General features: G+C 65.2%; 53 protein-coding genes (1 of these 53 cut by a window edge). 18 read left to right on the forward strand and 35 right to left on the reverse strand.

The window, feature by feature from the left end; translation table 11 throughout:
* Nucleotides 1-93: 93 nt before the first annotated feature.
* Nucleotides 94-984: a tyrosine-protein phosphatase gene (locus tag U5782_RS30345; protein WP_322047561.1), complete on the forward strand. Its 891-nt coding sequence runs from the start codon at nt 94-96 to the stop codon at nt 982-984.
* Nucleotides 985-1,039: 55 nt separating this feature from the next.
* Here U5782_RS30345 and U5782_RS30350 read toward each other — a convergent pair whose 3' ends face one another.
* The 27 genes from U5782_RS30350 to U5782_RS30480 all read right to left on the reverse strand — a co-directional run bounded on the left by U5782_RS30350 (nt 1,040) and on the right by U5782_RS30480 (nt 31,165).
* A complete protein-coding gene (locus tag U5782_RS30350; protein ID WP_322047562.1) occupies nt 1,040-2,116 on the reverse strand; it encodes a Rieske 2Fe-2S domain-containing protein in 1,077 nt (358 codons plus the stop codon).
* A 127-nt stretch (nt 2,117-2,243) separates the two neighbouring features.
* A complete protein-coding gene (locus tag U5782_RS30355; RefSeq protein ID WP_322047563.1) occupies nt 2,244-2,642 on the reverse strand; it encodes a hypothetical protein in 399 nt (132 codons plus the stop codon).
* 93 nt (nt 2,643-2,735) lie between these two features.
* The gene (locus U5782_RS30360; RefSeq protein WP_322047564.1) at nt 2,736-5,165 is read right to left on the reverse strand and encodes an efflux RND transporter permease subunit; all 2,430 of its coding nucleotides are present in this window, start codon (nt 5,163-5,165) and stop codon (nt 2,736-2,738) included.
* 93 nt (nt 5,166-5,258) lie between these two features.
* Nucleotides 5,259-6,242: a WD40/YVTN/BNR-like repeat-containing protein gene (locus tag U5782_RS30365; RefSeq protein WP_322047565.1), complete on the reverse strand. Its 984-nt coding sequence runs from the start codon at nt 6,240-6,242 to the stop codon at nt 5,259-5,261.
* A gap of 70 nt (nt 6,243-6,312) precedes the next feature.
* On the reverse strand, nt 6,313-7,518 hold the full coding sequence (locus U5782_RS30370) for an acetyl-CoA C-acyltransferase (RefSeq protein ID WP_322047566.1): 1,206 nt from the start codon (nt 7,516-7,518) through the stop codon (nt 6,313-6,315).
* 37 nt (nt 7,519-7,555) lie between these two features.
* Complete coding sequence (locus U5782_RS30375; RefSeq protein ID WP_322047567.1) at nt 7,556-8,047, reverse strand: MaoC family dehydratase; 492 nt, start codon at nt 8,045-8,047, stop codon at nt 7,556-7,558.
* Entirely contained in the window at nt 8,044-8,847 is an 804-nt protein-coding gene (locus U5782_RS30380) for an SDR family oxidoreductase (RefSeq protein ID WP_322047568.1), read from the reverse strand. Before U5782_RS30380 ends, U5782_RS30375 begins: the two co-directional genes overlap by 4 nt.
* The gene (locus tag U5782_RS30385) at nt 8,844-10,058 is read right to left on the reverse strand and encodes an acyl-CoA dehydrogenase family protein (RefSeq protein ID WP_322047569.1); all 1,215 of its coding nucleotides are present in this window, start codon (nt 10,056-10,058) and stop codon (nt 8,844-8,846) included. The genes U5782_RS30380 and U5782_RS30385 overlap by 4 nt, the downstream gene beginning before the upstream one ends.
* Nucleotides 10,055-11,272: an acyl-CoA dehydrogenase family protein gene (locus U5782_RS30390; RefSeq protein WP_322047570.1), complete on the reverse strand. Its 1,218-nt coding sequence runs from the start codon at nt 11,270-11,272 to the stop codon at nt 10,055-10,057. Before U5782_RS30390 ends, U5782_RS30385 begins: the two co-directional genes overlap by 4 nt.
* 4 nt (nt 11,273-11,276) lie before the next feature.
* Nucleotides 11,277-12,155, reverse strand: coding sequence for an SDR family oxidoreductase (locus U5782_RS30395; protein ID WP_322047571.1), 879 nt, complete (start codon nt 12,153-12,155; stop codon nt 11,277-11,279).
* Between the two features lie 43 nt (nt 12,156-12,198).
* The gene (locus U5782_RS30400) at nt 12,199-13,350 is read right to left on the reverse strand and encodes an acetyl-CoA C-acetyltransferase (protein WP_322047572.1); all 1,152 of its coding nucleotides are present in this window, start codon (nt 13,348-13,350) and stop codon (nt 12,199-12,201) included.
* Between the two features lie 2 nt (nt 13,351-13,352).
* Nucleotides 13,353-14,411 (reverse strand): acyl-CoA dehydrogenase family protein, encoded by a 1,059-nt coding sequence (locus tag U5782_RS30405; protein ID WP_322047573.1) that lies wholly within the window; start codon nt 14,409-14,411, stop codon nt 13,353-13,355.
* An 87-nt stretch (nt 14,412-14,498) separates the two neighbouring features.
* Complete coding sequence (locus tag U5782_RS30410) at nt 14,499-15,668, reverse strand: acyl-CoA dehydrogenase family protein (protein ID WP_322047574.1); 1,170 nt, start codon at nt 15,666-15,668, stop codon at nt 14,499-14,501.
* Nucleotides 15,665-16,510 carry an enoyl-CoA hydratase family protein gene (locus tag U5782_RS30415; protein WP_322047575.1) on the reverse strand — a complete coding sequence of 282 codons (846 nt, stop codon included), beginning with the start codon at nt 16,508-16,510 and terminating at the stop codon, nt 15,665-15,667. The genes U5782_RS30410 and U5782_RS30415 overlap by 4 nt, the downstream gene beginning before the upstream one ends.
* Nucleotides 16,511-16,538: 28 nt before the next feature.
* Nucleotides 16,539-17,636 carry a nitronate monooxygenase gene (locus tag U5782_RS30420; protein WP_322047576.1) on the reverse strand — a complete coding sequence of 366 codons (1,098 nt, stop codon included), beginning with the start codon at nt 17,634-17,636 and terminating at the stop codon, nt 16,539-16,541.
* Entirely contained in the window at nt 17,633-18,517 is an 885-nt protein-coding gene (locus U5782_RS30425) for an enoyl-CoA hydratase (RefSeq protein WP_322047577.1), read from the reverse strand. Before U5782_RS30425 ends, U5782_RS30420 begins: the two co-directional genes overlap by 4 nt.
* A gap of 17 nt (nt 18,518-18,534) precedes the next feature.
* On the reverse strand, nt 18,535-19,296 hold the full coding sequence (locus U5782_RS30430) for a CoA-transferase subunit beta (RefSeq protein ID WP_415914435.1): 762 nt from the start codon (nt 19,294-19,296) through the stop codon (nt 18,535-18,537).
* 54 nt (nt 19,297-19,350) lie between these two features.
* Nucleotides 19,351-20,238 (reverse strand): CoA transferase subunit A, encoded by an 888-nt coding sequence (locus tag U5782_RS30435; protein ID WP_322047579.1) that lies wholly within the window; start codon nt 20,236-20,238, stop codon nt 19,351-19,353.
* A gap of 12 nt (nt 20,239-20,250) precedes the next feature.
* Nucleotides 20,251-21,144 carry a VOC family protein gene (locus tag U5782_RS30440; RefSeq protein ID WP_322047580.1) on the reverse strand — a complete coding sequence of 298 codons (894 nt, stop codon included), beginning with the start codon at nt 21,142-21,144 and terminating at the stop codon, nt 20,251-20,253.
* A gap of 87 nt (nt 21,145-21,231) precedes the next feature.
* Nucleotides 21,232-22,815, reverse strand: a complete 1,584-nt coding sequence (locus U5782_RS30445; RefSeq protein ID WP_322047581.1) for a FadD3 family acyl-CoA ligase — start codon at nt 22,813-22,815, stop codon at nt 21,232-21,234.
* 82 nt (nt 22,816-22,897) lie between these two features.
* On the reverse strand, nt 22,898-23,947 hold the full coding sequence (locus tag U5782_RS30450) for a ferredoxin--NADP reductase (protein WP_322047676.1): 1,050 nt from the start codon (nt 23,945-23,947) through the stop codon (nt 22,898-22,900).
* A gap of 45 nt (nt 23,948-23,992) precedes the next feature.
* Complete coding sequence (locus U5782_RS30455) at nt 23,993-24,757, reverse strand: SDR family oxidoreductase (protein ID WP_322047582.1); 765 nt, start codon at nt 24,755-24,757, stop codon at nt 23,993-23,995.
* Nucleotides 24,758-24,775: 18 nt separating this feature from the next.
* Nucleotides 24,776-26,497: an FAD-binding protein gene (locus U5782_RS30460; protein ID WP_322047583.1), complete on the reverse strand. Its 1,722-nt coding sequence runs from the start codon at nt 26,495-26,497 to the stop codon at nt 24,776-24,778.
* The gene (locus U5782_RS30465) at nt 26,494-26,997 is read right to left on the reverse strand and encodes a flavin reductase family protein (protein ID WP_322047584.1); all 504 of its coding nucleotides are present in this window, start codon (nt 26,995-26,997) and stop codon (nt 26,494-26,496) included. The genes U5782_RS30460 and U5782_RS30465 overlap by 4 nt, the downstream gene beginning before the upstream one ends.
* Nucleotides 26,994-28,760, reverse strand: coding sequence for an FAD-dependent oxidoreductase (locus U5782_RS30470; RefSeq protein ID WP_322047585.1), 1,767 nt, complete (start codon nt 28,758-28,760; stop codon nt 26,994-26,996). Before U5782_RS30470 ends, U5782_RS30465 begins: the two co-directional genes overlap by 4 nt.
* Nucleotides 28,761-28,771: 11 nt before the next feature.
* Nucleotides 28,772-29,965 (reverse strand): acyl-CoA dehydrogenase family protein, encoded by a 1,194-nt coding sequence (locus U5782_RS30475; protein WP_322047586.1) that lies wholly within the window; start codon nt 29,963-29,965, stop codon nt 28,772-28,774.
* A gap of 60 nt (nt 29,966-30,025) precedes the next feature.
* Nucleotides 30,026-31,165 (reverse strand): LLM class flavin-dependent oxidoreductase, encoded by a 1,140-nt coding sequence (locus tag U5782_RS30480; protein ID WP_322047587.1) that lies wholly within the window; start codon nt 31,163-31,165, stop codon nt 30,026-30,028.
* Between the two features lie 408 nt (nt 31,166-31,573).
* Between U5782_RS30480 and U5782_RS30485 the strand changes: the two genes are divergently transcribed.
* The 3 genes from U5782_RS30485 (at nt 31,574) to U5782_RS30495 (ending at nt 32,839) form a co-directional block, all read left to right on the forward strand.
* Nucleotides 31,574-32,053, forward strand: coding sequence for a DUF2778 domain-containing protein (locus tag U5782_RS30485; RefSeq protein WP_322047588.1), 480 nt, complete (start codon nt 31,574-31,576; stop codon nt 32,051-32,053).
* Nucleotides 32,050-32,361 carry a hypothetical protein gene (locus U5782_RS30490; protein ID WP_322047589.1) on the forward strand — a complete coding sequence of 104 codons (312 nt, stop codon included), beginning with the start codon at nt 32,050-32,052 and terminating at the stop codon, nt 32,359-32,361. Before U5782_RS30485 ends, U5782_RS30490 begins: the two co-directional genes overlap by 4 nt.
* A 127-nt stretch (nt 32,362-32,488) precedes the next feature.
* The gene (locus U5782_RS30495; protein WP_322047590.1) at nt 32,489-32,839 is read left to right on the forward strand and encodes a VOC family protein; all 351 of its coding nucleotides are present in this window, start codon (nt 32,489-32,491) and stop codon (nt 32,837-32,839) included.
* Between the two features lie 68 nt (nt 32,840-32,907).
* Here U5782_RS30495 and U5782_RS30500 read toward each other — a convergent pair whose 3' ends face one another.
* Complete coding sequence (locus U5782_RS30500; RefSeq protein WP_322047591.1) at nt 32,908-34,101, reverse strand: helix-turn-helix transcriptional regulator; 1,194 nt, start codon at nt 34,099-34,101, stop codon at nt 32,908-32,910.
* Between the two features lie 349 nt (nt 34,102-34,450).
* On the opposite strand from U5782_RS30500, the gene U5782_RS30505 reads away from it, so the two are divergent.
* The 4 genes from U5782_RS30505 to U5782_RS30520 are packed head-to-tail and all read left to right on the forward strand — an operon-like array spanning nt 34,451 to nt 38,369.
* A complete protein-coding gene (locus tag U5782_RS30505) occupies nt 34,451-35,404 on the forward strand; it encodes an alpha/beta hydrolase (protein WP_322047592.1) in 954 nt (317 codons plus the stop codon).
* A 7-nt stretch (nt 35,405-35,411) separates the two neighbouring features.
* Nucleotides 35,412-36,233 carry an enoyl-CoA hydratase/isomerase family protein gene (locus U5782_RS30510; RefSeq protein ID WP_322047593.1) on the forward strand — a complete coding sequence of 274 codons (822 nt, stop codon included), beginning with the start codon at nt 35,412-35,414 and terminating at the stop codon, nt 36,231-36,233.
* The gene (ribBA, locus tag U5782_RS30515) at nt 36,230-37,450 is read left to right on the forward strand and encodes a bifunctional 3,4-dihydroxy-2-butanone-4-phosphate synthase/GTP cyclohydrolase II (RefSeq protein ID WP_415914431.1); all 1,221 of its coding nucleotides are present in this window, start codon (nt 36,230-36,232) and stop codon (nt 37,448-37,450) included. The genes U5782_RS30510 and ribBA overlap by 4 nt, the downstream gene beginning before the upstream one ends.
* Before the next feature lie 43 nt (nt 37,451-37,493).
* On the forward strand, nt 37,494-38,369 hold the full coding sequence (locus U5782_RS30520) for an SDR family NAD(P)-dependent oxidoreductase (RefSeq protein WP_322047594.1): 876 nt from the start codon (nt 37,494-37,496) through the stop codon (nt 38,367-38,369).
* Between the two features lie 20 nt (nt 38,370-38,389).
* Here the strand turns inward: U5782_RS30520 and U5782_RS30525 are convergent, their stop codons facing one another.
* On the reverse strand, nt 38,390-40,465 hold the full coding sequence (locus tag U5782_RS30525; protein ID WP_322047595.1) for a tetratricopeptide repeat protein: 2,076 nt from the start codon (nt 40,463-40,465) through the stop codon (nt 38,390-38,392).
* Nucleotides 40,466-40,778: 313 nt separating this feature from the next.
* Here U5782_RS30525 and U5782_RS30530 point away from each other — a divergent pair, with 313 nt between their 5' ends.
* The 7 genes from U5782_RS30530 (at nt 40,779) to U5782_RS30560 (ending at nt 48,093) form a co-directional block, all read left to right on the forward strand.
* On the forward strand, nt 40,779-42,083 hold the full coding sequence (locus U5782_RS30530; protein ID WP_322047596.1) for an MFS transporter: 1,305 nt from the start codon (nt 40,779-40,781) through the stop codon (nt 42,081-42,083).
* Between the two features lie 97 nt (nt 42,084-42,180).
* Complete coding sequence (locus tag U5782_RS30535; protein ID WP_322047597.1) at nt 42,181-43,509, forward strand: FAD-binding oxidoreductase; 1,329 nt, start codon at nt 42,181-42,183, stop codon at nt 43,507-43,509.
* 689 nt (nt 43,510-44,198) lie between these two features.
* Complete coding sequence (locus U5782_RS30540) at nt 44,199-44,915, forward strand: ABC transporter permease (RefSeq protein ID WP_322047598.1); 717 nt, start codon at nt 44,199-44,201, stop codon at nt 44,913-44,915.
* Nucleotides 44,912-45,823, forward strand: coding sequence for a glycine betaine ABC transporter substrate-binding protein (locus U5782_RS30545; RefSeq protein ID WP_415914432.1), 912 nt, complete (start codon nt 44,912-44,914; stop codon nt 45,821-45,823). The genes U5782_RS30540 and U5782_RS30545 overlap by 4 nt, the downstream gene beginning before the upstream one ends.
* A 10-nt stretch (nt 45,824-45,833) precedes the next feature.
* Nucleotides 45,834-46,487 (forward strand): ABC transporter permease, encoded by a 654-nt coding sequence (locus U5782_RS30550; RefSeq protein WP_322047599.1) that lies wholly within the window; start codon nt 45,834-45,836, stop codon nt 46,485-46,487.
* Nucleotides 46,484-47,653: an ABC transporter ATP-binding protein gene (locus U5782_RS30555; protein ID WP_322047600.1), complete on the forward strand. Its 1,170-nt coding sequence runs from the start codon at nt 46,484-46,486 to the stop codon at nt 47,651-47,653. Before U5782_RS30550 ends, U5782_RS30555 begins: the two co-directional genes overlap by 4 nt.
* Before the next feature lie 137 nt (nt 47,654-47,790).
* A complete protein-coding gene (locus U5782_RS30560; RefSeq protein WP_322047601.1) occupies nt 47,791-48,093 on the forward strand; it encodes a hypothetical protein in 303 nt (100 codons plus the stop codon).
* A 43-nt stretch (nt 48,094-48,136) separates the two neighbouring features.
* On the opposite strand, the gene U5782_RS30565 is transcribed toward U5782_RS30560, so the two are convergent.
* From U5782_RS30565 to U5782_RS30575, 3 genes are all read right to left on the reverse strand, one after another.
* Nucleotides 48,137-48,376: a hypothetical protein gene (locus U5782_RS30565; RefSeq protein ID WP_322047602.1), complete on the reverse strand. Its 240-nt coding sequence runs from the start codon at nt 48,374-48,376 to the stop codon at nt 48,137-48,139.
* 149 nt (nt 48,377-48,525) lie between these two features.
* Nucleotides 48,526-49,737, reverse strand: a complete 1,212-nt coding sequence (locus U5782_RS30570) for a M20 aminoacylase family protein (RefSeq protein ID WP_322047603.1) — start codon at nt 49,735-49,737, stop codon at nt 48,526-48,528.
* 61 nt (nt 49,738-49,798) lie between these two features.
* Nucleotides 49,799-51,088, reverse strand: a complete 1,290-nt coding sequence (locus U5782_RS30575) for an MFS transporter (protein WP_322047604.1) — start codon at nt 51,086-51,088, stop codon at nt 49,799-49,801.
* A gap of 569 nt (nt 51,089-51,657) precedes the next feature.
* Between U5782_RS30575 and U5782_RS30580 the strand changes: the two genes are divergently transcribed.
* The 3 genes from U5782_RS30580 (at nt 51,658) to U5782_RS30590 (ending at nt 54,195) form a co-directional block, all read left to right on the forward strand.
* Nucleotides 51,658-52,188: a hypothetical protein gene (locus U5782_RS30580; protein WP_322047605.1), complete on the forward strand. Its 531-nt coding sequence runs from the start codon at nt 51,658-51,660 to the stop codon at nt 52,186-52,188.
* Between the two features lie 31 nt (nt 52,189-52,219).
* Nucleotides 52,220-52,843, forward strand: a complete 624-nt coding sequence (locus U5782_RS30585) for a superoxide dismutase (RefSeq protein ID WP_322047606.1) — start codon at nt 52,220-52,222, stop codon at nt 52,841-52,843.
* Nucleotides 52,844-52,905: 62 nt separating this feature from the next.
* A complete protein-coding gene (locus tag U5782_RS30590) occupies nt 52,906-54,195 on the forward strand; it encodes an Nramp family divalent metal transporter (protein ID WP_322047607.1) in 1,290 nt (429 codons plus the stop codon).
* Between the two features lie 25 nt (nt 54,196-54,220).
* Here U5782_RS30590 and U5782_RS30595 read toward each other — a convergent pair whose 3' ends face one another.
* The 3 genes from U5782_RS30595 to U5782_RS30605 all read right to left on the reverse strand — a co-directional run.
* Nucleotides 54,221-55,291: a fatty acid desaturase gene (locus tag U5782_RS30595; protein WP_322047608.1), complete on the reverse strand. Its 1,071-nt coding sequence runs from the start codon at nt 55,289-55,291 to the stop codon at nt 54,221-54,223.
* A gap of 175 nt (nt 55,292-55,466) precedes the next feature.
* On the reverse strand, nt 55,467-56,177 hold the full coding sequence (locus U5782_RS30600; RefSeq protein ID WP_322047609.1) for a DUF2325 domain-containing protein: 711 nt from the start codon (nt 56,175-56,177) through the stop codon (nt 55,467-55,469).
* Nucleotides 56,178-56,502: 325 nt separating this feature from the next.
* Nucleotides 56,503-56,983, reverse strand: the 3' portion of a protein-coding gene (locus U5782_RS30605) for a tetratricopeptide repeat protein (RefSeq protein WP_322047610.1). It continues 1,094 nt past the right edge of the window; only the last 481 of its 1,575 coding nucleotides appear in the window; its start codon lies beyond the right edge, outside the window; the stop codon is at nt 56,503-56,505.

The raw sequence follows: 56,983 nt of genomic DNA on the forward strand, positions 1-56,983 counted from the left end.
GGGCGACGCTAATAGACCGACAAGAAAACAAGGAAATGCCAAGAAATCTCGAACCGAGACAATACATTCCCACTCCTAATTTGTCGCAAAAAAATGCCTGAATTACTAAAAAACAACCGAATAGCAATCATCGCGATATCCCTAATCCTGCCGACAGGCATCGCATACGCCCAGGAAGGCGCGCCTAAGCAAGCAGCGAGCTTGAGATCGGAATCAGATCACCCCATCGCTATGCATCGCATCCAGAACCTCCGCGACTTGGGCGGCCTGACAGGTGAAAACGGCCTGACGATCGCCCAGCATCGTCTCTACCGCAGCGGCAACCCGGCCCTCGGCACGCCAGCGGACTTCGCACAACTAGACACCCTGCACCTAACCACAGTAGTTGACTTCCGCGCCGCGAGCGAAAAAACGCCAGCGGAAGCACCCTTCGCAAACCGCTACCCCTGGCAAGCCGACCCCGTTCTAGCAGGCGACTTATCGCCAGCCGCCATCGTACCGATGCTAAAACGCTCAACACCTGCGCAGATGCACGACTTCATGGTCGACCTCTACCGCCAGTTCCCGGACAATTACCAGCCACAATTCAGGCGCTTCCTTAAACTAGCCGAGGCTAACGAAACGATCCTGTACCACTGCACGGCGGGCAAGGACCGAACAGGTTTCGCCACGGTACTGCTACTGTCGGCATTGGGCGTCGACCGCCCGACGATCATCGCGAACTACCTCGAATCGAACCGCGAGAACGCAGCCTTCAACGCACGAGCGCTCAAACAATTGCAGCAAATAGGCGTCGCACCAGAAGTAGCGCTCCCACTGCTCGATGTCGACGCCGACTACATCGGCGCAGCAATGGAAGTCATCGACACAAGCTACGGCGGCATGCATCACTACCTTACCGACGTCCTCAAAATCGACATCGCCAGAATCCGCCGCAATTATCTGGTCGCAGCGCAATCAGATACACAAACAGAAATCCAATAAAAAACGCGGCATCGCGCAAAAAATCACGATGCCGCGTTTCGCAAAAGAAAGTGCGTCAGCGCTCGAACACGTGATGCAGCGCCGGCACGGCGCCCCCCTCCCGCACTGTGATCTCAAACACCTTACGCTGCCGGCTGGACGGCCGCACATCGGCCGCATCCAGATAGAACTGGCCATACCAGTCCCGCATCTGATACAGCGGCCCGTCCCCTTCGCAAAGCAGCGGATTGTCGATTCGCGTCTTGCTGTCCCAGATCGCCACGTCCTCGTAGAACGCCGCCTGCGCCTGCGCCACATAAGCGCGCGCAATCTCCAGATTCTGCTCCTCGGAAAGCCCCTCAATCTTCTTCACCATCACGCCATAGCGCAGCTCGAAACGATTCATGTCGATCGGCACATGGCAATTAAGCAAAATCGAATGAATCGGATGGCCGCCACTTTGCCCCGTCATCTCGGTGATGTGATAAGCAGGTCCGAAATAGGTCGACAGCGCGATCAACTCGTCGCCGCCAAGTCGCTCGCTGCGGCCCACCAGCAATTGCGTCGCCTTGTGGTCCTCGAAAAGATTCGCGAAGTAATCGACCGGCGCGGCATGCACGGTGCCGAAGTGCGCCATGTCCGAGATGTTGTCCACCAGTTCGCGGCAGTTCGTGCCGATCACCATCTTGTCCACGACCCAAGCCGACCATTCGTCCGACTCGCAGGCCGCAATCGATGGAATCGCCACGTCGTCGGTCGGCGCGCCGCCTTCGGGGTCGTGCCAGACGAACAGCAGCCGGTTCTGCACGCAGGTGTGCCAGGTGCCGATCTTTGCTTTCGGGGGAATGCGCTTGCAATAGGGAATCGACTGGCACTGGCCATCGCCATCCCATTGCCAGCCGTGGAACGGGCACACGAGCCTGTCGCCTTCCACGCGGCCCGTGGAGAGGTCGGCGCCCATGTGCGGGCAGAAGCCATCGACGATGCGGATGCGCCCCGCCGAATCGGCAAAGGCGGCGAGGCGGCGGCCAAATACGTTGAGCGTGTGCGGCTGGCCGTCCAGGTAATCGCTCGCAAGGCCCAGGCAATGCCAGCCTCGGGCGTAGCGTTGTACGAGCGGCTGGGCTTCGATCTTGTAAGGGCGTGCGGACATGGGGTTCTCCTCCTTTGAATGGAACGCGCGGCTCCTGCCACGTTAGACGCGCGCCGCGCTCCACTCATCGTCCCGACGGACTAGGGACCAACGAGGAGTGAGAAGGTGAATAAAACGCCCTCAGCCGTCATTCATCGCATTTGATGTCCTGCTTGCGCACCATGATGATCAGCGGATACGTGCCATGTTCGAGTTCGATGCGCGCCACCACGGTGGTCGTGTCCGGGTCGCTGTCGTCGTACACGCTGACCTTGTCGTTGCGCAGGTTGACGAGGCCCACGCAGCCGGTCGCGCGGCCATCGTCAGAGATCTGGCAGTTGATCTGATGATCATTGAAATAGTGGTAGCGGTCGCGCTCGGGCAGCGCGAGGTATTCGCGCATGCTGGCCGCCGCGCCGGCGATGCCGCTCGCCCGGCCGATCGAGCATTCCTGCTGCGGGGCCGCGGCGCTCGCGGTCTGGGCTTGCGCAAGCGGGCTGGCTGCGATAACGAGAGCGGCGAATGCCGGGGCAAGGAGAGTTTTCATGGCGCGAATCACGGTAGTCGAGGCGAAGCCCTCGATTCTAGCCGGATCGCGCCCAGGTGGACGTCAGGCGCGCAGCCGCCTTGATTCGCAGTGTCAGGATCTCGCCTGAACTACGGGCGCACTGCGCGGTGCGCTCGGGCTGCCTTGCGCCACGCGCCGCTCCGCTCGCTCCACGCCCAGCCACGCCGCCAGCGCGGGCAACAGAAACACCGCGCCGAACAGGTTCACCAGGAACATGAAGGCCAGCAGCACGCCCATGTCCACCTGGAATTTGAGCGCCGAGCCCGCCCACGTGCCCACGCCGATGAACATCGTCACCGCCGTGAAGAGCGCCGCGGTGCCGCGCTGGCGCATCGCCGCGCCGAACGCATCGGGCAGGCTCGCGCCCGCGCGCAACTCATGTTGCAGGCGTTCATACAGATAGATGCCGTAATCGACGCCCACGCCCACGCCAAGCGTGATGACCGGCAGCGTCGCCACCTTCAGGCCGATCCCCAGGCACGCCATCACGGCATTGCAAAGAATCGACACGATCGTGAGCGGCACGATGATGCAAAGCACCGCGCGCCACGAGCGGAACGTCACGAAGCACAGCAGCGCGATCGCCCCGAAGATCGACAGCAGCATGGCGATTTCCGCATCGGCGACGGCCTCGTTGGTCGCCGCCATCACGCCCACGTTGCCGCCCGCGAGGCGAAACGCCACGCCCTGGGTTTCGTCTTGGGCGGCGAAGCGTTTGATCTCGTCGACGATGTGGGCGATCGTGCGGCCTTCGTGGTTATCCGTGTAGATGAGCACCTGGATCGCCTGGCAGTTTTCGGTGTTCATGCCGTTGTCGGGATCGAATGCGCCCGCGCCTTGTGTCAGGCCATCGCTCGATCTCGGCAGCGCGGCCCAGCGCGGATTGCCTTCGTTGAACGCGGCAATCGACACCTTCGCCAGCGACGGCACGCTCACCACCGACTGCACGCCCGCCACGCCGCGCATCTGCATTTCGAACCGCTCGATCGCGCTCATCACCGGGTAATGGAGGCAGGCGTCGTCGAAGCCCTGCGTTTCCACGATCACGGCGAGCGCGTCCACGCCGATGTTGTACTGACTCGTGATGCGCGCGTTATCCAGGTTGTAGCGCGACGTGGCGCGCAACTCGGGCGCGCCCGAGCCGATATCGCCAATCTGCAACGCGCGCGAAGCCTGCGCGCCGAATGCGAGCAAAGCCAGCGCTACAGCGAATACGCCCAATGCGGGTAGCGGTCGCGCAAACACACCGAAACGCGCCCAGCCATCGGCTTTCGCGCCGCTCTGGCGCTGCGTGACACGGCGCTGCGCGCGCGCGAGCGCCCCGCGTTCGAGCCGCGTATAGGACAGCAGGATCGGCAAAAAGACCTTGTTCGTGACGATCATCAGCAGCACGCCGAGACACGCCGTGATGCCCAGCTCACGCACGATGTCGATACGGATGCGCATGATGACCATGAAGCCCAGCGCGTTCGTGAGCAGGGCCACGGTGCCCGGCACGAACAGCTTGCGAAACGCGTCGCGCGCGGCGTCGGTCGAATCGAGTCCGGTTGCGAGCGCCTGTTTCCAGGCGTTCGTCATCTGCACCGCGTGCGAGACGCCAATCGAGAAAATCAGGAACGGCACGAGGATCGACATGGGGTCGATGCCAAGACCCAGCATCGGCAGCGCGCCCAGCAACCAGACCACCGGCAGCAGCGCCACGCACAGCGCGAGCGCCGTCGTCCGCCACGAGCGCGTATAGGCGAGCAACAGGAACGCCGTGATCGCGAACGCGATGCCGAAGAACACCATCACGCCCGCGATGCCCTGCTCCACATCGCCCACCAGCTTGGCGAAGCCGATGATATCGACCTCGACGTTGGCGTTCGCATAGCGCGCGCGGATCTGTTCGAGTTGCTTCGCCACCGCACTGTAATCGAGCCGCTTGCCGGTGACGGGATCGGTCTCGCGCAGTTCCGCGCGGATCAGCGCCGCCTTCAGGTCGTTGCTCACCAGTCGCCCGATCTGCCCTGATCGCGCCACATTGCGGCGCACCTTGGCCAGATCGTCGGGGTTGTTGCTGCTGAACTGGCCCGGCACGACCACGTCGCCGCGAAAGCCCGCTTCGGTCACTTCCGTGTAGCGCACATTGGGCGTGAAAAGCGAGAACACGCGCGAGCGGTTCACGCCGGGAATGAAGAACACGTCGTCGGTCGCGTGGCGCAGCGCGTCCATGAACGGCTCGTTATAGATGTCGCCCTGGCCCTTCCAGCGCAGGCTCACGAGCACGGTATTCGCACCGGGAAAAGCGCTGGCGTAACGATTGAACACCTGCATATAGGGGTGTTCCATCGGGATCATCTTGTTGAAGCCCGGATCGAGCCGCAAGCGCGTAGCGGAATAACCGAAGGCGGCGGTGAGCGCCACGCAAAGCGCGAGCAGCGCAAGGCGATGGCGCATGATCGCGCTGGCACAGCGGTCCACGAAGCGCGCGAGCGCGGAGGTGCGGGGAGTGGCGGTCATGGGCGTCTCTATGTCTCTGGTCGTGCATGTAGTGCTGGCCTTGCGTGGCGCACTACGACGGGATGGCGTGATGTAGAAGTCGGCGCAAGGCCTTCAGGATGGCGCTTTGGCCACGGCGCTCGATGCGGGTAGCGTCCAGCGCGCGACACCCGCTTCACCCGCGACGAGCAGATGGCCCTGCCCTTCGTCCAGCACCGCGGCAAGGCTTTGCACCCCGCCTGCCTTGCGCACGGCGTAATGCGCGCCGCCGTCGTCCGAGGTGACGATCGCGCCGCCCTGGCCGACCAGCACGAGACGCCCGCCGGGCATCTCCAAAGCACCGAAATAGGAAGTGCCGATGCCGCTATCGACATGCGTCCAGCTTTGCCCATCGTCATTCGAGCGCAGCACGTTGCCGCGCATGCCGTAGGCCAGCCACGCGTGATCGCCCAACGGCAGCACGCCAAAGAGCGAACCCGCGTAGGGCGAGGTCCGTTTCTCCCAGTTTTCGCCGCCGTCGCTCGACACCAGCAGCGTGCCGGTCTCGCCCGCGATCACGATGCGGCCTTCGCCGTCGCCCGCGATAGCGTTGAGATGGCGGTCGCCTGCGGGGGTCTTTTCGGCGCTCCACGTTGCGCCTTCGTCGTTCGACACGAGCAACTGGCCGAAGCTGCCCACCACGAAAAGCGGCCCGTTCGCGCGCCCCCAGATCGCCAGCAGCGGGTCGGAATGGCGATGGTCGAAATGGACCTCCTGCCAGCGCTCGCCACCGTCAACAGTGCGCACGATCCAGCCGTCATGCCCCACGGCGATACCCACGCGCGGCGAGACGAAGAACACCTGAGTGAGCGTAGATGCCTCGTCGGGCGTGAGCGTCGCGCGACGCCAGCTAGCGCCCGCATCGTCGCTCAGCAGAATCACGCCGCGCTCGCCTACGGCGACCGTGCGCGAACCCGCTTGCGCGAGTCCGTTGATCTGCAGCCGGTTGGCGGCAATGGCGCTCGCGGGGAATGCGGGCAAAGGGCGCGGAGCGAACGCGAAGAGCGCCGCGCCCAGCACCGCCGCCGACATCAGCAAACCGGGCAGCGAATTTTTCATGGGGTGTCTCCTCGATGTTGTCGTGTGCCGACTTTTTGTGAGGCTATCTGTCAAGCAATGAAGCGCTAAGTCAGGCGGGAATCTCGAACAGCGCCGCCGCGCCCATGCCGCCGCCAATGCACATCGTCACGACGGCAAGGCGCGCGCCGCGTCGACGTCCTTCGATCAAGGCGTGCATCGTCATGCGCGCGCCCGACATACCGAACGGATGACCGAGCGAAATCGCGCCGCCATTTACATTCAAGCGCTCCATTGGGATACCTAATTGATCGCGGCAGTAGATCGCCTGGCAGGCGAATGCCTCGTTCAGCTCCCACAAGCCGATATCGCTCACGTTCAGCCGATGCTTCTCCAGCAGTCGCGGCACGGCGAACACCGGGCCGATACCCATTTCGTCGGCCTCGCAGCCCGCCACAGCGAGACCGCGAAAGATGCCGAGCGGTGCCAGGCCGCGCGCGCGGGCGCGTTGCGCGCTCATCACGACCACGGCGGCGGCGCCGTCCGAGAGTTGAGATGCGTTGCCTGCGGTGATGAATTCGCCTTGCGCCACCGTGTCGCCACCGCTCCAGACCGGCTTGAGCGCGGCGAGGCTTTCAGCGCTCGTATCGGCGCGATTGCATTCGTCGCGCGTAGCGCGCAGATCCTCATGGCCGGTGACGTTGCCTTCCTTGTCGAACAACGCGCGGCGCACGTGGAGCGGCACGATCTCCGCGTCGAAGCGTCCCGCTGCCTGTGCGGCCGCCGTACGCTGCTGGCTCTCCAGCGCGAACGCGTCCTGCTGCGCGCGGCTGATGCCATAGCGGCGGGACACGATCTCCGCCGTTTCGATCATCGCCATATAGGCGGCAGGCTGGTGCGCGAGCACGCTTTCCGCGCGCGCGCGATAGCTGTTCTTGTGGCGATTCTGCGTGAGCGTGATCGACTCCACGCCGCCCGCCACGACCACGTCGGCATCGCCGCAAGCGATGCTGCGCGCCGCCACGGCAATCGACATCAGCCCCGACGAGCACATGCGGTCGAGCGCCATGCCCGGCACGCTCGCGGGCAAACCGGCGGCCGCAGCCGAAAGCCGGCCGATGTTATAACCCTGGGTGCCCTGCTGCGCGGCGCAGCCCATGATGACGTCGTCGACCTCATGGCCTTCGAGGCCCGCGCGCGCCACGGCGGCGCGCACCACGTGGCCGCCCAGCGCAGGCGCCTCGGTATCGTTGAAAGCGCCACGGTAGGCCTTGCCAATGGGCGTGCGCGCCACCGAAACAATCACGGCTTCGTTCATCGAATGCTTTCCTGTTACGAATGAAATCGGTCTGAATCTAGAAGTAATAGCGGCTGATGGTGTCGGCGACGCAGCCAGGCTTGAGTTCGCCTTCGATCTCCACGCTCACGCGTATCCACGCCTGTATGCCGCCTTCGAGCGCTTCGGCGCGCAGCAACTCGCCCACGCCGCGCACCCGTGCGCCCACGCGCACCGGCGCGGGAAAGCGCACGCGCTCGCAGCCGTAGTTCACGCCCATGCGCGCGCCGTCGATGCGCACGATCTGCGGCAAAAAGTAATTGACGAGCGAGAGCGTCAGATAGCCATGCGCGATGCAGCCGCCAAACGGGCCACGCTTCGCACGCTCGGGATCGACGTGGACCCATTGATGATCGAGCGTGGCGTCGGCGAAGAGGTCGATACGCGCCTGGTCGATCGCGAACCAGGGGCTCGCGCCCAGCTGCTCGCCCACGGCGTCGAGCAAGGCCGACGGTTGTGCGAACACCCTTGCGGGCGCAACGGCTTCGTTCAGTTCGAGCGCGTCCATCATGCGTGCTGGCTGCTCACGGAGAGCACTTCGCCGGTGAGATACGACGCGTAGTCGCTTGCGAGGAACACCATCACGTTTGCCACCTCCCAGACTTCGGCGGCGCGCCCGAATGCTTCGCGCGACGCCAGTTGTTCGAGCAGTTCGGCCGGAGCCGACTTCTTCAGAAAATCGTGCAGCGCAATGCTGGGCGCCACCGCGTTGATGCGCACGCCGTGCGGCGCTGCCTCCAGCGCCGCGCAACGCGTAAGCGCCATCACACCGGCCTTGGCCGCCGCGTAATGGGCCTGTTCGGCCTGCGCGCGCCAGCCCAGCACCGACGCGTTGTTGACGATCGTGCCTCGCCCGCGCGCCTGCATATGCGGCAACATCGCGCGCATCATGCGGAACGTGCCGGTAAGGCTAATGTCGAGCACGCGCGACCATTGCGCATCGTCCATATCGACTAGGCGGCACGAACCGCCCAGGCCAGCGTTGTTGATCAGCACGTCCACGCCGCCCGTTTGGGCTTCAGCGAAAGCGACCAGCGCGCGCACGTCGGCTTCGTTCGAGACGTCGCAAAGCTGGCCGTAGATCGTGGCGAGACCGGTTTCCTCGCGTAGCCGTTCGACCGCTTCGTTCAGTCGCTTGGCGTGGATATCGGAAATGATCAGCGCGCGGCAGCCCTCCTCCGCGCAGCGCTTTGCCGCGGCGAAACCAATGCCCACGCCCGCCGAGGCGGTAATGAGCACGGCGCGGCCCGCGAGCAGTTGATGGCCCGCCACATAGGGCGGCGCGACGGCGAGTCTGTGTTCTGCGTTCATGCTTGACCTCGGGGTTCCTTCGGCATGCCGAGCCCGCGCTCGGCCATGATGTTGAGCTGGATTTCGTTGGTGCCGGCGTAGATGGTGTCGGCGCGCGAGAACAGGAAAACGCCTTGCAAACGGCTGCGTTTCGCGTCGCGGGCATCGATGAAATTGGCCTGATCGCCTAGCACGTCCATCGCCAGTTGGCCCAGTTCACGATGCCAGTTCGACCAGTAGTACTTATAGATGAGCGCCGATTTGTCCTGGGTGGCGCTCGCGCCTTCGGCGCCGAGCATGCGCAGCGCGTTGTAGCGCATCACACGCAGGCCCGCCCACGCTCGCGCGATGCGCGCGCGAATCGACGGATCGTCGGCCACGCCCGCCTCAGTGGCGGCTTCGATCACCCAGTCGAGTTCGCGGATGAATTGCATCTGCTGGCCGAGCGTGGAGATACCGCGCTCGAAGCCGAGCAGCGTCATGGCGATGCGCCAGCCGTCGCCGGGTTCGCCCACGAGATCGTGGCTTTCGGCGCGCGCGCCGTCGAAGAACACTTCGTTGAATTCCGCGCCGCCGTTCATCTGGCGGATCGGGCGAATCTCCACGCCGGGCTGGTCGAGCGGCACGAGGAAGAACGACAGCCCCTTGTTGCCGCGCGATTGCGGGTCGCTACGCGCGAGCACGAAGATCCATTCGGAGTCGTGCGCGAGCGAGGTCCAGACCTTCTGGCCGTCGATACGCCACGCGCCATCGGCCAGCCGTTCTGCGCGCGTGCGCACGTTGGCCAGGTCCGATCCCGCGCCCGGCTCCGAGTAGCCCTGGCACCAGAACTGCGTGCCCGCCAGGATGCCGGGCAAGAAGCGCGCGCGCTGGTCGGCGTTGCCGCAGGCGATCAGCGTAGGACCGAGCAGCCCTTCGCCGATATGACCCATGCGGCCGGGGCCACCGGCGCGTGCGTATTCCTCGTGAAAGATGACCTGATCGGCCACGCTCCAGCCGCGTCCGCCCGCCTCTACAGGCCAGCCAAGACCCGTCCAGCCGCCTGCCGCAAGCTCGTGCTCCCAGGCCTTGCGCAGCGCGGGGAAGGCGTCCTCGTCGCCTGGGCCGCCACGGTAGCGCAGGCAGGCGAACTCGCCGCTCAGGTGCGCGTCCATCCACGCGGCGATTTCCTCGCGCAAACGGGCTTCGCGCCCGCCCGCTTCATGATCGTTCGATTCGATGCGTGCGTTCATGCGTAGGCTCCTGCGAGCGACTTGTTGCTGGCAAGTCCAGCGCTTTCGTGATCCATCGCATGCCGGGCGAGCCAGTCCAGCAGACGCGGCGTTGAGCCGAACAGCGCTCCCGATGCCTGCGCACGCTTGAAATAAAGCTGTGGATCGTACTCCCAGGTAAAGCCCACGCCGCCGTGCAACTGGATCGCTTCCTGTGCGCAGTAACGCAGCGCGTCGTTCGCGCTGGCCTTGGCGACGGCGATATCCGCGAATTGCGCGGCCACGGGCGCGCCTTGCGCCGCATCCCAGGCCGCCGCCGCGCCGAGCACCGCCGAACGCGCGGCCTCCACGGCCACGAGCATTTCCGCGCAACGATGCTTGACGGCCTGGAACGAAGCGATCGTCCGGCCGAACTGCACACGTTCGGACGTATAGGCGAGCGTCAGGTCGAGACATTGCTGCGCGCCGCCCAGTTCTTCCGCTGCGAGCGCGAGCGCGGCGAACCACGCCGTATGCGTGAGCGCATGGCGCACCGTGTTGCCGCGAGCGATGCACGCCGCGCGCACGACGCTCACGTTGTCCAGTTCGATGCAGGCGAACGGCCGCGTGGCGTCGAGCGTCGACAACGGCGTGCGTGCGACGCCTGCCAGCGTGGTTTCAACCGCAATCAGCAATAGTTCGTCGCCGTCGCGCGCGGGCACGATCAGCAGATCGGCCATCACGCCGTCGAGCACCGCGTTTAGTGTGCCGTTCAGGCGATAGCCGTCTGCGGTCTTGCACGCCACGATCGGCGATCCATCCGCGTTGCCCGCTTCGAACGGCATCGTATGCGCCAACGCCAGCGCCGCACGCGTCTCGCCCGCCGCGATGCGCGCGAGCCAGCGTACCGGCTCGGCGGCCGCTTCGGCGCTCGCCGCGTCGTCACGCAGACATTGCGCCAACGCCTGAGCCGCCAGCACGGCCGTGCCGAAGTACGGCACGCACGCAAGCCTGCGCCCCAGTTGCTCCATCAGCAACACGAGTTCCGTCGCGCCCAGACCAGCGCCGCCCGCCTGCTCCGGTACGCTCAGGCCGCACCAGCCCAACTCCGCCGCGACGGTCTGCCAGAGCGCCGCGTCGTAACCGGCATGGCGTTCCAGCACGCGGCGTACATCGGCGGAGGCGCTTTGATGCGCCAGCACCTCGGCGGCGCTCTCGCGAATCAGCACCTGCTCTTCGGTCAGCACGAGATTCATGGCGTCAGCTTCCATAGACGCGTTGCGCCGGACGCGCCTGGGCGAGCAGCGCCGTCACGGCCTCGCCCACTTCGCCCGCTGGCCAGCGCGCGCCACGATCCACGCGCGGGCCGGTGCGCCAGCCTTCGGCCACGGCGATCATGCCGCCCGCCACTTCGAACACCTGCCCCGTCACCTCGCCGGATGCTTCGCTCGCGAGCCACACCACCAGCGGCGCGACATTGGCCGGATCGAACGCGTCGAAGCCACCATCCTCGGGCTTTTTCATCATCTCGGCGAAGACCGTCTCGGTCATGGCCGTGCGCGCCGAGGGCGCGAGCGCATTGACGCTGACGCCATAGCGCGCCAGTTCGGCCGCCTGCATCAGCGTGAGTGCCGCGATGCCGGCCTTGGCCGCGCCGTAGTTGGACTGGCCGATCGAGCCTTGCAGCCCCGCGCCCGAACTCGTGTTGACGATGCGCGCCGCCACGGGCGCACCCGCTTTCGCCGCATCGCGCCAACCGCGCACGAGAATCTGTGCGAGGCAGAAATGGCCGCGCAGATGCACGCGCATCACTGTGTCCCAGTCGTCCTCCGTCATGCTCGTGAACATGCGGTCGCGACACACGCCCGCGTTGTTCACCAGCGCGTGGACTGTGCCGAAAGCCGCTTGCGCTGCGTCCACGATGCGCTGCGCGGTGTCCATGCGCGTGATGTCGTCGGCGTTGGCGAGCGCGCGGCCACCCGCGCGTTCGATCTCTTCGCAGACGGCCTGCGCCGCGTCCGCGCGCAGATCGTTGACCACCACCGCCGCGCCTTGCTCCGCGAGCGCGAGCGCATAGGCGCGCCCCAGCCCGCCGCCCGCGCCCGTGACGATCACAGTGCGCCCTTTGCAGATTCCCATGCCTGACCTCTTTTCTCTTGCCTGTCTGCCTTAAGCCTTAAGCTCAAAGCCGTTCGATGATCGTCACGTTGGCGAGACCGCCGCCTTCGCACATCGTCTGGAGTCCGTAGCATCCCTGCGTACGTTCGAGTTCGTGCAGCAGCGTCGTCATCAGTCGCGCGCCCGTCGCACCGAGCGGATGACCCAGCGCGATCGCGCCGCCGTTCGGATTCGTGCGCGCCGCGTCATAGCCGGTTTCCGCCAGCCACGCCAGCGCCACCGAGGCGAACGCTTCGTTGATCTCCACCACGTCGATATCGGCCATCGACAAGCCCGCTTTCTTCAGCGCGTGACGCGCAGCGGGAATCGGCGCGGTGAGCATCCAGAGGGGATCGTCGCCCAGCACGCTCAGATGATGGATGCGCGCGCGCGGCACGAGTCCGTAGCGTCGCAGCGCGTCCTCCGAGACGATCAGCAGGGCCGCCGCCGCGTCGCAAGTCTGACTCGACACGGCCGCCGTGAGCGAGCCGCCCGGCACCAGCGGCTCCAGCGTCGCCATCTTTGCGAGCGAGGTGTCGGGGCGCGGCGTCTCGTCGTGCGAAAGGCCGAAGCACGGCACGATCTCGCGTGCGAAGCGCTTCGATTCAATGGCCGACACCGCGCGCCGGTGGCTCTCCAGCGCGTAGCGCTCCATCGCCTCACGCGAAAGGCCCCAATGGTCGGCGATGCGTTGCGCCGCGTCGAATTGAGAAACCGGCGCGTCGCCAAAGCGCGCTCGCCAACCCGTGCTGCCCGAAAACGGATCGCTGAAGCCAAGCGGCACCGCCGCCGTCATCGCCGAGGAAATGGGGATCTGCGTCATGGTCTGCACGCCGCCCGCGATCACCACGTCCTGCACGCCGCTCATCACCGCCTGCGCCGCGAAGTGCACCGCTTGCTGCGACGAGCCGCACTGGCGGTCCACGGTCACGCCGGGCACCGTGAGCGGCAGTCCGGCGGCAAGCCAGCAGGTACGCGCGATATTGCCCGCGAGCGGACCGATGGTATCGACGCAGCCGAACACCACGTCGTCGTAGTCCTCGGCGGGAATGGCGTTGCGCGCGACGAGTTCCTTCAGCACGAAGCCGCCGAGGTCGGCCGCATGCACCGCCGCCAGCGAGCCTTTACGGCGGCCCGTGGGCGTGCGCAGCGCATCGACGATATAGGCTTGTTTCATGGTTACTCCAGTTCGAAGGTACGGGCGGGTCCGATCGGTGCGCGCGCATCGATCAGCGTGCTGGCGACGCGTTCGCGATGGAAGGTCGCATCGCCCCAGCTACCCGCCAGCGCCCAGATGCGCTTGACGAAAATCTGCAAGTCCAGCTCCCACGTGTAGCCCATCGCGCCGTGCACCTGGATGGCGTGACGCGCGGCCAGTTGCGCAGCCGAAAGCGCGGCGAGTTTTGCGTGCGAGACGTAGAGGGCGCGCTGCGGATCGTCGGTCGCGAGCGCGCAGGCCGCGCGATAGACCACGGGCCGCGCAAACTCGTAGCGAATCGCGACATCGGCGAGCAGGTGTTTGACCGCCTGATACGCGCCGATAGGCTTGCCGAACTGCTTGCGTTGCGAGGTGTAGTCGATGGCGGCGTCCAGCACGCGTTGCGTGAGGCCGAGCAACTGCGCGGCGACCGCAAATGTGCCGTGATCGAGCGCAGCATCCAGCAAGGGTGCCGCGTCTTGCGCATTGGCGATGCGCGTCGAAGCATCCGGCGTCCAGTCCAGCGCGAACAGGCGGCGAGACGGGTCCACGCTTTCCACGGCCTGACGCGTGCCCGCCGCAGGCATCACGCGATGCAACTCGCCATCGCGCTCGCAGAGCAGCACATGCGCCACATGCGCATCGGCCACGTACGGATTCACAGGATGCGCGAGCGCCACGCGCGCGCCGCCCGCCGCGATCTGCGCGAGCAGCGTGTCGCGCCAGTCGCTCGCGGGCAGACGCGTGAGCAGCGCCACCGCAACGAACGCGGTATCCATGAGCGGATCGGGGCCGCCGAAGTAACCCCAGTTCTGCGCTAGCAACGCCCATTCCATTGCGCCCATGCCAAGGCCGCCCTGCGCTTCAGGCACCGACACGCTCGTCATGCCCTGTGCCGCAAGCTGCTTCCAGTGCGGCTCCGAGCGGCCGCTCTCGCTCTCCCATAGCTCGCGGATCAGCTCCGGCGTCAGCTCGGTCATCAGGAAGCGGCGTGCGCCATCGGCCAGCGCTTCCTGGTCTTCGTCGAAAGAAAAATCCATAGTCTTTCCTGTCATCCGCTTGATCGATACGATCAGGAATCCATATCGATAGAAGTCGCACGAAGCGACGTCTTATCCGTCAACGCATCAGCCGCGCGGCATCCCCAGCATGCGTTCGGCGACGATGTTGCGCTGGATTTCGTTGGTGCCCGCGTAGATCGGCCCGGCCTGCGCGAACAGGAAGCCATCGAGCCAGTTGCCAAGCCTCGTGCGATCTTCCGCGCCGTGCGGCACCACTTCGGCCTGCGCGCCCAGAATATCGAGCGCGGTCTGATGCATACGCAAATCCAGCTCCGACCAGAACACCTTGTTCGTACTGGATTCCGCACCGATATGGCCGCCCTTCTGCAAACGGCTCGCCGTCATATAGGTCGAGAGCGCATAGGCCTGCGCGTCCATCCACGCGGCGGCCACACGCTCGCGCAGCGACGGATCGCGCCGCGCCGCTTCGGGATGCGCGAGCAGCAGATCGCGCAACGCCTGGGCCGTGCGCTGGAAACGCGCGGGCGAGCGCAGCATCAGGCCGCGTTCGAAGCCTGCCGTCGCCATCGCCACGTGCCAGCCCATCCCCTCGCCCGCGAGGCGGTTTGCCGCCGGCACGCGCACGTCATCGAAGAAAATTTCGGCAAAGCCGGTCTGGCCGTTCAACTGGCGGATGGGCCGCACGGTCACGCCCGGCGTGTCGAGCGGCACCATCAGGAACGTCAACCCATGATGGCGGCTGGATTGCGGATCGCTGCGAAAGAGCCCGAACAACCAGTCCGCCCAGACCGCGCGCGTGGACCAGATCTTCTGGCCGTTGAGAATGTAGTCGTCGCCGTCACGCAGCGCGCTTGCGCGAATCGCGGCCATGTCCGAACCGGCGTTTGGCTCCGACCAGCCCTGCGCCCAGACATGCTCGCCCGAGGCCATCGCGGGCAGAAAGCGCGCCTTCTGCTCATCGGTGCCAAAGTCCATCAGCGTGGGGCCGAGCAGGAAGATGCCGTTCTGGTTCACACGCATCGGCGCGTCGGCGCGCCAGTATTCCTCTTCGAAGATCAGCCACTCGATCAGGTCGCAGCCGCGTCCGCCCAGCTCGCGCGGCCAGGTGACCATGCTCCAGCGGCCCGAATGCAGCGTACGTTCCCAGTCGCGATGCGCGGCAAAACCTTCTTCAGTGTCGAAACTCGGCAGCGGCGTGCGCGGCACGTGCGCGGCCAGCCAGGCGCGGATTTCCTCGCGGAAGGCGCGCTGTTGCGGCGTGTAGTCGAGCTTCATGTGCGGCCCTCGTTTGACGCGCCCGCGCCATCGAACTGCGCCGCGCGCTTTTCCACGAAGGCGCTACGCGCTTCGTTCGAATCGTTGGTCATATAGGCTTGCAGCGTGAAGCCCTGCTCCCAGCGGTATTTGTCTTCGAGGTCGCCGTCCTCCACGCCGTTGAGCGCTTCCTTGGCGAGCGCCAGCATCGCGCCGCTCTTCTGGGCGATGCGCTGCGCGAGTTCGAGCGCCGCTTCGCGCAGTTGCTCGCGCGGCACGACGCGCTCCACTGCACCCAGACGCCAGGCTTCTTCCGCGCCCACCATGTCCCCGGTGAAGTACATTGCGCGCACCTTCTGTACACCGAACATTCTTTGCAGATGCGCGCCGCCGCCCATCGCACCACGGTCGATCTCGGGCACGCCGAAGCGAGCGCAGGTCGAGGCGATCACGATATCGGCGGCCCCGCAGATGCCGATGCCGCCGCCCAGCACGAAGCCATGCACGGCGACGATCACCGGCTTCGGGCTGCGATGCACGGCGCGAAAGGTCGCGTAATTGCCCGCATTCACGGCGACGATGCGCTCGGGATGCGCCGCCAGTTCCTTGATATCGACGCCCGCGCAAAAGCCCCGTCCTTCGCCGCGCAGCAGGATCACACGCACGCTGTCGTCGCGTCCCAAGGCGTCGATGGCGGCGGCGAGCGCGTACCAGTCCTCGCTATCGAGTGCGTTCACGGGCGGGCGGTCGAGTGTCAACTCGGCGACCGCGCCGTGCTCGCCCACGCGGGCAATCGTCAATGCCGGCCGACGCGCACGATCCTGAATCGCGCCGGCTACTTCGTCATGGCTTGCTTGTGTCATGTTCCCCGTCCCTGAAGTCGTGAATCTGTCAATGCACGTCCGTGGCAGCCACATCGTGCAAGGCGCTCAGCGCGTCGATGCGCGCCCACGCTTCGCTCACGATGCGCTCGATCACTACCGCGCACGGTTCGATCGCGCCGATCATCGCTGCCGCCTGGCCGCCCGGCAGCACGCCCTCGTCTGGCACGCCGTCGACGATCGCGCGCTGGATCAAATACGGCGCGTTCGCGGCCATGAGCGTCTGGCTTGCTGTATAGCCGTGTTCGCGCAGCGCCTTGATGCCGAGCGCCGCCATCTGCGCAAGCGACAGCCCATTCTGGCGACGCCAGGCCTGCGCCGTGCGCAACGCGAAGAGCGTGCGGCGCAGCGGTCCCAGCGCTTCCAGATGCAGCAGATAGGGGTTGTCGATCATGCGTTGCGGCAGGCCGTCGAGCGCCGCGGAGACGCGAATCTGCGCGGGATCGCTGACCCCCACATAGCGTGCGAGCGTTTCCCTGGGCACGGGCGATTCCTCGGTCATCAGGAAGCGCGTGCCCATCGCGATGCCCGCCGCGCCGTAGCCGAGCGCCGCCGCCAGTCCGCGTCCGTCGAAGAAGCCGCCTGCGGCGATCACCGGCACCTGCACGGCGTCCAGCACGCGCGGCAGCAGCAGCGTAGTGGGCACGGAACCCGTGTGACCGCCGCCTTCGGCGCCCTGCACGGTCACCGCGTCTGCACCCAGTTCAACTGCTTTGGCCGCGTGCTTGGGCGCGCCCACCGTGGGAATGCAAAGCACGCCCGCATCCTTGAAGCGGCGGATCGTCGTGGCGTCGGGGCCGCGTCCGTAGCTCACCGCGCGCAGCCGGTGGCGGATCGCCAGATCGACCACCTGGGCTGCATTCGGCTGGAACATATGAAAGTTGATGCCGAACGGCTGGTCCGTGAGCGACTTCACGCGCAGGATCTCAGCCTCCACGCGATCCGGCTCGAGCGTCGCGCCCGCCAGAAAGCCGAAGCCCCCGGCGTTGCAAGTGGCCGCGACGAGCCGCGCATCAGCGACCCAGCCCATCGCCGTCTGCACGATCGGATAGCGGCTGCCCAGCAGATCGGTCAGCGGCGTGCGCATTGCAGGCGTGGTCGCGCTCATGCTTCGGATTCCTTTTCTTCTGACGGAGCGCGCTGCGATTGCGCCATCTTGCGCGCATCGTAGCCGCCCAGGCGGTCGCCGCTCACGAGTTCGTTGTGCGCATGCGCGAAGTGATGCCAGGCGAATGCGGCATCCATCGCCGCGCGCTTGCCCTGCAATTCCTCGACGTGATTGAGCGCCTGCTTGGTGAGCGCGAGCCCAAGACGCGGCATCGCAGCAATCTTCGCGGCCATCTCCTGCACGGTGTCGCCCAGAGCTTCACGCGGCACCACGCGATTGAGCATGCCCATCTGCTGGGCGCGCTGCGCGTTCATGCGCTCGCCGAGAAACAAAAATTCCTTGGCGATACGCGGATTCAGCTCATAGGCATGCGCGAAATACTCCACGCCCGGAATCCCCATGCGCACCACGGGATCGGCGAAAAACGCATCGTCGGATGCGACGATCAGATCGCACACCCACGCGAGCATCAGGCCGCCCGCCACGCACGCCCCCTGCACCATCGCGATGGTGGGCTTGGGCAGGTCGCGCCAGCGGCGGCACATGCCCAGATAGACCTCCTGCTCGCGTGCATAGAGGAATTCGCCGCCCTCCTTGTTCACGTGGTCGTACCAGAGCGACTCGCGCTCGAACGACACGTGGATATCGCGCCCCGGCGTGCCAATGTCGTGCCCCGCCGAAAAATGCTTGCCCGCACCAGCAAGGACGATGACCTTCACGGCATCGTCGTGCGCCGCGCGCTTGAACGCCGCGTCGAGCGCGTAGGTCATCTGTGAATTCTGCGCGTTGTGGTACGCGGAACGGTTCATCGTGATGGTCGCGATGCCGTTGTCGACGGCATAGAGCACCACGTCTTCGGTCTGCGCCTGCGTCTCGTGCATGATGATCTCGCTTTGCGTCAGGCGCGCCGGGGCGCGGGGTTGTCACGCAGGATCGACGCGCGCAGATTGTGCGGATCGAGCGCGCGCAGGATGCGCAGATCGTCCCCGGTAGGCGGCGCGGTCGTGCCGATGTCATCGGCCTGTACGAGCGCAAAGCCCGTCGCCGCCTGGACTTCGTCGAAGCTCACGCCAGGATGCAGCGAGCGCACCCGCACGGCATGCTGCGGGCCGCCGAAGTCCATCACGCAGATGTCCGTGACGATGGCGCGCAGGTCCGTGAACGCGCGCATGCCTTCGATCTCGCGCGCCGGGTTGTAGCCCACGCTGCACACCATGTCGACTTCGCCGTCCACGAAGGTGCGCGCCGTATGGCTCGTCACGAAGAACGAATTCGCGTGGTTGATGCTGTTGCCGGGAAAACCGCGCGCGCCGAGCAGTTGCGTCTTCGGCTTCGCGTAGTCGCGGCCCAGCCACGAGATATTGGCCTGACCGTAGCGGTCGATCTGCGTGGGCATCACGAGCGCGTGACGGCGGCCGTGCCAGACGCAGTCGAACACGCGCTCATACGTCATCCAGCCGCTCGCGGCTACGCGGTAGCCCGCTTCGCGCGGTCCCAGCGGCACGGGCGTCTCCACCAGATAGGCTTCGCCGTCCGTGAGCATGAGGCCGGGGTTGTAGGCCAGGCGCGCCAGCCCCGCCGCCAGGCGCGGGCCGGTGCCGATACCGGTGGCCAGCACTTCGCCGTCATCGCGCCAGAGCCGCGCCGAAGCGACGATCATCAGTTCGGCGAGGGAGTAATCCAAAGCGTCGTTCACGCTCGCTCCTATCAGAGATCAGAGGACAGGCAGCGGCAACGCCGCCACGTGAGAGGGACCGCCCGCGCCCGCGAGCCAGGCGGATTCGTCGGGGCCGACCACGTCGCGCAGGTACGCGGTGGTCTGTTGCGCATCGGTAGCCGCTGCGCAATACGCCTTCAGATGCGGCAGATCCCAGCCATAGGCCGGTGCGCAGGAGGTCGGATGCGCGCCGCACGGGGCATGCACCACGCCTGTAACGAGCGAACGCTCGAACGGATTGCGGCGAGCCGCTTCGAGATCGGCGCTGGCGAGCGATGCGTCCAGTGTCTCGCAACTCACGAAGGTGCGTTTGGCGGCGCGTGCGAACCAGGCGTCGAAGAACGGATCGGGACCGTCGATACGCGTGTTCCCCATCGGGTCGGCGGCATTCACGTGCAGCAGCGCGGCGTCGAGTTCGATGGCGGGCATCGCCAGCAATGTTTCGGCATCCTCATAAGGCGAGCGCACCGTGCGAAGCTGCGGCGCGTGGCGCAGCAGGTCCGTGCCCAGGCCCACGCGGGTCGGCAGGAACGGCAGGCGGGCCGCAGCGGCACGCAAACCCAGTTGGAGCAGGCCTTCGTCGAGTTCCCACACGTCGATCGCGCCGCTTTCGCGTGCACGGCGGAAATGCGGTTCCAGCGGAATCACGTCGAGCGAGACAAAGCCGAACACCACTTTCCTGACCTTGCCCGCCGCGCAGAGCAGACCCACATCCGGGCCACCGTAAGCGACCACCGTGAGGTCGCGCAGCGGCGAGCGCACGATCTCGCGCACGAGCGCCATAGGCTTGCGGCGCGGTCCCCAGCCGCCGATGCCGATCGTCATGCCATCTTCGAGCTGCGCGACCACGTCGCGCGCACTGAGGCGTTTATCGAGCGTTTTCATTCAATGTTCCGATCAAAATCCGATGCTGAAATCGTGGCCCCAGAGACTCACACGCGTCGCTTCATAAACGCTGTGTTCGCGCCAGTCCACTTCCAGGCCGCCGAAGCCATATTCGAGGTCGAAGCCGCCCGGCGTCTTCATGTAGAACGAGGTCATGCGGTCGTTGCAATGGCGGCCGAGCGTGGCCGACATCTTCACGCCATGCGCAGCCACGCGGTCGAGCGCGCGGCCCACGTCGTCCATCGAGCCGACTTCGGCCATCACGTGGATGCAGCCCGAGGGCACCGCGAGATCCATGATCGCGAGGCTGTGGTGACGCGCGTTGCCGCAATGGAGGAAGTGAATGCGCTTTTCGGGTTCGGCGGGATCGCTGGTAAAGCGCACGCGATAGATGTCCGAGAGGCCGAAGCCGAGCACGTCGCGCAGGAAGGTATCGGTGGCGTCGAAAGCGGGCGCGGGCAGGACCGTATGGCCCAGGCCCATTGCACCGGTGACAAAGCCAGGCACGCCCACGGGCGAAACGAAGCGGCGGAAGTCCGTGCGCACGCCCCAGAAGAATTCGTGCCGGTTGCCCGAGGGGTCGAGGCACCAGACCATCGCCTGAACGCGGCGCAGCGCGACGTCCTGAGCGCTGGCGCGATACGGTTCGATGCCTGCGTTTTCCAGCTTCGCCACCAGCGCCGCAAGGGCTGCTTCGTCCGCCAGTTCCCAGCCCGAGGCGAAATAGCGCTCCTCGTTGCCGGGCACGATCAGGTAGCGAAAATCGCGCTCATCCATCTTGAGGTAAAGCGCGCCGCCTGCGGCCTCGCGCGCCTCCATGCCGAGCACGTCCTGCGCGTAATCGCGCCACTTGCCCGCGTCCGCCGACTGCACGACGACGTAGCCCAACGCCCGCACATCGCTCATCTTCGCCCCTCCAGAAAACCCGTTGTAGTGAGGTCTATTCTGGCCGCGAGGAGAAGTCCCAACATCGTCTGTTGGGACTATGAGCGCTTATGCGCCCGCGCCTTCTGCGAGCGCTTCACGCAGGCGGTACTTGAGCACCTTGCCCGCCGCGCTGGTGGGCAGCGCCGGGACGATTTCGATGCGGCGCGGCACCTTGTAGTTCGCCATGTTGCGGCGCGCCCACTGCGCGAGCGCTTCTGCGTCCGCATGCGCGCCTGCGCGCAGCACGATCCAGGCGTGTCCCACTTCGCCCAGCCGCGCGTCCGGCACGCCCACCACGGCGATCTGCGCGACCGCCTCGTGCGCCGCGAACAGCCGCTCGATCTCCGCCGGATAACAGTTGAAGCCGCCGACGATAAACATGTCCTTGATGCGGTCCGTCACGCGCAGATTGCCTTGCGCATCGAGCGCGCCGATATCGCCGGTGTGCAGCCACCCCTGCGCATCGACGGCGTTGCGGGTGGCCGCCTCATCGTCGAGATAACCGCGCATGACGTTGTAGCCGCGCACCCAGACTTCGCCGGTTTCATCGGCGGCCAGCGCTGTGCCGTCCGGGCCTGCGATACGCAGTTCGACGCCTGGCATCGCGCGGCCCGAGGTGTGCGCGACGGTCTGCGCGTCGTCGCCCTGGCGGCAGAGCGTGGCGAAACCGCAGGTCTCCGTGAGGCCGTAACCGGTCAGCACGGTCTCGAAGCCCAGCTCCGCACGCATGCGCTCGATGAGGCTCGGCGCGATGGCGGCCGCGCCCGTCACCGCCACGCGCAGCGAACCGAGGTCAAGGCGCGCGAGGTCCGGCGTGTCGAGCAGCGCGTGATAGAGCGTGGGCGGCCCCGGGAGCACGGAGACGCGGTCGCACACCACGCGTTCGAGCACGGCCTGCGGGTCGAACACGCCATGCGGCAGTATGGTCGCCCCGCTGGAGAGCGCCGCGAGCCAGCCCGCCTTGTAGCCGAACGCGTGAAAGAACGGGTTGACGATCAGATAGCGATCGCCTTCGCGCAGCGTCGCGATCTGCGCCCAGTCGTGCACGCCGCGCAGGTTCTGGCCGTGCGTGGTCATCACGCCCTTGGGGCGGCCTGTGGTGCCGGACGTGAACATCACATCCATCAGCGTATCGGGGCCGACTTGCGCTTCGCGCGCGCGGAACGCTTCGAGCGGCGTTTGCGCGGCACGCTTTAGAAACCCCTGCCAGCTTTCGTCGGCTTGATCGACCGCGCCGTCGAACACGATCACGCGTTCCAGCGTGGCCGGCCGATGCGGTGCGAGCATCGACGGATAATGCTCGCCGAGAAATTCGCCGCAGCAGAACAGCACGCGCGCGCCGCTATCGGCGAGGATCGCGCCCGCTTCCAGTCCCTTCATGCGCGTGTTCACGGGCACGAGCGCCGCGCCCGCGCTCTGGATCGCCAATGCCGCGACGATCCATTCGGCCACGTTGGGCGCCCAGATCGCCACGCGCTCGCCGGGCGCGACGCCGCAGGCCATCAGCGCGCGCGCCGCTTCGATACGCGCGGCATCGAGTTGCGCGTAGCTCAGACTCAGCGCTTCGGATTCGATCGCCATGCGCGCGCCGTAGCGCGCCGCGCCGCGTGCGATCAGCGCGGGCGTCGTGAGGATGTCGTGGGGCGTCATGCCAGAAACTCCAGAAAGACAAGCGCCGCCGCGCGAATCGCAGCGGCGGCGCCGGGGTATCGAACCATGCAGGCGATGCCTGCTAATCGGGAAACACGATGCGGATCGCCGCGCTCGCGGGCTTGGCGCTGCACGCGAGCGTCCAGCCTGCCGCGCGTTCTTCGTCGTCGAGCGACGCGTTGGGGTCGAGCGTCACCTCGCCCGCTTCCACGCGGCACATGCAGGCGCCGCACAGGCCGCTGCGGCACGAACTGGGCGGCGCCAGACCGGCGCGCTCCATCGCGTCGAGCAAGGTTTCATCGGGTTCGCAGGTGAAGCGATGACTCGCACCATCGAGTTGCGTTTCGATTTCCGCGCTTGTTGCATTCGCGTGGCTTTCGATCGTGGCTTCAGACGTTGCGCGCGCAACTGGCTTCGTGAGATCCGGCAGCGAAACAAAACGTTCGACGTGAATCTTCGCGCGCGGCAAGCCCAGCGCGAGCATCGCCGCCAGTGCGCTTTCCATGAACAGCGCTGGGCCGCAAATAAAGCATTCCTGGCGGCTCCACGGCCGCGCCAGCTCTTCCAGATGGCGCTGCTGCGGCACGCCCTGCACGCTGTCGAGCCAATGAATCACGCGCAACCTGCCAGGATGCCGCTGCGCCAGTTCGCGTAACGCCGCACCGAAGATCACCGACGATTCATCGCGGTTCGCGTAGATCAGCGTAAGCATGCCGCGCCCGCTCACGAGCGCCGCCTTCAGGATCGACAGCACCGGCGTAATGCCGCTGCCGCCTGCGAACAACAGCAAATCGTCGTCGAGCGAGCGCGGCGTGAAGACGCCCGCGGGCGCCATCACGTCGAGCTCGTCGCCGGGCTGCACGGCGTCGCACAGCCAGTTCGACGCGCGCCCGTCGCGCACGCGCTTGACCGTGATCTTCGGCGCCGCGTCCACGCCCGGCGCACTCGATAGCGAGTAACAGCGCTGCAGCGACACCTCCCCGTGCGGCAGGCGCAGCGTGAGAAACTGCCCCGGCCGGTAGGCGAACGCCGGCGCGAGCGCGCCGGGCAACTCGAACACGAACGAACGCGCCTCGGCGCTTTCAGCAATCACCTCGGCCACGCGCAGCCGATGAAAACGCGTCGGGGTCATGGCCTGATTCGTAGCTTCGGTCATGGCTGGACTCGCGGGCATGCGTCAGGCGACGCCCATGATCATCTGCGCGTTGTCGATGCGGTACTCGCTGCCGTTGATGAAGCGCGACTCATCGGAAGCGAGGAACAGCACCAGTTGCGCGATGTCTTCAGGCAGGCACATGCGCGAGCGCGGATCGACCGATTCCGTGAGCTGCGCGCGACCCGCTTCGGCGGAGCCGAAGAACGGTTCGGTCATGGGCGTGAGGATGCCGTCGGGGTGGATCGTGTTGGCGCGCACCTTGTAGCCCTGGGTCTTGCAATGCGCCGCAATCGCGCGCGTGAGCGCCGTGACTGCGCCCTTGCTCGCCGAATAGGCGCAGAACGCGCCCAGACCACCGAGCGCCGCCACCGACGACATATTGACGATCGCGCCGCCCGCCTCCTTCATCGCGCGCACCGCCGCCTGGCAGCCGAGGAAATAGCCTTCGGCGTTGATGCGCATGATGCGCTGCCATTGTTCGAGCGTGGCGTCCTCGATGCTGCCCAGTTGCAGGATCGCTGCGTTGTTGACCAGCACGTTGGGCGCGCCGAAGTGTCTTTGCGTCGCGCCGAACACGTCGGCCCAGCCCGCCTCGGATGCAATGTCGTGACGCACGAACAGCGCTGCGTCGCCGATCTGCGCGGCCACGGCGCGGCCGGCTTCCTCGTTCACGTCGGTCAGCACCACGCGCGCGCCTTCAGCGGCGAACAGCAGCGCGTCGGCCTTGCCCACGCCGCTTGCGGCGCCCGTGATGATGGCGATCTTGCCGTTGAGTCTGTCTCCCATCTTCGTTCTCTCTTTTCGTCAGTGTGTCAGTGGATGAAGGGGTATTACCGTTGCGCCTGCAACGTTGTGTCGTTGAATGGCGAATGAGGTATCGCGTGCGTCCAGCACATCGCGCGCCGCGGCGCGACCGGCTTGACGGCCCGACCAGATGCAGTCGGCCAGCGACAGGCCGCTTACGTAATGATTCGAGGCCAGCCCGCGCGCCGCGCGGCCCACCGCGTAAAGGCCCGCGATCGCTTCGCCGGACTCGCGCAGCACCGCGTTGGTGGTTTCGTCCACGCGCAGCCCGCCCAACGTGATCGCGGGGCAAGGAAACACGCGGCTCGCCGCCGAGATATCGAGCGCGTAGTACGGCGCGCGCGCCAGCGGCGCGAGCATCGCGGCGGACTTGCCGAAAGTGGCGTCGCGGCCTTCCAGCGCCGCGGCGCGGTAATCGGCCAACGTGCGTTCGAGCGTGGCCGGATCGGCCCCGATCAACGCCGCGAGTTGCGCGGGCGTATCCGCACGTCGCCGGTTCGCGAGCATCAGCATGAGCGCGGGCAGGCTCTGGAAGGCCCACAAGCGCCCGCGCAGACATTCGCGCAAGGCTTCGCGCACCAGGGCGGCGTCGAGGATCAGCCAGGCACGGCCCTCGCGCGTCTCGCACATCGCATGGCCGAGCGTCGCCCCATAGACTTCCTCGTTGCAGAAGCGCTCGCCTTGCGCATCGACCACGCAGCCGCGCGCCCAGGCAAACGGCGGATTGATGAAGCGCCACGCGGAGACGCGCTCCATGCGATCGGCGACGCCACCGGCCGAGACGCCCAGGCGGATGCCCGAGCCATCGCACGCCGTGGTGCCCAGACGCCAGTTGTCCAGATAGTTTGGTGCGTGCTGCGCCACCATCTCGCGGTTAAAAATGAAGCCGCCGGTGGCGAGCACAACCGCATCGGCGCGAATGTCGATCACTTCGCTCGATTGCAGTTCTAGTCGATGCAGCGCCGCGCGCAAACGGTCGGCCATCGCGGGCAAGCCGTTGTGAAGCTTCTCCGCCCAGCGCGCCAGACGCGCATGGCGTCGTTGCGCCGCGCCCGGTTTGACGCGCCAGATTTGCGCGCCTATCACGCGGCCGCTGGTATCGACGATCAGCCGCCGCACGCTCGCGTGGCGGACGATCTGCACGTTGGGCTCGGCTTCCACGGCACGGCGCAGCGTGGCGAACAACGCGTGCCCCGACATGCCGCGCGCCACCACGCGATGCCCGCGCGGCGCGGGCGGCACGGCGGGCGCATCGCCCACGGCTTCATTGCCCGAGTAGTAGAGGAACGCGCGCTCGGGTGGATACGAGGTCTTGCGCTCGGGCATCGTCGCGCCAAAGCGCACGCCGTGGCGTTCGAGCCAGGCCAGTTGCGCGACGCTGCCCTGGCAGAAGCGTTCGAGCGCAGCAGGCGACACCGCCTTGCCTACTTCGCCGCGCAAATAGGCGGCCATCGCTTCTGGCGTGTCCGTGTAGCCCGCTTCGCGCTGGTACGGCGTGCCGCCGCCCGCATAGACCACACCGCCGCTTTTCGCGCTCGCGCCGCCGCCGTCGAAGCGCTCGACGATGCACACGCGCGCGCCCGCTTGCGCCGCTTCGAGCGCCGCACACGCGCCCGCCGCGCCAAAGCCCGCGATCAGCACGCCACAGCTATCGTCCCAGCGATGCGCATGCGCGTCGGCGACGACAAGCGGCGGCTCGACCGGCGTGGCGGCCGTATTCATGCGGTGGCCGCCGCAGTGGTGTACGCGCCATCGACGTAAAGCAGCGGCTCGACCTCGCCGCTCAGCTTCACTTCGAGCAGCTTGCCGATAAACACCGTATGCGTGCCGTAATCGAAGCGCCCATCCTGCGCGCACACGAGATTCGCCTGCGCGCCGTGCAGATAAGGCACACCGTGCCCGGAGCGCTGCCAGTCGCCGCTCGTGAAGCGCTCCTCGCCCTTCAGGCGGCCGCTACAGTCGATGGCGATGTCCTGCTGGCGCGCCGCCAGCAGATTGACGCAGAAGTCCGCGCCCGCCGCGAGCGGCGGATAGATCGACGACGACTGGTTGATGCAGATGAGCAGCGAAGGCGGCTCGGTCGACAACGAATCGACCGCCGTGGCCGACATCGAATAGCGGCGCTCGCCGTCGCAGCAGCTGATGACCGCGACCGAACGCGCGAGGCGGCGCATCGCTTGCAGCATGTCGGCGCGCAGCGGTTCGAGGGAAAGTTCGCTCATTGTGTGACTCCATGAAGCTCGCCGCGATGGCGCGAAGCAGAAGAAGGATCGGCGGCCTGCGCCGCGCAATGGTCGGCGGCGCGATAGCCGAAGGTCATCGCGGGCCCAAGCGTCGAGCCCGCGCCGGGATAACTCGCGCCCATCACCGAGGCACTCGTGTTGCCGATCGCATAGAGGCCCGCGATGGCGCTGCCGTCGGCGCGCAGCACACGCGCGTTTTCATCGGTGACGAGACCGCCTTTGGTGCCGATGTCGCCCGCGTCGATGCGCACGGCGTAAAACGGCGCTTCGCCGATGGGCGCGAGGCACGGATTCGGCTTCACCGCCGGGTCGCCGTAATAGGTGTCGAAGACGTTGCCGCCCTTGCCGAATTCCTCGTCGATACCGCTTGCCGCGAAGCGATTCATGCGGGCGATGGTGTCGCGCAAGCCCTCGGCGCTCACGCCGATCTCAGCCGCCAGCGCATCGAGCGAGTCGGCACGATGCAGCAGAGAACGGAAGGACTCCGGAATACGTGAATCGGGCATCATCGACGCGGGCATGATCGGCCCGCACGGATAGCGCTTGCGAAAGCGCGCATCGAAGATCATCCACGCGGGCAGGCAGGCTCCCGTGCGCGCATGATCGCGATACATCGCGTAGACGAATTCCGAATACGGCGCGGCCTCGTCGATGAAGCGCTGGCCCAGTCCGTTGACGATCACGCAACCCGGCAGATTGCGCTCGACGAATAGCGCGCGCTGCTTCTCCTCGCCTGCCACGCGCAACGTAGGTGCGCCCCACACGTGTTCCATGAGCGCGAGCGTGCCGCCCGCGCGTTCGCCCGCTAGGATTGCGTCGCCCGTGTTGTGCGGCGGCGTGGCGCTCCATTGCGCCTCGGTGGGTTGCGGCAGAAAGCGCTCGCGCAACGCCTGGCTACGCTCGAAGCCGCCCGCCGCCAGGATCACGCCGCGACGTGCGAACACGCGTAGCGCCTGAGCGCCCGTTGCGTCCTGACGCTCGACCACCACGCCTTGAATGCGGCCGTCGGCTTCGATCAGATCGCGCATGGGCGTATCGAGCCACAGCGGCACCTTACGTTCGAGCAGCGCATAACGCAGCCCTCCCACTAGCGCATTGCCGAGCGTGAGCCGCCGGTCGCGGCGCGAGCGCACCCGCGCGCCGATATCGAACCAGTAACGTCCGAATTCGCGCAGCGCGAGCGTCATGAAGCCGCGCTCTTTCGAGAGCAGTGTGTGCGCCTCTTTCGACGTCACCGCCACGCGCCCGCCAATCAGCGTACCCGGCGACGGCGCGCGCAAACGCGCGAACTCCTTGCCCAGGCGCGCGCCGTCGAACGGCAACGGATCGAGCGCGCGATAGCCCGGCAACGCGCCGGGACGATCCTGGAAGTAATCGGCGTAACGCGGCAGCGACTGGTAACGCACAGGCGTGCGCGCCTCGAGATAGCGCAGCATCTCGGGCGCGGTGTCGAGATAGGCATCGAGACGCGCGGGTGTGCTCGCACCTTCGGTGCAGGCGTCGAGATAAGTGCGCGCCGCTTCGCGCGTATCCTGGCCGCCCGCCTCGGCAATGTGGTGATTGCACGGCACCCAGATGCCGCCGCCCGACACCGCCGAGGTGCCGCCATACTCCCCGCTCTTTTCGATCACCACGACGGATAGCCCCTGATCGGCCGCGCGGCACGCGGCCAGCAGGCCGCCCGCGCCGGAGCCGACGATCACCACGTCGAAGGTTTCGCTCTGCATGGGCTGCTCGTTCATGATGGCCGCCCTCAGACGAAGAAGTCCGTATTGGGACGGCCGAGCATCACCGCTCCCAGGTTCTGGCCGAAGCGATCGAGGTTGTTGGCGTAATGCGCGCGCGCCGCATGCAGGTCGAGGAAGCGGCGCACCAGCGGATTGCGCCGGTAGATGCCGTTGCCGCCCGCATAGCGCAGCAGCGCGTTGGCCGCCTGCGCGCAACGCTCGGCCACCTGCGCGGACTGATAGCGAAACAGCACGCGCCGCTCGATCGGCACGTCGGGACCGCCTTGCGCGGCCGCCAGCAGCTCCGCGAAATTACGTCGCAGCAGCACCTGCATTTCGTCGATGGCTGTAGCGGCATTGGCGCAGGCGCTCTGCGCGCCGCCATCGTCGCTGGTTTTCGCGCCACTGTTGGCGCTCACGCGGTTAGCCGCATAGGCGGTGAAATCGTCCACCGCCCCTTGCAGCGCGCCGATGCAGGCCGTGCAGACCGCCCGCACGAAGATCTGCGCGAACGGCAGGCGAAACAGCGGCGCATCGTTCACAGCGAGACCGGGGCTCGTGCCCATCATGCCGTCCACGGCCTTGTGCGTGCGATACGCCGGCACGAACACATCGTCGACGACGATATCGTGACTGCCCGTCGCGCGCAGGCCCAGTACATCCCAGTCGCGCTCGATCCGGTAAGCGCTCTTCGGCAACAGGAAGGTGCGATATTCGGGCGGCTCGCCATCGCGCGCGGGCGGCACCAGCGCGCCGAGAAACACCCATTCGCACAACTCGCTGCCGCTCGAAAACTTCCAGTGGCCCGAAAGCCGGAAGCCGCCTTCGACCGGCGTGACCTTGCCCACCGGCATATAGGTGGACGCGATCAACGTCGCCGGTTCGTCGCCCCAGACATCGCGCTGGGCCTGCTCGTCGAACAGCGCAAGCTGCCAGTTGTGCACGCCCACCACGCCATAGACCCACGCCGTGGACATGCAGCCGCGCGCGAGCGCCATCTGGATTTCGAAGAACACCTGCGGCTCCAGCTCGTAGCCGCCATAGCGCTTCGGTTGCAGCACCTTGAAGAAGCCGCCCGCCTGCAGGTCGGCGAGCGTTTGCGCGGGAAGGCGCCCTTCGGCTTCCGCCGCATCGGCGCGCTGCGCCAGTACGGGGGCGAGCGCCTGGGCGCGCGCGATCAGGTCGGCCGCGAGGGTGTTCGAATCGGAATCTCGATGCACCGCTGTCTCCTTGTGTCTTCTTTATGTCGAGGGTTGTATCGAAGCGGCTGGCGTGCCCGCTCAGGCGACGGCGCGCGCCTTCACGCGGTTGAAGTACGGAATCACGTGTTCGCCGATATTGCGGATGGTCTCGAGCTGCGCTTCGTGCGGCACGGTGCCCATCTGGCAGAGGAACAGCACTTCGTCCACGCCCGCTTCCATCAGGCGTCCTACGTAACCAATACAGTCGTCGACCGTGCCGTAAGCGTGATTGGGATTCATCATCGAGAGCGCCGGGTCGCTGAAATCCACCACCACTTCTTCCGAAGCAAAGCGCGAGCGGATCACCATCTGGCCGCCATCGGCCTGCATGAGGTCGTCGCCCCAGCTCGACGGATCGGGACGCTCGCCGCCCGTGTACCAATACGCGAGCGACTCCATGAAGTAGCGCTGGCCGCGAATGCCGATCTTGCGCGCCTGCTGGCCGTCCGCAAGCACGATGGCCGGGCACAGCGCCGCCAGATGCTCGGTCGGGCGGAAGCCCACCTGGTCTTCCGCCTTGCGCGTGCGCCACGCTTCGCGGTAGAGCGCGTTCTTCTTCGCCACTTCGTCCGGACCACCGAAGCCCAGCACCAGCGCACCCAGACCGCGTTGACCGGCGCGTACGAGGCCGTCGTTATTGGTGCAGGCCATGTACATCGGCGGATGCGGGTCCTGATACGGCTTCGGGTGGATCGGACGCTTAGGAATCTTGATGTATTGACCGTTATGCTCGATCTCGTCCTGCACGAACATCTTCGGCACCAGATACATCGACTCGTCGATCATCGGCTGCAGCTCGGCCAGGTCGTAGCCAAACGCGCCCGCTTCCTGCTGGCTGCCGCCCTTGCCCACGCCGAAGTGCACGCGGCCCTGCGAGAGGATGTCGAGCAGCGCGACGCGCTCGGCCACCTTGATCGGATGATTCATCGCGGGCGGCAGGCAGATCACGCCATGACCGAGGCCGATGCGCGTCGTGCGGCCCGCGAGATAGGCGAGGAAAGTTTCCGGCGCGCTCATATGCGCGTAGTTCGTGAGCGAGGTGTGCTCGACGCACCAGACGGTGTCGAAGCCCACCTGCTCGGCGAGCAGCGCCTGCTCGACGGTCTCCTTGAAGACGCGGTGGTCGCCTTCGCGCGACGCGTCGGTGGTCTGGGCTTCGTAGATCAGGGAAAACTTCATCGCAGGTGTCTCCTTGTTGGGTCGGCTTGTTGTGTCGGCTCGTTGAGTCTGATTTGCCGCCGCCCTGCCGCAGACGGGCAAGGTGCAATCGTGGCGGTTCATGAGACGAAGTTTCTGTGCGCACGGCAAGCGCGGCATCGTCTGTTTGGATTAGCGCGAAAGGGAGTGTGGACGGCGCAGTGTGCCGACCCTGCGATGTTGAACGGGTTAGACGAGCGTCAAGCCCACGGAGAGTCGCGATTCGCCCCGAATGACTCGCAAGCCGATTCGGATGTTTCTGATACCGCCTCCCGCCAGGGCAGCGTCAGCATTGCGTGTGCGGGCGAGTTGTTGGTCATCGCATAACCGGTTGCACGCCGGGCCGGTTATTTCTACAACTTGAAGGTAATGCATGGAGGATAAGAAACAATGCCCGTGAGATGCACATTTCTCTTAAACAACAAGACAACATCCACGCTGACTTGTTCGGGATTCGGATCGGTAGACGCCTATTCCGGACAGAAACAAGGCCGGGATAACACAGCCGATACAGCCATGCCCAATATCGGACCATTGCCCGCAGGCACGTATTATCTGGTCGTTCGTCAATCCGGCGGCATGTTTGGATGGGCGCATGACTGGATCGCCGCGTCCACGCTAAGCACCGATCGATTCAAATGGTTTATGCTATGGAACCCGATCGGCGGAGATACAACGATGATTAACGGTATCAGGCGGGGGAGTTTCAGACTGCACCCAGAGGGGCACGAGCGCCTGAGCGAAGGTTGCATTACCGTAGTCAGTCCGTTCGCATTCGACAGTCTGCAACGATACATTCGCACGCAAAAGGCTATGCTGCCCGTCCCCGGTTCCACGTTACGCGCTTACGGCACGGTTGATGTGCGATGAGACGTATTTTATTGATTGGCTGGATTATTTTAACGATTGAAACCTGGTTCGGTTCGTTTGCTTTCGCAAATCATTTCATTATCGCTCGAATTATCAACGAAATCCCCATTGATTTTTACGAGAAAATCAACAACGCCACACTCTGGATTGTCCGAAAATTCAAACCAGAATATGATCCTGGTGTACTGCAAATGATGGACCCTGGAATCTCTGCTCTGATTTTTTCGACTTGCTTGATTTGTGCAGGTATCGTTGTCTCTATCAGCAGGTTTACATGGCGACGCGTCCTTTCTCCGCGTTTGCGTTGAAGTAATAGCCCGCTTCGGCGGGCTTCTTCATTCGCCCCCCTAGTCCAATCGGACATGGCGCGCGCCCACGCACGCGCTAGCATCGACTGGTGGCATGACCACGCCAGACAACCCAGGGGAAGATGCAATGAAGGCTTCGATGATGCTGTACCCGGTGGACACGATCGACACGGCGCTGCCGTTTTTTGTCGACGGTCTCGGACTCACGGTGAAGATGCGCGACGGCGAGCGCTATTGCGCGCTGGAAGGCGGCCCGCTCACGATCGCGCTGGTGGCGGGCGACGAGCGGATCGTCGAGCGTCCGGCGTTGACGTTTCGGATTGCTGAGGATGACGATCTCTACGCGGCGATGGCGCGTGTAGTGGCAACAGGCGCTTCGGTGCGCGTGCCCGTGCAGCAGGGGCCGCATGAATTGCGCGCGGTGCTGGAGGATCGCAACGGCGCGCTGCTCGTTCTGACGCAGAAGCACATCGTATAAGGCACGGAAGGCGGCCTGCCACGGCCGCCCTCCATGATCGGTTAGCGAGGCGCGGTTAGCGAAGCGCGTCAGCCCAACGGCACGACACTCCCCAGCAGAATACGCACGAGCGTAGCCTGCCGCGTCACACCCGTCTTCGAGAAAATCGAACGCAAATGGGCGCGCGCCGTGTTCTTGCTGATACCCAACTCTTCGGCGGCTTCTTCGAGCGTGAGGCCATTGGTGAGCAGCAACGCGAGCGAGGTCTCCGCGGGCGTGAGATCGAACAGCTTGCGCACGATCTCCTGCGAACGCTGCGATTTGCGATCCGGGTCGCGCAGGAACAGCACTGTTGCGGGGCGGCGGCGGTTGTCCTCCGACCAGTCGGACAGCGGCACCGTGCGCACCAGCACACCCAGCTTCGGGCGATCGCCGCTGCGCGTGACGGGCATCGCTTCGACCAGCGGCCCCGCCGTGCCGAAGTGTCCCATCATGGCGTGGCGGATCAGCCTTTGCAGCGTCCGGTTCTCGTGGCTGTCGGTCGCTTCGATTTGCCCACGCGCGAGGCGCAGACCGTCGGCTTCCGCGAGGATTTCGTCGGCGACGCTATTGGTGCTCATGATCGCGCCGCTTTCGTCGAGCGTGACGGTGCCCACCAGCATACGGTCGATGGCGCTCGCGTAAAGCGTGCGCTCCGATTCCACCACATCGAGCCGCGAATGCAGTTCCACCGCGCGGCGCAAATGCGGCAGCAGCAGTGCGCAAAACGCCTTGTCGCGCGCGGAAAAATGCGCGGTGCCGTGCTTGCGGCAGACGCGGAACCGGCACTCCACACCCGTTTCGGTGCGCAGGTCGGCGCCCATGATGTAGCGCACGTCGGCGGGTTGCAGGAACTGCTTGTATAGCTCGCTCGACAGCCAGCCGGTTTCGCCAAACACCTCGTCCACCGTTACGACGCGCTCCGCGGGCAGGCCCACGAAGGGGTCGAGCGAGTAGTAATAGTCGTTGTACGACGCGTCGTTGGGCGCGCCCGCGCCGCTCTCGGCCGCGTGCACCATCAGACCGCGCCGGTCACTCGACGGCGAGCGCAGGATCAGCGTCGTATAGCTGGCGTCCAGGTGGCGGCGGATCAGCTCCAGCGCGCCCTTCCAGGGCACTGCATCCAGCGGCCCTTGATAAATGCTCGCCGCGAGCGCGCTGAACTGCGCGACGTCGATACCCGCCACGGCGCTCGCTTCCAGGCTCGCGCCCTGGCCCTCTTCCGGGGCCCATCTCGTCTCCATCAACACGGTCTCCGTCCTCCAAGCCGCCTCCGGCGACGGCCAACTGTACGGGGCGGTGATGCATCCGGCATCGGGACATTCCCCTGGCCGGTGCGTCGCCCTGTGTCGTTTTTGTCTCGTCTGCGCCGCATTGCCGGGCGCTTCTTGTCGGGGCCCGCAGGGATCGAGCCGTGCGCGTTGCCCCGCCGCAGACATTACGCCGATCGGGCCGCCCGCCCCTCGTCTGATCGGACGATGCCGCCGCCATGCCTTCACGTTTCAATGCGCTCCAATGACGCCACTGGGCGCGCTTTCACCGTCTATCGACGGCTTCTTCACCCGATTGAACGATTTCCAAGGAGAAACCCGCATGGCGCTCGATCCCCAGGCCGCCGCGCTGCTCGCCTCACTGGCCGGCGCGCCCGCGCCCGACTATGCCCGGCTCGATGCCGCGAGCTATCGCGCCGCGCTCGCGGCCGGCGGCGCCGCGAGCGCCTTTGGCCCCGGCGACGCCGTCGCCGCCGAAGAAGACCTGACGCTGCCGGGCGCCGTCGGTCCCCTGGCCGCGCGGCTCTATCGTCCGATTCGTCCGATGAATGCGGCCGTCGAAGCGCTGCCGCTCACCGTGTTCTTTCATGGCGGCGGCTTCGTCGCTTGTGGAATCGACACGCACGCCAATCTGTGCCGCACGCTCGCGGCGCGCGCCCGCACGCTGGTGCTTTCCGTCGATTACCCGCTCGCGCCCGAGGCGCGCTTTCCGGCCGCCGCGCTCGATGCGCTCGCCGCCGTGCGCTGGGCGGCGGCACACGCCGGGCAACTGGGCGCGCGCGCCGACGCGCTGGCCGTAGCCGGCGACAGCGCTGGCGGCAATCTCGCCGCCGTCTGCGCGCAGCAATTGCGCGGCGAAGTGGCGATTGCGCACCAGTTGCTGCTCTATCCCGTTCTCGATTGCGCGCACGAGCATCCTTCATACGAAACGTATGGCCAAGGCTATTTGCTCGACGCCGATCTGATGCGCTGGTTCAAGGACCAGTATTTCGGCGCGGATAACAGCGTGGATCGCGCCGCCCCGCTCGCCAGCCCGCTGGGCACGGAACGACTCGATCAGGTTGCGCCCGCAACCATCGTCAGCGCCGAATGCGATCCGTTGCGCGACGAAGCCGAGCACTATGCCGCGCGCCTGGCGCAGGCGGGCGTGGCCGCGACGCTCGTGCGCTGGCCCGGCCAGATGCATGGCTTCGCGAGCCTGCTCGGCGTGCTCGATGCCGCCGACGCCGCGCTCGACTTCGCTGCCCGCGCGCTGCGCGCCGCGCTTCATCGCTAAGCCTGTCATGACCGATACCCTCAGCGTCACCCTTGCCGACGGCGTCGCCACGCTCACCTTCGAGCGCCCCGACACGCTCAACGCGCTCAGCGAAGCAATGGCCGTCGAGTTGTGCGCGCGCCTCGATCGCCTCACGCAAGACCCGGGAGTGCGCGCGATCGTGCTGACCGGCGCGGGCCGCGCCTTCATGGCAGGCGGCGACGTCCACGCGATGCGCGCCGCGCTCGAGCTCCCTGAGGCCCGCCGCACGCGCGCCATCGGCAAGCTCGTGCGCCATGCGCAGCTTGCCATCGCAACGCTCGCGCGTTCGCCCAAGCCCGTGATGGCCAGCGTCAATGGCGCGGCAGCAGGCTTCGGCCTCGCGCTGGTGGCCGCGTGCGATGTCGCCATCGCCGCCGACAACGCCACCTTCACTTCCGCGTACAACCGCCTGGGGACCTCGCCCGATGGCGGCGCGAGCTTCACGCTGCCGCGCCTGCTAGGCGAGCGGGTGGCGGCGCAATGGCTGTATCTCGACGAGCGCCACAGCGCCGCCGATGCCTTGCGCGTCGGGCTCGTGAACTGGGTCGTACCCGCCGCCGAGCTGGCCTGCGCCACGCGCGAGCGCGCCGCGCGGCTGGCCGCGCTCTCGCCCGTCGCGTTCTCGAACACCAAGCATCTGATCGCCGATGGGCCGCGCCGCACGCTCGACGCACAGTTGCTGGCCGAGCAGCGCTCCTTTCTCGCCAGCACGTCGGCGGGCGACTTCCGCGAAGGCACCGCCGCGTTTGCCGAGCGCCGCGCCCCGCGCTTCGATGCGCGCACAACCAACGGGGAACACAACGCATGAAACTGTCCGATACCGCCGCCATCGTCGCGGAACTGCGCGCGGGCCGCATGGTGATCCTCGTCGATGAGGAAGACCGCGAAAACGAGGGTGATCTTGTGATCGCCGCCGACTGCGTCACGCCCGAAGCGATCAACTTCATGGCCCGTCATGCGCGCGGCCTGATCTGCCTCACGCTTACGGCCGACCACGCCGCGCGCCTGCAACTCGCGCCGATGAGCGCGCGCAACGGCACGCAGTACGGCACGGCCTTCACGGTGAGTATCGAAGCCGCGCAAGGCGTGACGACGGGCATCAGCGCCGCCGACCGTGCCCACACGATCCGCACCGCCATCGCGCCCGGCGTGCGCGCCGAGCATCTCGTGCAGCCCGGGCATGTGTTCCCCATCGTCGCGCGCGACGGCGGCGTGCTCGTGCGCGCGGGGCATACCGAAGCGGGCTGCGATCTCACGGCGCTCGCGGGCCTCGCCCCGGCCGCCGTGATCTGCGAGGTGATGAACGACGACGGCACGATGGCGCGCCTGCCCGAACTGAAGCGCTTTGCGCGCGAGCACGATCTGAAGATCGGCACCATCGCCGATCTGATCCGCTATCGCAGCGAGCGCGAATCGCTGGTCGAACGCGTGGGAGCCCGCACGCTCGACACGGCGTGGGGCCAAGTCGAGGCGATCGAGTACCGCGACCGCGTGAGTGGCGCGACGCATCTCGCGCTCGTGCGCGGCCAACCCGAAGCGGAGATTCCGACGCTCGTGCGCATGCAGGAGCGCGCGTCGTTGCTCGACCTGCTCGATGCGCGCAAAGAGCGGCCTGATGCGCATGCGTCCATCCAGACGCTGCACGCGGCGCTCGCGCGTATCGAGGCCTGCGGGCGCGGCGTGGTGGTGTTGCTCGACTGCGAACTGCGCGCAGGCGTGGCGCATGGCCAACGCGATGCGCAGGCGGCGTCGGTAGCCGGCAAACGCCATTACGGCATTGGCTCGCAGATCCTGCGCGATCTTGGGCTGCGCCGGCTCAACGTGCTGTCCAGTCCGCTGAAATTGCCTGCGCTTTCGGGGCATGGGCTGGAAATCAGCGCGTTTATTCCGCTCGGCGATCTGCCTGATCTGCCTGATCTGCCTGATCTCGCCGATGAAGACGCCGTGCCTTGCAACACATCAGTCGATGCGATCCGCGCCGCGGCCTTCGCGACGTATAGCGCGAGCCCCCTAGTCGAGGCTTGACGTTTCTTTCTCCCCTTATCGCACACGCATGGAGCATTTGAGCATGGCCAACTCGTCCCATCCGCAGGGGTCTTACGTTGCCCTCGTCACCGGCGCCTCGCGCGGCGCGGGCAAGGGCATCGCGCTCGCGCTGGGCGCAGCCGGCGCCACCGTCTATGTGACCGGCCGCTCGCAGCATGAAGGCGATGCGCCATTGCCCGGCACGATCCACGCTACCGCCGCCGAGATCGACCGGCTAGGCGGGCGCGGCATCGCCCTGCCCTGCGATCACGCCGACGACGCCCAGGTCGAAGCCGTGTTCGCGCGCATTCGCAGCGAGCAAGGGCGCCTGAACGTACTCGTCAACAACGCGACCGTTCTGCACGACGAACTGATCCGGCCTGCACCGTTCTGGGAAAAGCCGCTAGCGATGGTCGATATCCTCGACGTGGGGCTGCGTTCGGCCTATGTCGCGAGCTGGCACGCGGCGCAGATGATGACGTCGCAGCGCGACGGCCTGATTGCCTTTACTTCCTCGTTCGGCGCGAGCTGCTATATGCACGGCGCAGCCTACGGCGCGCAGAAAAGCGGCGTGGACAAGTTCGCCAAGGACATGGCCGTCGATCTGCGCCCCTTCGGCGTGGCCGCCGTGTCGATCTGGATGGGCATGCTCCAGACCGAGCGCACCGCGCGCGTGATCGCCGCGCATCCCGAGCAATACGCGGGTTTCAGCGAACTTGCGGAAAGCCCGCAATTCACGGGCCGTCTCGTCGATGCGCTGTATCGCGATCCACAGCGCGCGGAAAAGTCGGGGCTCGTGCTGGTGGGGGCGGAGCTGGCGCGCGAATACAGCATCACGGACATCGACGGACGGCAACCGCCTTCGCACCGCGCGCAACTGGGTGGTCCGGTGCAGGCGCATCCGGCGATCGTCGCTTGATCGCGTGCGACTGGATTTGCTTAGGCATCCTGTTGACACCATGCGTGCCACATGGCACGCATGGCCGCTTCCATGCTCCGCGCGAAGCGCTCGCCATCCATCAGCGGCGAATGCTCGATCCGTGCGCGAAGGGTCGAGCGCAATTGCCTCAACCGGGGCAAATCCCTCGCCAGATCGACGGCGATCTGCGCGTAAGCTTCGTCGGAATGCGCGGCTAGCTCCGGTAGCTGGAGATTCGACAGCAGCGAATAGCCGCCCCGCGCCACCGGCGTGTTCCCGATAACCGTGACAACCGGGACGCCCATCCAGAAACTGTCGAGGCTCGTGGTATGACCGTTGTACGGCAACGTATCGAGCGAAATGTCGATATTGCAGTAAGTCCGCAAATAATCGCTGCGCTGCTGGTGATCCACATAGGTCAGGCGTGAAGGATCGACACCGAGTGCCTTGAATTTCTGGCTGACCTGTTCGCGAGCGCGCCCTTTCGCGACCAGCAGGATCATCCTCGACCCGTCGACGGACGTCAGCACCCTCGACCACGCCCGCAATGCCCGGTCGGTCAGCTTGCGCGGACTATTCAGGCAGCCAAAGGTGACAAAGCCGTTTTCGTCGGCAGGCAGCGCGCTCACCGCGGGCCCCGTGACCAAGGGATCGAAGCACCAGAAGGTATCGGGCAGGCGGATCGATCGCTCGCTATAGCGCGCGTCAGCGCCGGGATTGCCAAGCGGATCGAGCCACGGATCCGTCAATCGGTAATCGATTGCACGGCTGCCGGTCGTACCGGGATAGGCGAGCCACGCCACCTGTACCGGCGCAGGTCGGCGCGCGAAGAGCAGCGGACGGCTGTCCTTCATGTGCATGGTCAGATCGACGAGAATATCGATGCGATCGTGCGAAATCTGCTTCGCCAGTTCCTCGTCGCTCAGTTCGAGAACATCGCGCCAGACGTCGACCACGCTCGCCAACCCGCGAGTCACCTCGTCTGGCTTGCGCACGCTTGAATAGCAGTAGATTTCGTACGCACTGTGGTCGTGATGCCTGAGAAGCGGCGTCATGAAATAGCACTGGCAATGGTAGCGAAAGTCCGGCGAGACATAACCGATACGCAGACGCCTTTGCGGCGACCGGTCATTGGTGTGCGACACGGTTGCGCGAAGCGCCGGTGTTTCAAAGCGAGCGGCCAGGCGCCGGGATTCTTCGAGTAGTTCATAGCCGTCCTCGGATGTGAACGGCAACGTAAAGGCGAGATTGGAGTACGCCGCGAGGCAATCCGGATCCAGCTCGATGGCCCGTCGAAGCGCGGCGATTGCCGGGCCGATGTCACCCGAATTTTGCGAATCCAACGCCGAGGCGAGAATCAGGTAGGTATCTGCCTGCGCCGGATTTAACTCAACGGCCCGCCAGGCCGCCGCCAACGCGTCGTCCGATCGCCCCATCCCATAGAGCAGGCGAGCGAGATTGGCATGCACCATCGCACTGTGCGGCTCGATATCCCGGGCGTGGCAATAGGCAGCTTCTGCCTCGGTGAGACGGCTCTGCTCCATCAGCACGACGCCGAGGTCGTTCCAGGCCCTGCTGGAATGGGGTTGCGCGTTCAGAACATCGCGATACGCGGTTTCGGCTTCAGAGAAACGTCCGAGTCGTTGCAGCGCCATGCCTAGATTGCGCCGGGCGTCGGTGTAATCGGGCCGATTGACCAACGCACGACGCAATGCCGCTTCTGCCTCCGTCGTGCGGCCAGTAGCGAGTAACAGCGAGCCGAGGTTATTGTTGGCTTCAGCAAACCGGGGAGCGATCTCCAGCGCCCGGCGCAACGCCGCCTCAGCCTCGTCCTGTCGACCCAGTTGATCCAATACCGATCCGAGGTTGCTGTGAGCTTCGGCAAGCTCAGGGCAACTCTGAACGGCACGCTCCCAGTAAGCGAGCGCCTCGGTCAGTTGTCCCATGCCATGGCAGCAGGCGCCGGCAAGATTGAGCAAATTGGCATTGTCTGGGGTGACCTCGAGCAATACCGCGATTTGCTCAAGGGCTCTGCCCGGGTTTCCGCTCTCCATGAGCGAAAGCGCTACACCGTAGGCACTCTGATTGTGTTCCATACTTTCTCGTGATCCGCCGCTTATTGCTGTAAGCACGCAATCCCTGATAGCAAAAAGGACGTCAATTTACACGGCTCTCGCACACGGCCATACCAAAAAACCATCGCTTTATTCCGCCGCATCATCTCATTCGTCATCCTGTGCATTTATCGACATAGCCATTACGCTATTGCGTCTCTTCCATAACGATATTCACCACCCCACTTCACGCTCCTCCAGCAAAAGCGCAGAATGTCCGGGACGCAGGCCCCCACACGCCCAGAACGCACGCATTTCCCACATTCTGGGCGTGCATACAAAAACCGGAGACGAGATGGACGACAAGCTTGTTGCGAATGCATCGACTTCCACCCGCGCCAACTTCCGCTGGCACGTACTCGCCTGGCTGATGATCGGCGGCATCATCAACTATCTGGACCGCGCGAATCTCGCGATTGCCGCGCCTGGCATGATCCACGACCTTGGTCTTACACGCACGCAGATCGGCCTGCTCGGCACGGTGTTTTCGTGGACCTATGCCGTCATGCAATTGCCCGCGGGCTGGATCATCGACCGCTTCGGCGCGAAGCGCGTCTACGCAATCGGCATGATCTGGTGGAGTCTCGCCACGTGGCTCACGGGCATCGTGGGCTCGGTCGCGGGTCTGGTGCTCATGCGCGTGCTGCTGGCCGTGGGCGAAGCGCCGTGCTGGCCGACCTCCGCCAAGATCACGGCCGCGTGGTTCCCCGCCAAGGAGCGTGGCTTCGCTACCGGCATCTGGGATTCGTCGTCGAAATGGGGCCCCGCGCTCGCGCCTGCCGTATTGGTGGCGCTGATGATCGCCTTTGGCTGGCGCTCGCTCTTTCACGTAACGGGCGCAATTGGCATCGTGTTTGCCGCGTTATTCCTGCTGCTCTATCGCAATCCCGCGCAAAGCCAGCGGCTATCGCGCGACGAGTTCGCCTATATCGAGGCAGGCGGCGGCGGTCATGAGCATTCGCTCGATAGCGCGCCTATCAAGTGGCGTGCGCTCTTTGCGTCGCAAAGCGTGTGGGGCATGATTTTCGGCTACTTCTGCGCGATCTGGCTGTGGAATCTGTTTCTGGTCTTTCTGCCGCTCTATCTGCTCGACCGCTTTCATATTTCGCTCGTGCAACTTGGCGTCTATGCGAGCATTCCGTGGTTCGGCGGCGCGGCCGGTGAGATCGTCGCCGGCTTCATCGCCGCGAAGCTCGTGGATCGCGGCGTGGCCTCGCCGCTGGTCGCCAAGCGGCTGCTGATCGTCATCTGTTCGCTGGGCGCGGCGTTGTGCGCGGTCGCGCTCCCCTTCGTGCAGACGATCGGCGTCACCATCACGTTGATGACGCTCGGGCTGGCCTGTATCGCTGCGACCATCGGCAATGCGTGGGCGCTCGCGGGCGATATCGCACCGCGTTCGATGATCGCTTCGGTCAGTGCGATCCAGAATTTCGGCGGCTATTTCGGCGGTGCCTTCTCGCCGGTCGTGGCGGGCTTTATCGTCGACCGCACCGGCTCGTACACGCTCGCCTTCGTCATTGGCGGTGTGATCGCGGGATGCGCCGCGTTGTTCTATTGGTACATGGCGCGCCGCGCCGTGGTCCCCGCCGCCGTCGCCTGAGCGCTCGCGTCCTTGCGCCCAACCCTTATACTGCCTGGCTCAAGTCAAACACGGCGACGCGCCCCGATGGCCGCCGCCCGTTACCAGGAAAGACAAGATGGGACCGTATGTGGACGCCGTGCCTTCAGCCGAGATCCTGCCCGCGCGCGCGGATGTGGTGATTGTCGGCGGCGGGATTATCGGCGTAGCGGCTGCATGGCATCTCGCCTCGCAAGGTGTGAGCGTGGTGCTCTGCGAGAAGGGCTACGTGGCCGGCGAGCAATCGAGCCGCAACTGGGGCTGGTGCCGCCAGGCGGGCCGCGATATGCGCGAGATGCCGCTCATCACCGAGAGCATGCGTCACTGGCGCGCGATGGCCGACACCGTGGGCGCCGACGTGGGCTTTCGCGAATGCGGCGTGCTCTATATCGGCGCGACCGAAGAGGATGAAGCGGGTTTCCAGCAATGGTTCGACGATGCGGCGGGCTACGACACCGGCGCACGGATGGTGCGCGGCGCCGATCTTGCGAAGCTGATGCCGGGCGCTTCGCGCTCGCTGCGTGCAGGCCTGTTCGTGCCGACCGATGGCCGCGCCGAACCGCAGCGCGCAGCACCCGCGCTGGCTCGCGCGGCTCAGGCGCGCGGCGCAACCCTCATCGCGCATTGCTCGGTGCGCGCGCTCGAACGCTCGGCGGGCCGTGTTTCAGGCGTCGTCACGAGCCGTGGCCGCATAGCCTGCGATGCCGTGATTCTCGCGGGCGGCGCGTGGTCGAGCCTGTTCTGCGCGAATGAAGGCGTGCGCCTGCCGCAACTGAAAGTGCTGGGCACGGTCCTGCGCACCTCGCCGGTCGACAATGGTCCTGATACCTGCGGCTGGCTCGGCGACATCGGCTATCGCAAGCGCCTGGACGGCGGCTATACGATTGGCTACAGCGGTCACCGCTATACGCCGGTCAGCCCCGACGGCCTGCGTTTTCTGCGCGAATATACGCCACTGCTCAAGCAGAACTGGCGCTCGATCCGCCCGCGATTCGACGCCACCGCATTGCGCGAGTTTCGTGACCGTCCGGGCTGGAACGCCAATGAGACCAGCCCGTTCGAGCGCACGCGCACCATGAACCCGGCACCGTCGCAGCGCGGCGTCGCGGCCGCGCTGGCGAGCATGGCGCGGCTCTATCCTGCCTTCAAGGACGCGCAGGTCGTGCAGGAATGGGCCTGCTATATGGACGTCACGCCCGACATCATTCCGTATATCGGTGCATGCGCAACGGTTCCGGGATTGACCGTTGCGACCGGTTTCTCGGGCCACGGCTTCGGCATCGGTCCCGCGGCGGGCCGCGTGGCCGCCGATATCGCCATTGGCCGCGATGCGGGCATCGATCTCGCCGCGTTCTCGCTGGATCGTTTTGCGCCGGGCATGCCCATCGTGCCAGGTGGCGAAATCTGATGCGCGGCACACGCCGCTGAACACGCCGAGGGCGGTGCTGCATTCAAGCGCACCGCCCTTTTTATTTTTTCACGGTATTACCAGGCAGACTGGGATTTCGGAAAATCATACCCAATCTCATTCGTTCGATATCCGAATCAAATACCTAATGTGACGCGATATGCCGCTTTTATAGCCATTTTTCAATCGACTGCAATTCACTATGATTGATCCCTATGGTAGACGCGCTTAATTGATTGCTCTATACTCGGTTCATCTTCATCACAAAATTCACGATTTCGTGCGAAACAGAAGATAAATTCGGGGATTCCCGTCTGCGCTTTGTCGTTGTTTTATAGCGTGCGTCATTCTGTTTCGCCACATCAAGGGGGCCTCCGGCTCCAGCGGGTCAAGATCCGGTTTTGAACCTGGGTCTTCCGCATTCATGTCGTCTTTTTAAAGACGGCGCCTAGCTCAGGCACGCTTTTCGCTACGCCGGGCTGAACATGACAATCAGACGAACGCCGTTGCGCGTTCAATCGACTGCCTGCCGCGCTTGACCGTGGCCGGCATGGACTGTTTCCGTCAGTTCAATCGCGGCCTTGCCGGGATCACGAACTTCCCTTCGCGGCGCCATCTGGCGTCTTCGCGGCGTGTCGTCCATTGTGTCGCAGACACACGCCGCACCGAGTTTGAGGAGGCGTATCTTCATGAATCGACGTACTGTCCAGGTGGTGGGCAGCCTGATCGCGATAGCCGTCATTGCCTGGGCGCTAGCCCGCGGCATCGGCGCGGATACTTTCCGCAGTCATGCGGGAGATCTCGCGTACTACACGGGCCGGCATATGCTGCTGGTCGCCTGGTCGATGGCGCTGGCGATCCTCGTCGGCGTGCCTTCCGGTGTGCTGCTGAGCCGGCCGCGCTTTCAGCGCCAGGCCGAGCGCTTCATGCAGATTTTCAACATCGGCAATACGATTCCTTCGCTTGCGGTGCTGGCGATCTCGCTCGGCATTTTCGGCATCGGCGATATTCCCGCCATCGTTGCGTTGTTTCTGGCTTCACTGTTGCCGATCACGCGCAACAGTTATGAAGGTGTGAAGAACGTGCCCGCTTCGCTGCGCGAAGCCGCAAAGGGCATCGGCATGACGGGCTGGCAATCGCTCATCCGCGTGGAGTTGCCCAACGCACTGCCGATCATCGTTGGCGGCGTGCGTACGGCGCTCGCCATCAATGTGGGGACCGCGCCGCTCGCGTATCTGATCGGCGCGGACAGCCTTGGCTCGCTGATTTTCCCCGGCATCTATCTCGACAACGAACCGCTGCTGTTGCTCGGCGCCGCCTGCACCGCGATTCTCGCGCTGCTGCTCGACGGCATCCTCGCAACTGGCAGCCGTCAGTGGCGCCTTCGTCATGGAGGTGTCGCATGATGTTTCGGACTACGATTCGACGTTTCGCCAGCCTGTGCGCGATTGGCGTGCTCTGCGCCGCTGCGAGCAGCAGCGCCTTCGCGGCCCGGCTGGTGATTGGCGCCAAGAACTTCACCGAGCAATACGTGCTGGCCGAAGTCACCGCGCAGTATCTGCGCTCGCGTGGCTACGATGTGGAAGTGCGCTCGGGCCTTGGCAGCACGCTCATGCGCAGTGCGCTGCAAAACGGCCAGTTCGATCTCGTGTGGGATTACACGGGCACCGCGGCGCTGGTCTACGACAAGATCACCGACAAGCTCGGCCCCGAGGCAATGTATCAACGCGTGAAGGCGCTCGACGCGCCGCGCGGCCTCGTCTGGCTCAATGCATCGTCGCTCAACGACACCTATGCGCTGGGCCTGCCGAGCCAGTTCGCTCAGTCCTCGGGCATCAGAACCGTGTCGCAACTCGCCGACTATCTGAAGACGAGCCCCGATGCGAAGCATGTGGTGTTTGGTATGGATGCGGAGTTCGCCAACCGTCCCGACGGCCTCAAGCCGTTTCTCGACACCTATGGCATGCACTTCAAGCGTTCGCAGATGAAGCAGATGGACCCGGGTCTGGTCTACACGGCGTTGCATAACAACCAGCTGAAAATCGGCCTCGTCTACACCACCGATGGTCGCGTGAAGGGCTTCGGCATCGTTCCGCTCGAAGACGACAAGCGCTTTTTCCCGCCGTACAACGCGGTGCCCGTTGTGCAACAGCGCACGCTCGACCAGAACCCTAAGCTCGCGGCGCAGTTGAACGCCCTCTCCGCTGCGCTCAACAACCAGGTCATGCAGGACATGAACAAGGCCGTTGACCTGGACGGCAAGCCGCCGCGCGAAGTGGCGCAGGACTTCCTGCGCGCACGCCCTCTGCCTTGAAGGAGTCCGTATGAGCGTTTTCGACTATCTCGCTTCGAGCTGGCCCGACCTGTTGCAGCTGACGCTACAACATATCTATCTGGTGGGGATTGCCGTGGGCTGCGCGATCATCGCCGGCGTGCCGCTGGGCGTGCTGATCAATCGTCACGAATGGCTTGCGGGGCCGCTGCTCGGCGTCGCCACCATCGTTCTCACGCTGCCCTCCATCGCGCTGTTCGGGCTGATGATCCCGTTCTTCTCGCGCTTTGGCCAGGGTATCGGCGCCGTGCCAGCAATAACGGCCGTGTTTCTCTATTCGCTGTTGCCCATCATGCGCAACACCTACCTCGCGCTGCGCAACGTGGATGCGGGAATCAAGGAAGCCGGCACCGGCATCGGCATGACGTCGTGGCAGCGGCTGCGGCTTGTCGATCTGCCGCTTGCGGTGCCCGTGATCCTCGCAGGCGTGCGCACCGCGGTCGTGATGAATATTGGCGTGATGACGATTGCCGCCGTGATTGGCGCGGGCGGTCTTGGCACGCTGATCCTGCGCGCAATCGGCCAGAGCAGCATGATGAAGCTGCTGATAGGCGCGGTGCTGGTGAGCATCCTCGCCATCGTTGCGGACCTGTTCCTGCAATGGCTGCAGCGCGCATTGACACCGAAAGGAGTACAAAAGACATGATCGAACTCGACAAACTGACCAAGACCTTCACGCAGAAGGACGGCCAGCCCGTGAAGGCTGTCGATGCGGTGAGCCTGTCGGTCGACGAAGGCGAAATCTGCGTGTTCCTCGGTCCCTCGGGCTGCGGCAAGACCACCACGCTCAAGATGATCAACCGTCTGATCGCGCCCACCTCCGGTCGCGTGCTGATCAACGGCGAGGACACCTCCGGTCTCAACGAAGTGGATCTGCGCCGCCATATCGGCTATGTGATCCAGCAGATCGGCTTGTTCCCGAACATGACGATCGAGGAAAACATCACCGTCGTTCCACGCCTGCTCGGCTGGGACAAGAAGCGCTGCGCCGAGCGTGCGAAGGAACTGATGTCGATGGTCGCGCTCGATCCGAAGCAGTATCTCAAGCGCTATCCGCGTGAGCTATCGGGCGGTCAGCAACAACGTATCGGCGTGATTCGCGCGCTCGCCGCCGATCCGCCCGTGCTGCTCATGGACGAGCCGTTCGGCGCGGTCGATCCGATCAATCGCGAATCCATCCAGAACGAGTTCTTCCAGATGCAGCGGCAACTGAAGAAGACCGTCATCATGGTGAGCCACGATATCGACGAGGCGATCAAGCTGGGCGACCGCATCGCTGTGTTCCGGCGCGGTCAACTCGTGCAATACGATCATCCCGATACGCTGCTCGCGCGCCCGCGCGACGAATTCGTCGCACAGTTCGTAGGTCAGGACAGCACACTCAAGCGCCTGCTGCTCGTGAAGGCCGGCGATGCCGCCACGCAGCCCGAAACGGCTCGCGCAAATACGCCGCTCGCCCAGGCCTTCGCCGTGATGGACGAAACGGACAGCCGCTATCTGACCGTGCTCGACGATGCGGGTCACGCGCTCGGTTTCGTGACGCGCCGCGCGGCACGCGCCGGCGACGGCGTATGCGGCGATCGCGTGACGCCCTTGACGGCCAGCGTCGCCGTGGAGGACAACCTGCGCGTGGTGCTCTCGAAGATGTACCAGTTCAGCGCCTCGTGGATGCCGGTGCTCGACCCCGATGGGGCGTATATCGGCGAGATCACGCAGGATTCGATCGCCGCGTATCTGAGTTCGGGTCGCTCGCGCCAGCAGACCGGTCAGCCACCGGGCGCGGTACTCACGCTCGCGCATGCGGCGGCGTGAAATAAGCTAAGGGCGGCATCGCGCCGGAGCCTCGGCCCAGGCTTCGGCGCGACTCCTTAAGCGTTTCCTAAGTTGCACACTCGCATAATCGAGGCCTGCGTAACACGCCGCGTCTGCCGGCGCTCCGAGCCTCCGTCATGAAACGCCTCTATCACCACCGCGGCCACGCGATCGACGTCAGCGTCGAAGCCCAATGTCCCTCCTGGCCCACGCAGGCTAACCCCACGGCCACCACCGATTATGTCGCTATCCTGACTATTTATTCAGATGAATCGACAGAGGTCGCGCTGCTCGGGCCGCTGCGCATCGATCGCACTGCGGAACGCGCCTTTGCCTCGGCGGCGGAATCGTTGATGGGGGGATTCAGTGAAGGCCGGCGCATCGTCGACCGGCTGATTGCCGAAAGCGATACGCAAGCTGTTGAAAGCGGAACAGTGTGAAGCGCAAGCAGCCTGACGAATGCTTACGGCGGCTTACCACGATTTACAAAGGCGAGTGCGAATCCATCGCATCGAGCGCGGCGCGGCGCTCGAACCAGCGTGCGATGAGCACCATCAGCGCCACGACCGCAATCACGCCGTAGCGGAAACCCGGTGTTGCGAACGAATGCAGCGGTACGCGCAACCATTCGATCGATACGAATACCGCTGCCTGAATGACCATCGCCGTCATGGCGATGACGGCGAGGTCCGCATGCAACTGGGAAAAAATCGGCGGCTTCATGGCGGGGGCACTCCAATACGCGGAAACGGCACGCCGATCTTAGCCAAGCCTCGCTGAAGAGAAGCTTAAGCTTTGCGCGTTCCCGTGCCGAAAAACCACCTGTTGCCGCGCCGCGTTTTACACCATATTTCAAGCCCCCTTCGATACGCTTACGCCGTAAGGAAACGCTGCGCGAGCCGCACCCATGCCGCCGCGCCCAACGGCAAAACCTGGTCGTTGAAATCGTAGCCTGGGTTATGCACCATGCAGCCGCCAAACTCGCCTTCGCCATTGCCAAGCAGCAGATAGCAGCCCGGCACCGCCTTGAGCATCCACGCGAAATCCTCGCTGCCGTTCAAGCCCTTCGGCGCTTGCACGACGACGTTCTCCTCGCCCACCAGTTCCGCACACACCTGTTGCGCGAGCAACGTTTCTTCCGGCGTATTGACCATCGGCGGCGTGAGCTGACGATAATCGATCTGCGCCTCCACGCCGTGTGCCTGCGCCGTAGCCGTGACGATCTCGCGCACGCGCTGCTCCACCAGTTCGCGCGTTTCAGGGCGCGCTGCGCGGATATTCAGGCCCAGCGTGACGGATTCTGGAATCACGTTATGCGTGGCCCCACCGCGAATGAAGCCGACCGACACAACCGCGGTATCGTCGGGCGCGACGTTGCGCGCGACCACCGTTTGCAGGGCCGTGACGAGCGCCGCCGCCGCGACGATCGGGTCCTTCACGCGATGCGGCATGGCCCCATGACCACCCACGCCCTTGAGCGTCACGTCGGCCACATCGGACGACAGGCTCACCGGCCCCGCGAGCACGCGAAACGTTCCGGCAGGCACGCCCGGCATATTGTGCAGGCCGTACACGGCATCGCAGGGAAAGCGCTCGAACAGGCCATCGTCGATCATCGCTTTCGCGCCGCACAGGTTCTCTTCGTCGGGCTGAAAAATCAGATTGAGCGTGCCGTCGAAATCGCGCTGCTGCGCGAGCCGTTTCGCCGCCGCCAGCAGAATCGCGGTATGGCCATCGTGGCCGCACGCATGCATCTTGCCCGCGTTCTGGCTGGCATATGGCAGGCCGGTGTTTTCGACGATGGGCAGTGCGTCCATATCGGCGCGGATACCTAGCCGCCGCGTGCCGTTGCCGACCTTCAGTTGACCGACCACGCCGCTGCGGCCAATGCCCGTATGCACCTCGTAGCCCCACTTCTCCAGCAGCATCGCCACAAGTTTCGCAGTCGATCCGACCTCGAAGCCTAATTCGGGCTGCGAATGAATCTGACGGCGAATGCCGACGAACTCCTCGGCGTCGATTTCGATTTCCGGCAGCAGAGTGGGCAAAAGCTGGAACGGCGTGAGAGTGGTTTCGCGCTTCATATCGTTGCTTCCTCCTGAAGGGTGTCTCTGAGCGTATTGGCTCTGCTTTGTCTCTTTGAATTCAGCTAATACGGCGTTCGCGAATGCTCGCCACGGCGAGCAGCGTGACCAGTCCGCACACGACCATATAGAGCGCGGGTGCGAGCGGGTTGCCCGTCTTCGCGATCAGCCAGGTGACGATGAACTGCGAGCTGCCGCCGAATACCGTCACGCCCACGCTGTAGATCACCGAAAGCCCGCTTGCGCGCACCGATTTCGGCAACATTTCCATCAGCACCAGCAGCATGGGCGTGGAGCCGAGGTTCGAAGCCGCGGTCAGGATCACCGAGAGCAGCAGGACGAGCGGCACGCTGGGAAAGCGCGTCATGAGCCAGAACGCGGGCACGACCGCCAGCAGGTTGAACACGAGCGCGGCCATCACGAGCGGCTTGCGATGCGTGAGTCGATCGGCAAGACGCCCTGAGACCAGCGAGGCGATCAGCATCGTGATCCCCGTCGCGCAGCCCGAGAGCAGCGAGAGCGACGGCGGCATCTTGAGCACGCGGATCATGTAAGTGGGCATGAAGAACACCACGAGATACATGCCGACCGTGCCCGCCGTCACCGCGAGAATGCCCTTGACCACCTTGCTGCCGTGCTCGCGCATCAGCGTGCCGAGGGGGCTGGGCGCGTCGGCTTCGGGCTCGTGCGTTTCATCGAGCTTCGAGCGGATATAGAGCCCCACCGGCGCAATCAGAAGGCCGCCAAGGAACGGCAGGCGCCAACCCCAGCCTTCGAGCGCGGCGGGTGTGAGCGTCGCGTAAAGCGTGGCGCCCGTGAGCGCACCGAGCAGCGCCGAAATGCCCTGACTCCCCAGTTGCCAGCTCACACGAAAGCCACGCTGCGCGACCGACCCCGACTCCATCAGCATGGAGGTGGACGCACCAATCTCGCCGCCCAGCGAAAAGCCCTGCAACAGACGCCCCGCCAGCAGCACGAGCGAGCCCACCACGCCCGCTTGCGTATAAGTGGGGGCGAGCGCGATGCACAGCGTGCCGCCGACCATCAGCGCAATGGTGAGCGTCATCGCCGCCTTGCGGCCCCGGCGGTCGGCATAGCTGCCGATCACGAGCCCGCCGAGCGGGCGCATCACGAAGCCAATGCCGAAGGTCGCCACCGCGAGCAGCAGCGATCCATACGGGCTATCGGAGGGGAAAAAGAGTCGACCGATCAGGAGAGCGAAGAAGCTGTAGACCGTGAAGTCATACATTTCGAGCGCATTGCCGATCGAACACGCGGCGATCAGGCGAAACTGGCTCTGGCGCGCCGGCGCGGGGACGGCGGCAGCAGCGCCTAGCGTTACGTCATTCATGGCGGATCTCCGCGAGCAAGGTTGAACGTCGGGTCGAACGTCGCGTTCGTGCGAGGCGTGATGCGCAAACGGCCATGCGCGAATCGATATTCAGGCCAGGGAGATTTTTGAAAGAAGTGAGAAATTTTCATCGTGATAACTGGATGGAATCAATGTGCTTACCTCGCGCTATCTGGGCGTGTCCGGACTCTTTCCCAACGCCCTCGGGCATTTCGCCCCAACACCGCTGTGCCGTGCTGGAGGCCCCGCCGGACAAGGCATATCGACATGGCGGAGTAGCATGGCGCGCGGCGCCCGGATCAACCGTCCCCACACCCCGACCGGCAAGTCAATAGAGGTTTGTCACCCGCTCATTCGATCCGACGCACTCGGACCTCAATTGCCCTTGTTCAAAGCACGGTCTTTATCGCGCTCGGGCTTTGAGCGAACCGGCTGAACCGCACGCCCCAACAGGCTTTGCGCCCAATGCCCCACGCTCTGCGCCCCCTCCCGAACGCTCGTTTCCAAAAAGGGTTTGCCAGATCTAAATGCAAATGATTATCATTAGATAACCCGAGTACGAAGGCTTCGTGTCCACGCAAAGGGTGCACAACCAGGGAGCTTTCGTCATGCAGCCGTGCGCCACGCCACGCGTTTCACTTCAACAATCCGTTAGTAGTCCGAGTCTTGATGTCTGGGAAACGGTTACGCGTCACGCCATCGAGGCGGAACGCAAGGGCCGCAGCGCAACCGCGCTTGCCGGTTATCGGCGTGCGCTTGCGCTGGCGCGCCAACTGATGGATACGCCCGTTCCCGGCCGCACTGAGGATTGCGTAGCAGCCCTGATCGTCTCCTGGCTCAATCTCGCCGATCTGCAAGCGGCGCGCGGCGACCTCGCACGCAGCGCCGAAAGCCTCTGTCACGCCCACGAGGCCGCCCTCTCGCTCTATCTCGACGAACGCCGCGAGACCGCGCTTCGTCATGCCGCGTTGCGCCACAGCCGCGAAACGCGCACCGCCCTGATCCTTCATGCACGCCGCCACGGCGCCCATCCCCTCGTCACGCGCACGCTGGGGGTGAGCGATCTCGCGCTCATGGGTGCCGTGTCAGCGGCGCATTGAATTTTTTGACTGATGCGAAAGGAACTCGCCGATGCCCTACGTCCTGCCTGAACTGCCTTATGCCGTCGACGCGCTCGAACCGCATATCGATGCGCGCACGATGGAGATTCACCACTCCAAGCACCATCAAACCTACATCAACAATCTCAACGCGGCACTCGAAGGCACGCCCTATCACGATCTGCCGATCGAAACGCTGGTCGCGCGCCTCGCGACCTTGCCCGACACGCTGCAACTCGCCGTGCGCAATAACGGCGGCGGCCACGCGAATCACAGCCTGTTCTGGACCGTCATGTCGCCGGGCGGCGGCGGTGCGCCCGAAGGCGACATCGCACGCGCCATCGATACCGACCTCGACGGCTTCGACGCATTCAAGGACGCCTTCACGAAGGCAGCGCTCGCGCGCTTCGGCAGCGGCTGGGCGTGGCTGTGCGTGGACCCGCAGGGCAAGCTGGTCGTCGAGCACACTGGCAACCAGGACAGCCCGCTAATGGCCGGACCGATGTCGGGCAACACGCCGATTCTCGGCCTCGATGTGTGGGAGCACGCCTACTACCTCAAGTACCAGAACCGCCGTCCCGAATACATCGCGGCGTTCTACAACGTGATCGACTGGCCCGAAGTCGCCCGGCGTTATGCCGCGGCGCGCGGCTAAACAGCCGTTGACCAGGCCATGCAGACCCACGAGGAACGCCTTGGCCTAACCGGGAGGTTTCGATGAATACCGTGGCGAGCAAGGGCACGTTGACCGGTCGCGCCGCCGCCGCGATGCAGGACGTACTCGCCGGCAAGCGCAGCGGCGCGCGTTCCGCCCTGCTGTTCGCGGGCCCGGCGGTGGTCGCGTCGATCGCCTATATGGACCCGGGCAACTTCGCGACCAACATCCAGGCGGGCTCGCAATACGGCTACGCCTTGCTGTGGGTCGTGCTGCTGGCCAATCTGATCGCCATGCTGTTTCAGGCGCTGTCCGCGCGCCTGGGCATCGCCACGGGCCGCAATCTGGCCGAGCTGTGCCGCGAGCAGTTTCCCCGCCCCGCCGTCTACGCGATGTGGGCCGCCAGCGAGGTCGCGGCGATGGCCACCGACCTCGCCGAATTCCTCGGCGGCGCGATCGCGCTCGCCCTCCTCTTCAAGTTGCCGCTCCTCGTGGGCATGGCGATCACGGCGCTCGTCACCTGTGCGATTCTCGCCGTCGAACGCAACGGCTTTCGGCCGATGGAAATCGTGATTGGCGTGCTCGTCGGCGTGATCGGGCTGTGCTATCTCGCCGAGATGTTTATCGCGCCCATCGAGTGGTCGCAGGTCGCGCTGCATGCGTTCGTGCCGTCGATTCCCGATGGCGGCGCGCTCACGGTGGCGGTCGCCATCGTCGGCGCGACGGTCATGCCGCACGCCATCTACCTGCACTCCGGCCTCACCCAGCAACGCGCGCCCGCGCGCGATGCGCACGCGCGCCGTCTGCTGATCCGCTTCTCGAATCGCGAGGTCATCGCCGCGCTCTGCGTGGCCGGACTCGTGAACATGGCGATGGTCATCATGGCCAGCGCCGCGTTTCATCCGAACCATAGTGGCATCGCCGACATCGGCAGCGCGTATCACACGCTCACGCCCTTGCTTGGCGCGGGCGCGGCGGCCATCTTTCTGGTGTCGCTGATCTGTTCGGGGATTTCCAGCTCGGTGGTCGGCACGATGGCGGGGCAGATGATCATGCAGGGCTTCGTGGGCTTCTGCATTCCCGTGTGGTTGCGGCGGCTCGCCACGATGGCGCCCGCGTTTGTGGTCGTGGCGCTCGGCGTGAACGCCACCCAGGCGCTCGTGCTCAGCCAGGTCGTGCTGTCGTTCGCGTTGCCGGTGCCAATGATCACACTCGTGATGTTCACCCGGCGACGCGACATCATGGGCGAATTCGCCAACACCCGCGCGACGAATCTGCTCGCGATCCTTGCGACGGTCATCATCGTCGCACTCAATCTGGTCCTGCTGGCGCAGACGTTCAAGAGTCTTTGAACGTCTGCGCGGTTCACGGCTCCAGTCAATCTCCGGCCGACTTGCGCCCGTCGAACTGCGTCCAGCACGCCGACTCGAAATCGTACAGTTTGCAGTAGTGCGCGGTGGCGAAATACCAGCGCCACGAAAACGGCTGAATGACGATTCGTTGCGGTAGCAACGTTTCGAGCTGCGCCTGCGCCTCCTCCAGTCGATACAGCGGGATGCTCATATCGAGGTGATGTGCGGTGTGCTCCATGATGTGATGCATCAATGCGCCAAAGTGCCAGCGGAACGTCAGATGCACGGTCGTCGTCACGAACGGCTGCGCGCGCGTCCAGGCGGCACGATCCTCGTACCAGCTCACGCGTTCGTGCGTATGGTGAACATAGACCACGAAACCGATCATCGAGCACCAGAACAGGAACGGAATCACGAAGCCCGTCGCCAGCAGCAGCCATACGGATTGATGCGTCGCGAACGCGGCCCAGGCCAGCAAGGCGAGCCAGCCGAGCGCGAACACCGTCACGAGCCAGCAGTCACGGAAGAAAATCGGCCGACGCGACGGCATTGCGCGACGCGTCGGGAAGAACATGCGACGCCACCAGATCTCGACCATGTAGTACAGGCCTGGCGCCCAGCCGCTGCGATACACGCGCTCGATCAGGCGGCGCGGCCGCGAGAGCGCGAGATATTCGGCGCGGGTCAGCGGCGCCCAGATGAAATCGAAGCCCTTCAGGTTCGTATAACCGTGATGGACGACGTTATGCCCGACTTCCCAGAGGCTATACGGCGTGAGCGATGGCAGGAACGCGATGCGGCCGAGCCACTTGTTGAGGCGTCGGCTGGGCGTGAGACTTTGGTGGCAACCATCATGGCCGATGATGAACAGGCGACCGATCACGAAGCCGCACACCAGCGCGCAAAGCGCTTTGACGATGAGGTTCGGGACGAACACGATGAGCGCTTGCAGGCCCACGAACAGCCCGTAATCGAGCAATAACAGCAACAACGGATACAGCGTGGTCCGTCGCGCGAGCGGTTCGAGCCAGCCGCGCAGGATCTTCCGGTGCGGTAATGGCTCGGTGGGTGGAACAGGCTGGACAGGCAACGTCATGAAGACTCGATCCTCGTGTAAAGCGCATGGGATGCGCAGGTGATGCGGTGTGCCCGCGAGCGTCGATCCACGGTAAGGATTCCCGATCGTCGAACCGTCGCGGGCGGAACGAAAACGGGCGGCGAGCGAGGCGCGCCACCCGATGAGAATGTGCGCGAAACCGCGCTTGAGCGGCCTAGCGGGTCGTGCCGGCGTCCGCGTGCGCCGCCACCACGCGCTGTAGCGCTTCGGGCTGGTCGACGAGCACGCAGGGCTTGCCGGTGCGCGTGCAGTAGTCCTTGACGCGCCACCAGTCGCCATGACTGACGCAACCGACCTGGCAGATCACGAGATCGGCGTCGGCGAGTCCGCTGTCGAGACGCACGGCATCGCTGCAATCGGTACGCACGAGACGCACGCCCGCACTCTCGATGGCACGATCCGGCGCGCGCGACGTGAGGTCATCGCGGCTCACCCACAGCACGACTTTTTCAGTGCGTTCGATATCGCGCGGGGTGTGAGCTCCCGTGGAGGTCGGCCCGACGGGCAGCGTGTTAGCCGTGTTGACGGTCTTGCCTGCATGGGCCGTGGCCGGCATCGTCTGAGCCCGAATCAATGCCCGTATGCGCGCCTCCAGCGCGCGCACGTGCTGCGTGAGCGCCAGGCGCCTCGGCAACCCGGGCACGCTCGCCTGTAGCGCATCCATGTCCTCGCGCGCCCACGCAAGCGCCGTCTCGCGCAGGATCGCTGCGGCACGCAACTGCATGACCTGCGCTTCCAGCGTCTTTATGCGGTGCGCCTGCTGCGCAATGAGATCCGACACCCGCCGCTGCGCGTGCCCATATTCCGCTACGACGCGGCTGTGCTCGTCGCACAGGCGTGTCCAGTCATGCTCTGTCGCTGTCATTGCGCGTTGTCCTCGTTGGCACCGCGATGGTGGCGCGCGTTGCCACCGCCATGATGTCGCGGTCGCACACTCCGCACCTAAATCGAAATGATTCTCATTATCCTAAAACTTCGGCATTTCGCCAAGCGTTCCTCAGGTAGCTCGCTCAGGCGATTCAGGATGGAGCGTCCCGCTTACGTCGGGAAGCCAGTGCTGAAGCGCCCGAAGGCGCATTGACGTGACGCGAGCCGCGATCAGAACGTCGCAGGCTCGCCGTCGAAGGGAGGAGAGGGTCCAGAGGCGGCAAACACGTATCGTCCGCCGTATTCGCCGCCCGGTGCGTCGATCAGGCCGCGATGCCCGCTTCGACTGCGTTGCGCAATGCCGTCACCACGTCGCCCCACTCGCCGCGCTGCGTCTGGCGGAACAGGCGCGCCTTGGCGTACCACGGGCTATCGTCGCGATCCAGTTGCCAACGCCAGTCCGGCGTGTAGGGCAACGCGATCCACACCGGCTTGCCGAGCGCGCCCGCCAGGTGCGCGACCGCCGTATCGACGGCGATCACCACATCGAGTTGCGCGACGAGCGCCGCCGTCGTCTCGAACGTCGTCAGGCGCGCACCCGTGTCGATCAATTTCCCGTGCTGCACGAGTTCGTCAGCGCAGGCTCGGTCGCGCTCGCGCATGTCTTTTTGCAGGGACACGAAACACGCATCGGCATCGAACAACGGTGCGAGCGTGGCGAGTGGTATCGAGCGATTGCGATCGTTCAAATGCGCCTCGCTGCCCGACCAGACTACGCCGACGCGCAGCCGTTTCGACACGCTA

It is taken from the genome of Paraburkholderia sp. J67 (genome assembly GCF_905220265.1).
Lineage (GTDB): Bacteria > Pseudomonadota > Gammaproteobacteria > Burkholderiales > Burkholderiaceae > Paraburkholderia.

Bases quoted from the DNA above. Each gene is read 5' to 3' on its own strand.
- U5782_RS30345 (WP_322047561.1), top strand. From the start codon at position 94: ATGCCTGAATTACTAAAAAACAACCGAATAGCAATCATCGCGATATCC.
- U5782_RS30350 (WP_322047562.1), bottom strand. From the start codon at position 2,116: ATGTCCGCACGCCCTTACAAGATCGAAGCCCAGCCGCTCGTACAACGC.
- U5782_RS30355 (WP_322047563.1), bottom strand. From the start codon at position 2,642: ATGAAAACTCTCCTTGCCCCGGCATTCGCCGCTCTCGTTATCGCAGCC.
- U5782_RS30360 (WP_322047564.1), bottom strand. From the start codon at position 5,165: ATGACCGCCACTCCCCGCACCTCCGCGCTCGCGCGCTTCGTGGACCGC.
- U5782_RS30365 (WP_322047565.1), bottom strand. From the start codon at position 6,242: ATGAAAAATTCGCTGCCCGGTTTGCTGATGTCGGCGGCGGTGCTGGGC.
- U5782_RS30370 (WP_322047566.1), bottom strand. From the start codon at position 7,518: ATGAACGAAGCCGTGATTGTTTCGGTGGCGCGCACGCCCATTGGCAAG.
- U5782_RS30375 (WP_322047567.1), bottom strand. From the start codon at position 8,047: ATGATGGACGCGCTCGAACTGAACGAAGCCGTTGCGCCCGCAAGGGTG.
- U5782_RS30380 (WP_322047568.1), bottom strand. From the start codon at position 8,847: ATGAACGCAGAACACAGACTCGCCGTCGCGCCGCCCTATGTGGCGGGC.
- U5782_RS30385 (WP_322047569.1), bottom strand. From the start codon at position 10,058: ATGAACGCACGCATCGAATCGAACGATCATGAAGCGGGCGGGCGCGAA.
- U5782_RS30390 (WP_322047570.1), bottom strand. From the start codon at position 11,272: ATGAATCTCGTGCTGACCGAAGAGCAGGTGCTGATTCGCGAGAGCGCC.
- U5782_RS30395 (WP_322047571.1), bottom strand. From the start codon at position 12,155: ATGGGAATCTGCAAAGGGCGCACTGTGATCGTCACGGGCGCGGGCGGC.
- U5782_RS30400 (WP_322047572.1), bottom strand. From the start codon at position 13,350: ATGAAACAAGCCTATATCGTCGATGCGCTGCGCACGCCCACGGGCCGC.
- U5782_RS30405 (WP_322047573.1), bottom strand. From the start codon at position 14,411: ATGGATTTTTCTTTCGACGAAGACCAGGAAGCGCTGGCCGATGGCGCA.
- U5782_RS30410 (WP_322047574.1), bottom strand. From the start codon at position 15,668: ATGAAGCTCGACTACACGCCGCAACAGCGCGCCTTCCGCGAGGAAATC.
- U5782_RS30415 (WP_322047575.1), bottom strand. From the start codon at position 16,510: ATGACACAAGCAAGCCATGACGAAGTAGCCGGCGCGATTCAGGATCGT.
- U5782_RS30420 (WP_322047576.1), bottom strand. From the start codon at position 17,636: ATGAGCGCGACCACGCCTGCAATGCGCACGCCGCTGACCGATCTGCTG.
- U5782_RS30425 (WP_322047577.1), bottom strand. From the start codon at position 18,517: ATGCACGAGACGCAGGCGCAGACCGAAGACGTGGTGCTCTATGCCGTC.
- U5782_RS30430 (WP_415914435.1), bottom strand. From the start codon at position 19,296: ATGATCGTCGCTTCGGCGCGGCTCTGGCGCGATGACGGCGAAGTGCTG.
- U5782_RS30435 (WP_322047579.1), bottom strand. From the start codon at position 20,238: ATGAAAACGCTCGATAAACGCCTCAGTGCGCGCGACGTGGTCGCGCAG.
- U5782_RS30440 (WP_322047580.1), bottom strand. From the start codon at position 21,144: ATGAGCGATGTGCGGGCGTTGGGCTACGTCGTCGTGCAGTCGGCGGAC.
- U5782_RS30445 (WP_322047581.1), bottom strand. From the start codon at position 22,815: ATGACGCCCCACGACATCCTCACGACGCCCGCGCTGATCGCACGCGGC.
- U5782_RS30450 (WP_322047676.1), bottom strand. From the start codon at position 23,947: ATGACCCCGACGCGTTTTCATCGGCTGCGCGTGGCCGAGGTGATTGCT.
- U5782_RS30455 (WP_322047582.1), bottom strand. From the start codon at position 24,757: ATGGGAGACAGACTCAACGGCAAGATCGCCATCATCACGGGCGCCGCA.
- U5782_RS30460 (WP_322047583.1), bottom strand. From the start codon at position 26,497: ATGAATACGGCCGCCACGCCGGTCGAGCCGCCGCTTGTCGTCGCCGAC.
- U5782_RS30465 (WP_322047584.1), bottom strand. From the start codon at position 26,997: ATGAGCGAACTTTCCCTCGAACCGCTGCGCGCCGACATGCTGCAAGCG.
- U5782_RS30470 (WP_322047585.1), bottom strand. From the start codon at position 28,760: ATGAACGAGCAGCCCATGCAGAGCGAAACCTTCGACGTGGTGATCGTC.
- U5782_RS30480 (WP_322047587.1), bottom strand. From the start codon at position 31,165: ATGAAGTTTTCCCTGATCTACGAAGCCCAGACCACCGACGCGTCGCGC.
- U5782_RS30485 (WP_322047588.1), top strand. From the start codon at position 31,574: ATGCCCGTGAGATGCACATTTCTCTTAAACAACAAGACAACATCCACG.
- U5782_RS30490 (WP_322047589.1), top strand. From the start codon at position 32,050: ATGAGACGTATTTTATTGATTGGCTGGATTATTTTAACGATTGAAACC.
- U5782_RS30495 (WP_322047590.1), top strand. From the start codon at position 32,489: ATGAAGGCTTCGATGATGCTGTACCCGGTGGACACGATCGACACGGCG.
- U5782_RS30500 (WP_322047591.1), bottom strand. From the start codon at position 34,101: ATGGAGACGAGATGGGCCCCGGAAGAGGGCCAGGGCGCGAGCCTGGAA.
- U5782_RS30505 (WP_322047592.1), top strand. From the start codon at position 34,451: ATGGCGCTCGATCCCCAGGCCGCCGCGCTGCTCGCCTCACTGGCCGGC.
- U5782_RS30510 (WP_322047593.1), top strand. From the start codon at position 35,412: ATGACCGATACCCTCAGCGTCACCCTTGCCGACGGCGTCGCCACGCTC.
- ribBA (WP_415914431.1), top strand. From the start codon at position 36,230: ATGAAACTGTCCGATACCGCCGCCATCGTCGCGGAACTGCGCGCGGGC.
- U5782_RS30520 (WP_322047594.1), top strand. From the start codon at position 37,494: ATGGCCAACTCGTCCCATCCGCAGGGGTCTTACGTTGCCCTCGTCACC.
- U5782_RS30525 (WP_322047595.1), bottom strand. From the start codon at position 40,465: ATGGAACACAATCAGAGTGCCTACGGTGTAGCGCTTTCGCTCATGGAG.
- U5782_RS30530 (WP_322047596.1), top strand. From the start codon at position 40,779: ATGGACGACAAGCTTGTTGCGAATGCATCGACTTCCACCCGCGCCAAC.
- U5782_RS30535 (WP_322047597.1), top strand. From the start codon at position 42,181: ATGGGACCGTATGTGGACGCCGTGCCTTCAGCCGAGATCCTGCCCGCG.
- U5782_RS30540 (WP_322047598.1), top strand. From the start codon at position 44,199: ATGAATCGACGTACTGTCCAGGTGGTGGGCAGCCTGATCGCGATAGCC.
- U5782_RS30545 (WP_415914432.1), top strand. From the start codon at position 44,912: ATGATGTTTCGGACTACGATTCGACGTTTCGCCAGCCTGTGCGCGATT.
- U5782_RS30550 (WP_322047599.1), top strand. From the start codon at position 45,834: ATGAGCGTTTTCGACTATCTCGCTTCGAGCTGGCCCGACCTGTTGCAG.
- U5782_RS30555 (WP_322047600.1), top strand. From the start codon at position 46,484: ATGATCGAACTCGACAAACTGACCAAGACCTTCACGCAGAAGGACGGC.
- U5782_RS30560 (WP_322047601.1), top strand. From the start codon at position 47,791: ATGAAACGCCTCTATCACCACCGCGGCCACGCGATCGACGTCAGCGTC.
- U5782_RS30565 (WP_322047602.1), bottom strand. From the start codon at position 48,376: ATGAAGCCGCCGATTTTTTCCCAGTTGCATGCGGACCTCGCCGTCATC.
- U5782_RS30570 (WP_322047603.1), bottom strand. From the start codon at position 49,737: ATGAAGCGCGAAACCACTCTCACGCCGTTCCAGCTTTTGCCCACTCTG.
- U5782_RS30575 (WP_322047604.1), bottom strand. From the start codon at position 51,088: ATGAATGACGTAACGCTAGGCGCTGCTGCCGCCGTCCCCGCGCCGGCG.
- U5782_RS30585 (WP_322047606.1), top strand. From the start codon at position 52,220: ATGCCCTACGTCCTGCCTGAACTGCCTTATGCCGTCGACGCGCTCGAA.
- U5782_RS30590 (WP_322047607.1), top strand. From the start codon at position 52,906: ATGAATACCGTGGCGAGCAAGGGCACGTTGACCGGTCGCGCCGCCGCC.
- U5782_RS30595 (WP_322047608.1), bottom strand. From the start codon at position 55,291: ATGACGTTGCCTGTCCAGCCTGTTCCACCCACCGAGCCATTACCGCAC.
- U5782_RS30600 (WP_322047609.1), bottom strand. From the start codon at position 56,177: ATGACAGCGACAGAGCATGACTGGACACGCCTGTGCGACGAGCACAGC.